The following is a 54846-nucleotide window of genomic DNA, read 5'->3' on the forward strand; positions in this document are numbered from 1 at the left end:
CGCAGCGAACCGCGCATCCGGTCCGCGGCGGGGTCCTTCTGCCGGGCCTCCGGCAAAGCCGGGGGAAGCGGCGGGAGAGCGACCACACGGGTGGCCTCGGGCGACGGCTCGGGCTCGGCGGGCGGCTCCGGCGCGTGGAGCACCCCGGTCAGCAACGCCCGCGCGCCCACGTCGTCCAGCCGCTGATCGGGGTCCTTGACGAGAAGCCCGTAGATGACCTCCTCCAGCGGCCCCGCGTTCTTCGGCGGGTCGAGCGGCTCGGTCATCACGGCGGTCAGCGTGGCGATCGCGGAGCCCTTGTCGTACGGCGGACAGCCCTCGACGCTCGCGTACAACAACCCGCCCAGCGACCACAGGTCGGCCGCCGGCCCCGGCTTGTGTCCGCGGGCGCGCTCCGGCGAGATGTAGGACGGGGCGCCCACGAGCATGCCGGTCGAGGTGATCGACGGGTCGCCCTCGACCTGCGCGATACCGAAGTCGGTCAGCACGACACGGCCGTCATCCTTGGCGATCAGTACGTTCGACGGCTTCACATCGCGGTGCAGGATGCCCTGGCGGTGCGCCGAGCGGAGTACGTCGAGGATCGCGAGGCCCACCTCGGCGGCGCGGCGCGGTGTGAGAGTGCCGTCCTCACGGATGGCCTCGGCGAGGGACTTGCCCTCGACGAGTTCCATCACGATCCAGGGGCGGTCGTCCTCGTCGACGACGTCGAAGACGGTCACCGCACTGTTGTTGCGGATACGCGCGATGGCCTTGGCCTCGCGGAGGGTGCGCGTGATGAGGCGGCGCTTCTCCTCCTCGTCGATGCTGTTGGGGAAGCGCAGTTCCTTGACGGCGACGGTACGGCCGAGAGTCTCGTCGACGGCCCGCCACACGGTGCCCATACCGCCGCGCCCGAGCACGCCGCCGAGCCGGTACCGCCCGGCCAGCAGCCGCCCTTCGGTGTCCCGCCCGGATGCCTTCGCACCGGCCGCTCCCTTGGCGGCCGGCTGACCGGCTCGGGAAGCGGCGGACGCGTCGGCCGCGGCCTGGTTCTTCGCAGCCGCGGACGCGGACCCGGATGTGGCAGGTCCGGCTCCGGCCTCGGACTTGACGGCCCGTGCCGCGGACGCTCCGGAGCCGGCAGGGTCGGCCGCGGACGATTCGGCAGGACCCGACTCCGCCCCGGACTCGGCGGTGTCGGAGTCGGCAGCACCGGACTTGGCGGTGTCGGACTCGGCAGCACCCGACGCGGCAGCACCCGACTCGGCCCCGGACGCGGCAGCGCCGGACTTGGCGGTGTCGGAGTCGGCAGCACCGGACTTGGCGGTGTCGGACTTGGCAACACCCGACTCGGCCCCAGACGCGGCGGCGCCGGACTTGGCAGCACCCGACGCGGCAGCACCCGACCCGGCGGTGTCGGACTCGGCAGCACCCGACGCGGCGGTGTCGGACCCGCCCTCGTCGGACGTGCCCGTACCTGACCGGGCGTCGGAGGCCGCCCGCTCGGAGGGCATCTCCCCGGCGGCCTCGGACCCGGACGGGGCGTTCCCGTCGGTCCCGGCCGTACGGGCCGCGGACTTGGCGGTACCCGGCTCGGCGTCGCCCTTGGGCAAAGGCGCGTCGGATGCGGCGTCAGCCACGCCCGACCCGGCGCTCGCACCGGATGTCTTCTCCGCACCGGGTTCAGAAGCCTTCCCAGGCTCGCCCCCGGGCTCCTTCCCGGTCGCCACGCCAGACCTCGCGCCGGCTTCCGCCGCAGACTTCGGCTCGGCCTTCGGCCCGCTCGCCGACCCGCCCTTCGTCCCGGATTCCTGCCCGGCGTCCCGCTGGGACTCCTCGGCCGTGTCCCGCTGGGGCTCCCGCGACTGCTGCGCCTCCGACATGCGTCCCCTCTGCGATCCCTGATCTTCGCCCGCGCCTGCCGCTTCCCGCGCGATGCGGTAACCCGCCCTGGCAGAGCCCCCATTGTCCCTCACTCCTGGAACGGCGCTTCTCCCGGGTCACCCGTCCGCCGGGACGGGTCCGGAAGCAGGGGACCACCCACCATGCCATTACACGCAGTGAAGCTCACCGCCGTGCTGGTCGGAACCCCACCCAGCCAAACGGAATGAGTGACTCCGTCTTGCGGTCTGCGCCGAACCAGCCCTGCCTCAGGCCGATTTCGGCCGGATCAGGTCCGAGAGCACCACGACAACGGGCCGGTGGGCAAGACCACGAACGGACCGGCACCCGAAAAAGCGAACGGACGGACGAGCGTGACGAGCGGAACCGACGGGGCGCGGACAAGGGGACAGGGCGGACAGGGCGGACAGGATCAGATCGGCACGATGTCCGGCGCGCCCAGCCGCGCCGCGTCCGCCGTCTGGTCGTCCGGCTGCCGCTGCGACTCGCGCTCCGCCTCGACCCGCTTCTCGTAGTGCTCCACCTCCTTCTCTATCTGTTCCGCATCCCACCCCAGCACCGGCGCCATCAGTTCCGCGCACTCCCTCGCACAACGCGTCCCGCGATCGAACGTCTCGATCGAGATCCGCGTGCGCCGCGTCAGCACGTCGTCGAGGTGCCGCGCCCCTTCGTGCGAGGCGGCATAGACGACTTCGGCCCGCAGATAGTCCTCCGCGCCCCCCAGCGGCTCGCCGAGCTTCGGGTCATCGGCAATCAGCGTCAGCAGTTCCTCGATCATCGAGCCGAAACGGTTCAACAGATGCTCCACGCGGACCACATGAAGGCCCGTACGCTCCGCGATCCTCGCGCGCGCGTTCCACAGCGCCGAATAGCCCTCGGCTCCGACCAGCGGGACGTTTTCCGTGACGCAGTCGGCCACCCGCCGGTCGAGGGCGTGCACCGCCTCGTCCACGGCGTCCTTCGCCATCACCCGGTACGTCGTGTACTTGCCTCCGGCCACGACCACCAGGCCGGGCACGGGATGGGCCACGATGTGCTCGCGCGACAGCTTGCTGGTCGCGTCCGACTCCCCCGCGAGCAGCGGGCGCAGCCCCGCGTACACCCCCTCGACATCGTCCCGCGTCAGCGGCACGGCCAGCACCGAATTGACATGCTCCAGCAGATAGTCGATATCCGCGCTGGACGCCGCCGGATGGGCCTTGTCGAGGTCCCAGTCCGTGTCGGTCGTCCCCACGATCCAGTGACGGCCCCAGGGGATGACGAACAGCACCGACTTCTCGGTCCGCAGGATCAGCCCCGAACTCGAATGGATGCGGTCCTTGGGGACCACCAGATGAATGCCCTTGGACGCCCGCACATGGAACTGTCCGCGCTCCCCGATCAGTGCCTGGGTGTCGTCCGTCCACACCCCGGTCGCGTTGACGAGCTGCCTGGCCCGGATCTCGTACTCCCCGCCGCCCTCGACGTCCTTCACCCGGGCTCCGACGACCCGCTCACCCTCCCTCAGGAAGCCGATGACCCGCGCCCGGCTTGCGGCTTGGGCGCCGTAGCTCGCGGCCGTGCGCACCAGCGTCGCCACATAGCGGGCGTCGTCCATCTGGGCGTCGTAGTACTGCAACGCGCCCACCAGCGCGTCCTTCTTCAGGCAGGGGGCGATCTGCAGAGCGCTCCGCCGTGACAGATGCCGGTGGACGGGCAGCCCGCGGCCATGGCCGGACGACACCGACATCGCGTCGTACAACGCCACACCCGACCCGGCGTACAGCCGCTCCCAGCCCTTGTTCTGCAACGGATACAGGAACGGAACCGGCTTGACCAGGTGCGGCGCCAGCCGCTCCAGCAGCAGGCCGCGCTCCTTCAGCGCCTCCCGGACCAGCGCGAAGTCCAGCATCTCCAGATAGCGCAGTCCGCCGTGGATCAGCTTGCTCGATCTGCTCGACGTGCCCGAAGCCCAGTCGCGGGCCTCGACCAGTCCGGTGGAGAGGCCTCGTGTCGCGGCGTCCAGCGCGGTCCCGGCTCCGACCACGCCCGCGCCCACCACCAGCACGTCCAGTTCACGCTCGGCCATTGCGGCGAGCGCCTCGGCGCGCTCCCCGGGTCCCAGTGTCGCTGTCCTCACTGCTGCCTCCCGTCGCCCCCGTGCGGCCCCCTTCGGTCGGGCTCACAACGTCGATTCTGTCCGCAGTCGACGACTTCAGCCACCGCCTGTGGATAACACTCGGACAGCCACACGCTCGCAATACGGCATAACGGTCATATTTACTCCTAGTCTGACATTGCGCACGCTCATTCTGCCCACAGGGCTTGCGTCAACTGTCCCCACGGCTTAAGGGAAGGACGGCCACCACCATGCCCGCAGATCTCGCCGTCATCGGACTCGGTCATCTCGGCCTGCCCCTCGCCCAGGCCGCCGTGGCCGCCGGGATCGAGACCATCGGCTACGACCCCGATCCACGCCACCTGACCGAACCGGCGGCGGGATGCACCCCTGCCGACATCCGCCGCATGCTCTCCGGCGGCTTCCGGGCCGTCCGGGACCCGGCCGAGCTCGGGCGGGTCCGTACCGCCGCCATCTGCGCCCCGACCCCACTCGGCGCGGACGGCACCCTCGACCTCACCCAGCTCGCCCAAGCGGCCCGGACGCTGGCCGCCCGGCTGCGCCCGCACACCACGGTGCTGCTCGAATCGGCCGTCCAGCCCGGCACCACCGAAACCTTCCTGCGCGCGATCCTCGAAGAGGGCTCAGGGCTGCGCGCCGGCCGCGACTTCCATCTCGCCTACTCCCCCAGCCGTGTCGACCCCGGCAGCCGCACCCACGGCTACGCCAACACCCCCAAGGTCATCGGCGGCCTCACCTCCGCCTGCACGGAATCGGCCGCCGCCTTCTACGGCCGGCTGACCGACAAGGTCGTCCGCGCGCGCGGACCGCGCGAGGCCGAGACCGTCAAAGTCCTGGAGACGAACTTCCGCCATGTCAACATCGCCCTGGTCAACGAGATGGCGGTGCTCTGCCACGACCTCGGGGTCGACCTCTGGGACGTCATCCGCTGCGCCGAGACCAAACCCTTCGGCTTCCAGGCCTTCCGCCCCGGGCCCGGGGTCGGCGGCCATGGCGTCCCCCTCGACCCCGGCCCTCTCGCGCACGGCGGCCGAACCTCGGGTCACCCCCTGCGGATGGTCGGCCTCGCCCAGGAGATCAACACCCGGATGCCGCAGTACGTCATCCAGCGCTGCGCCACGCTCCTGAACGAACACGGCAAGTCGGCGCGCGGCGCGCGGGTGCTGCTCCTCGGCATCACGTACAAGCCCGACCTCGCCGACCTGGAGCGTTCACCGGCCACCGAGATCGCCCGCCGTCTGATGGATCTGGGCGCGGCCGTCAGCTACCACGACCCATACGTTCCCGACTGGCGCGTAAGCGAACTCCCGGTCCCCCGCGCGGACTCCCTCTACGAGGCGGCGGCCAACGCGGATCTGACGGTTCTCCTCCAGCATCACCGCACGTACGACCTCCAGGGTCTGGCGGTCAAGGCCCAACTCCTGCTGGACACAAGGGGGGCGACTCCGGCAGGTGCCGCCCAGCGGCTCTGACGCCCGCCAACAGGCCGCTCAGACAGGCTGATTCCAAGCGGCCGGTTACAGGTCGTAAACCGAGTGCCGGATTGTCTGTGCCCACTGCTAGTCTCCGGGACTTCTGCTCGCACGCTCGTGCGAGCATCCATTTCCTGGGGGGATCCAGATGAGTCAGCCCGTACCGCCACAGTCCGGCAACCCGTTCGGCACCGCCGATGCCCCGTATGCACCGACTCCGCCCGCCGCTCCTGTCCGCGACAACGCCGTTCTCGGCATCGTCGTGGCCGTCGTCGCCGCGCTGGTCGGGGCGGGCGCGTACGGCGCCCTCAGCGGCTCCATCGAGCGCGAGATCGGCTACGCGGCCATCGGCGTCGGCTTCCTCATCGGTTTCGCCGCCGCCAAGGCCGGCGGCCGCAACGCCGCGCTGCCCTTCGTCAGCGCGGTGCTGGCGCTTCCGGCCGTGTACCTGGGCCAGTTGATCGCCGGCGCGGTCATCATCACCAAGTCCACCGACGTGGCCTTCACCGAAGTCTTCATCGACCACTTCGACGCGCTGACCAAGGCGTGGAGCGAGTCCGCGGACGTCATGTCGTACCTGTTCCTCGCCATCGGCGCCGTCGCCGCGTTCGGTGCCGCCAAGAAGGTCGTCTCCTGATCGGTGATCCGGCCGCGCCAGGCGCGCGAAGGGGCCCCGCACCACGTGCGTGGTGCGAGGCCCCTTCGGTGTCCGTACAGGTCAGCGGCGGTGCTGCGAGTCCGCCACCGTCACCTCGACGCGCTGGAACTCCTTGAGCTCGCTGTAGCCCGTCGTCGCCATCGCCCGGCGCAGCGCGCCGAAGAAGTTCATCGATCCGTCCGGGATGTGCGAGGGACCGGTGAGGACCTCCTCGGTCGTGCCCACGATGCCCAGGTCCACCAGCTTGCCGCGCGGCACGTCCTCGTGGACCGCCTCCATGCCCCAGTGGTGTCCGCGGCCCGGCGCGTCCGTCGCACGAGCCAGCGGGGAGCCGATCATCACCGCGTCCGCGCCGCACGCGATCGCCTTCGGAAGGTCACCCGACCAGCCCACACCGCCGTCCGCGATGACGTGCACGTACCGGCCGCCGGACTCGTCCATGTAGTCCCGGCGGGCCGCGGCCACATCGGCGACCGCCGTCGCCATGGGGACCTGGATGCCCAGGACGTTGCGCGTGGTGTGCGCGGCGCCGCCGCCGAAGCCGACCAGCACGCCCGCCGCGCCCGTACGCATCAGGTGCAGCGCGGCCGTGTAGGTGGCGCAGCCGCCGACGATGACCGGCACATCGAGTTCGTAGATGAACTGCTTGAGGTTCAGCGGCTCCGCGGCGCCCGAGACATGCTCGGCCGAGACCGTCGTACCGCGGATGACGAAGATGTCGACGCCCGCGTCCACGACCGCCTTGGAGAACTGCGCGGTGCGCTGCGGCGAGAGCGCGGCGGCCGTGACCACACCCGAGTCGCGCACCTCCTTGATCCGCTGCCCGATCAGTTCCTCCTTGATCGGGGCCTCGTAGATCTCCTGCAGACGACGGGTGGCCGCGGTCTCGTCCAGCTCGTCGGCGATTTCGTCGAGCAGCGGCTGCGGGTCCTCGTACCGGGTCCACAGACCTTCGAGGTTCAGCACGCCGAGGCCGCCCATCTCACCGATGCGGATCGCGGTCTCCGGAGAGACCACCGAGTCCATCGGGGCGGCCAGGAAGGGCAGCTCGAAGCGGTAGGCGTCGATCTGCCAGGCGATCGAGACCTCCTTCGGGTCCCGGGTGCGCCGGCTCGGTACGACGGCGATGTCATCGAACGCGTACGCCCGGCGGCCGCGCTTGCCGCGCCCGATCTCGATCTCAGTCACGATGTGTGGCCTTTCCCTCTACGTCTGCGCCTACCAGTATCCCCGACACATGCGCGAGGGGCGGCCCCCGGGAACCGGGGGCCGCCCCTCGCCGCGGACCGCGCTGCTTCCCGGCGCGACCTCGCTGCTGCTTTCTGCTGCTACTTCCTGCTGTAGTTCGGCGCCTCGACCGTCATCTGGATGTCGTGCGGGTGGCTCTCCTTGAGTCCCGCCGAGGTGATGCGCACGAATCGTCCGCGGTCCTGCAGCTCCGGCACCGTACGGCCGCCGACGTAGAACATCGACTGCCGCAGACCACCGGTCAGTTGGTGCACGACCGCCGAGAGCGGACCGCGGTAGGGCACCTGGCCCTCGATGCCCTCGGGCACCAGCTTCTCGTCGGAGGCGACGCCCTCCTGGAAGTAGCGGTCCTTGGAGAAGGAGCGCTGCTCACCACGGGACTGCATCGCGCCGAGCGAGCCCATGCCGCGGTACGACTTGAACTGCTTGCCGTTGATGAAGAGAAGCTCGCCCGGCGACTCCTCGCAGCCCGCGAGCAGCGAGCCGAGCATCACGGTGTCCGCTCCGGCGACGAGCGCCTTCGCGATGTCGCCGGAGTACTGCAGACCGCCGTCGCCGATCACCGGCACACCGGCCGCCTTGGCGGCGAGCGAGGCCTCGTAGATCGCCGTGACCTGCGGAACGCCGATGCCGGCGACCACCCGCGTCGTACAGATCGAGCCCGGCCCGACGCCCACCTTGATGCCGTCGACACCGGCGTCGATCAGCGCCTGCGCGCCGTCGCGCGTGGCGATGTTGCCGCCGATGACATCCACGCCCGAGGCGTTCGACTTGATCTTGGCGACCATGTCGCCGACCAGCCGGGAGTGACCGTGCGCGGTGTCGACGACGATGAAGTCGACGCCCGCCTCGATCAGCGCCTGGGCGCGCTCGAAGGCGTCGCCCGCGACACCTACGGCCGCGCCGACGAGCAGCCTGCCGTCCTTGTCCTTGGCGGCCATCGGGTACTTCTCGGCCTTGACGAAGTCCTTGACCGTGATCAGGCCCTTGAGCACGCCGACCTCGTCGACCAGCGGCAGCTTCTCGATCTTGTGCCGGCGCAGCAGCTCCATGGCGTCGACGCCGGAGATGCCGACCTTGCCGGTGACCAGCGGCATCGGGGTCATGACCTCGCGCACCTGGCGCGTGCGGTCCGATTCGAAGGCCATGTCGCGGTTGGTGACGATGCCGAGCAGCTTGCCGCCGCGGTCGGTCACCGGGACTCCGCTGATACGGAACTTCGCGCAGAGCTTGTCGGCATCGGCGAGCGTCGCGTCCGGGTTCACCGTGATCGGGTCGGTGACCATGCCGGACTCGGAGCGCTTGACCAGGTCGACCTGGTTGGCCTGGTCGGCGATGGAGAGATTGCGGTGGAGCACGCCCGCGCCGCCCTGGCGGGCCATCGCGATGGCCATACGGGCCTCGGTGACCTTGTCCATCGCGGCGGACAGCAGCGGGATGTTCACTCGTACGTTCTTCGAGATGTACGAGGAGGTGTCGATCTGGTCGGGCGCCATGTCAGACGAGCCCGGCAGCAACAGTACATCGTCGTAGGTCAGCCCGAGTGTCGCGAATTTATCGGGCACTCCGTCGACGTTGGTCATGACACCTTCCCCAGATGGCCTTGATCGGTGCGGATGTCCATGCTAACGGGCCCGGAAGCCGTCACATTCCACGATCAAGATCGGCAAGCAGCTTTGTGTGTTCATACGTACGCACACAGCGTACGACTCACCGTTCGGCCCATTGTCGTGCGCCTCGTGGGGCCCACTGCCCGGATCGCCGTCCGGATCGCCGCCCTGATCACTGTTCGGCCAGGGCGCGCAGCCGGCTGAGGGCACGGTGCTGTGCGACCCGGACTGCGCCGGGGGACATCCCGAGCATCTGCCCGGTCTCCTCCGCGGTCAGCCCCACCGCGACCCGCAGCACCAGCAGTTCGCGCTGGTTCTCCGGAAGGTTGGCGAGGAGCCTCTTGGCCCATTCGGCGTCGTCGCTCAGCAGCGCCCGCTCCTCGGGGCCGAGGGAGTCGTCCGGCCGCTCCGGCATCTCGTCGGAGGGCACGGCCGTCGACCCCGGGTGCCGCATGGCGGCCCGCTGCAGGTCGGCGACCTTGTGCGAGGCGATGGCGAAGACGAAGGCCTCGAAGGGCCGTCCGGTGTCCTTGTACCGCGGCAGCGCCATCAGCACCGCGACGCAGACCTCCTGGGCGAGGTCCTCCACGAAGTGCCGCGCGTCGCCCGGCAGCCGGCTGAGCCGGGTGCGGCAGTAGCGAAGCGCGAGCGGATGGACGCGAGCGAGGAGATCGTGCGTAGCCTGCTCGTCGCCGTCGACGGCACGGTGAACGAGTGCACCGATCACCGTGGTCTCGTCATCGCGCATCGGTCCATGGTGCCCTGGTGGCTGAGCATCCGTGGCACCACGTCCCATGTTGTGCACCGAAGCGTTATGAGCAGGTGCGCCGGAACTCATCTCGTGCGCCCTCCCCTCCCGCTCGACCGAATCGTCCCCGAGGAACTCCACCCCTCAAGGATGCGGCATCGCGAGGGAAACGGATGCCCATCGCCATCCGTCTCCCCGCCCACCCGAGGGTGGGCGGGGTTCGTCACACCCTCGCGGCGACCCACCCGCCTGGACCTGAGGAGCGTCCGCAAAGCATCGGCGTCCGCCCCAAGGGCGTCGCGGACCGGGCGAGACTCTGCGGACACGACCTAGCGGACCAGGCCCCAGCGGAATCCGAGCGCGACAGCGTGCGCCCGGTCCGAGGCGCCGAGCTTCTTGAAAAGCCGCCTGGCGTGGGTCTTCACCGTGTCCTCGGAGAGAAAGAGCTCACGGCCGATCTCGGCGTTCGAGCGGCCGTGACTCATGCCTTCGAGCACTTGGATCTCCCGCGCGGTGAGCGTGGGCGCCGCGCCCATCTCGGCCGAGCGGAGCCGCCGTGGGGCGAGCCGCCAGGTCGGGTCGGCGAGCGCCTGGGTGACGGTCGCCCGCAGCTCGGCGCGCGAGGCGTCCTTGTGCAGATAGCCGCGAGCACCGGCGGCGACCGCGAGCGCGACACCGTCCAGATCCTCGGCGACGGTGAGCATGATGATCCGGGCGCCCGGGTCCGCGGACAGCAGCCGGCGGACGGTCTCGACACCGCCCAGACCGGGCATGCGTACGTCCATCAAAATCAGGTCCGAGCGGTCGGCGCCCCAGCGGCGGAGCACTTCCTCGCCGTTGGCCGCGGTCGTCACGCGCTCGACGCCGGGCACGGTCGCAACCGCGCGGCGCAGCGCCTCTCGGGCAAGCGGGGAGTCGTCGCAGACGAGGACGGATGTCATGGCCGCCCTCCGCAGCTGATGCGCGTCACCTTGAGCCTCCAGGCTGGGTACGTTTCGTCACCTGTGCGGTTGAACGCTGCCGGACATGTGCCCGAGAGCTTGTTCTTTCAACCGCCTCCGCACTCTCAACGACGGTCACTCGAAAGAGTTACGGGCCCCACTGCTGCCTTCAACACTCTATGTGAGGGGCCGTGTGCAGCGGAGAGCACTGCAGGTAGCGGAGTCCTTCACCCGGAAGCTATGCCCCATTTAGCGGCTTTTCTTCCCTTTTTGTGGTGTCTGTAGCTAGATTCGCAATGAGTCATATTTACATCTACTTACACAGTAGATGTACGGTCGTGAGGCACGGCACGGGCACCGGATCCGGCTCGTATCCGGCTCCGATCCGCTCGTGCACGACCTGACCTGTATCCACTCAGCACGGTTTCAAGGGGACATGCGCTATGGCAGATTTCTCCCGCCTTCCCGGACCCAACGCCGATTTGTGGGACTGGCAGCTCCTCGCAGCCTGCCGCGGGGTGGACAGCTCGCTCTTCTTCCACCCCGAGGGCGAGCGGGGCGCTGCACGAAGTGCGCGCGAGAACTCGGCGAAGGAGGTCTGCATGAGGTGCCCGGTACGCGCAGAGTGCGCGGCGCATGCGCTGGCGGTGCGGGAGCCGTACGGCGTCTGGGGCGGACTGACGGAGGACGAACGGGAGGAGCTGATGGGCCGGGCGCGCCATCGGCTGATCCCCGCGGCGGGCGTGGGAGGCACGGCGCGGAGCTGACCGTCAGAGTCCGACAAAGTTCGAAGAAACGTTCCTGCATGCCTCTGGGTGCCACCCCCCGCTCTGGTCCCGACCGGGGGTGGCCCGCTCAGCGGGGTGCGGCACGCGTGAGCTGGTCGAGCGTGGCGGCGACCGCGGGGACCTGAGCCAGGTCCGGCAGCGTGAGCGCGACGATCTCGCGCTGGAGAGCGGGCTCGACGGTCACGGTGCGCGCTCCCTTGGGCCGCACGGACTCCAGGGCGAGCTCGGGCAGTACCGCCACGCCGAGACCGGCGCCGACCAGGCCGATCACCGCCGGAGTGTCGTCGGTCGCGAAGTCGATGCGGGGAGTAAATCCTGCCCGCTCGCACATCTCGACGAGCTGGCGGCGGCAGCGCGGACAGCCCGCGATCCAGGGCTCGGCGGCGAGGTCGGCGATCGTGATGGCGTCCGCACCGGCGAGGCGGTGGCCCTCGGGGACAAGCCCGACGAGACGGTCGGTGAGCAGAGGCCGGACGATCAGATCGTCCCACTCGGCGGTGGCGCCGTCGTACCGGAACGCCAGCGCCACGTCGCAGTCCCCCTCGCGCAGCATCTCCACCGAGCGCGGCGGCTCCGCCTCGACCAGCGAGACCCGGGTGCCCGGGTGGGCCGCGCGCAGCGCGGCGAGCGCGCTCGGCACCAGCGTGGAGCTGCCGCTGGGGAACGAGACCAGACGGACCCGGCCCGCCCGCAGTCCCGCGATGGCCGCGATCTCCTCCTCGGCCGCGGTCAGCCCGGTGAGGATTGCGGCGGCGTGACGGACGAGAACTTCACCCGCCTGGGTCAAGCGCATCTCACGGCCCGCACGAACCAGCAGCGGAGTGCCCGCGGAGGTTTCGAGCGCCTTCATCTGCTGACTGACGGCGGGCTGGGTGCAGCCGAGCCGCCGCGCGGCGGCGGAGAACGAGCCGGCGGCGGCCACGGCGCGCAGAACTCTCAGATGGCGTGCTTCGATCACCCTCCGAATATAAGTGATGCTTGGGGTGCGGGACAATATTTCGATGGTTCATTTGAGTTGAAGGGGTTAGCGTGCTGTCCATGAAGCTTCTGACCGTGAATGTGGGCCGGCCGAAGGCCGTCGATTACAGCGACTCCCCGGGCGGCGCGACGGGCATTGACAAGCAGCCCGCGGAGGGGGCCGTACGGGTGACGGACCCCGGCCCCAAGGGCGAAGGGGCGAGCGGCGTCGCCGGGGACACGATCTGCGATCTGCGCCACCACGGCGGCAGCGACCAGGCCGTGTACGCCTTCGCGCGCGAGGATCTCGACTTCTGGGAGCGGGAGCTGGGCCGCCCCCTGGGCAACGGCTCCTTCGGGGAGAACCTCACCACCAGCGGACTGGACGTGGGCGGGGCGAGGATCGGCGAGCGATGGCGGATCGGCGACGAGCTGGTGCTCGAAGTGACGAGCGCCCGCATTCCCTGCCGTACGTTCGCGAGCTGGCTGGGCGAGCAGGGCTGGGTCAAGCGCTTCACCCGGCGCGCGGTGCCCGGCGCGTATCTGCGGGTCGTGGAGCCCGGCGAGATCCGCGCGGGGGATGCGATCGAGATCGTGCACCGCCCGGACCACGAGGTGACGGTCGAGATGGCCTTCCGGGCCGAGACGACCGAGCGGACGCTGCTGCCCCGGGTGCTCGCGGCGGGCGACGCGCTCCACCCCGAGTTGCTCAGGGCGGCGGTCGCGTACGCGGAGAAGCAGGGGGCGTAGGGGAAATCCCTTAGAGACTAAGGGAATTGATCCGGGGCCGGCTGCGGGCGGCCCCCGATGTTCCCGCGAGCGCCCTTCGGGACGCTCGTTGTATGTCTCGCCTCAAGCGCGTCCTCATCATTGTCACGACGGTCGTCGTCGTCATCGGCCTCGCACTCGGCGGCGGCGCTCTCTACCTGTACTCCGACGCCAAGGTCTCCACGGCCGGCAGCACGGAGTTCGGCAACGAGCTGACCGTGCCGCCGCAGGCGCCCTCGACGGTCAGGCGGGACGGGACCCGGGTCTTCCGGCTCACCATGCAGGAAGGCCGGAAGGAGTTCCGGGCCGGGAAGTCCACCTCCACCTGGGGCTTCAACGGGGACTTCCTCGGCCCGACGCTGCGCGCCGAGCGCGGCGAGAAGGTCGAGGTACAGATCAGGAACACGCTGGGCGAGGAATCCACCGTGCACTGGCACGGCATGCATCTGCCCGCGGCGATGGACGGCGGCCCGCACCAGATGGTCGCCCCCGGCGCGAGCTGGACACCCCGCTGGACCGTGAACCAGCCCGCGGCGACCCTCTGGTACCACCCGCATCCGCACGGCAGGACGGAGAAGCACGTGCAGCGCGGGCTTGCCGGGATGTTCCTCCTCGACGACGACAGGGCCGGACGCCTGGCGCTGCCGAGGAGCTACGGCGTGGACGATCTGCCGGTCATCGTCCAGGACGTCCGCTTCAAGGGAGCGTCGTTCGACCACGGGCACCAGCTCCTGCGGGACACCGGATTCCTCGGGGACCGGACGATGGTCAACGGCACCCTCGATCCGTACAAGGCCGTCGGCGACGAACTCGTCCGGCTGCGGCTGCTCAACGCCTCGACCGCCCGTGTCTACGACTTCGGATTCTCCGACGGCCGGGGGTTCGCACTGATCGGAACCGACGGAGGGCTGCTGGAGAAGCCGGCCCCGGCGGACCGGATCCAGTTGTCGCCCGGTGAGCGGGCCGAGATCGTGGTGCGGATGAAGGCGGGCGAGCGGACGGTGCTGCGCAGCTTCCCGCACGACAGCTACGGAGGCGGCTGGCAGGCGCGGTTCGCCGGCGGCGACGACTCCTTCGACATACTCCAGCTGCGCGCGGCGAAGACCCTGCGGCCCTCGCCGAAGCTCCCCGGCGTCCTCGGAGACCTGGAGGTCCCGGACGGTTCGGACTCGGCGCGCGAGCGCTCGTTCGGACTGCTGACCACCGGTATCAACGGCAGGAAGATGAGGATGGACCGGATCGACGAGACGGTCGTGCGGGGCACCACCGAGACGTGGACCGTACGCAACGACCACACCACCCCGCACAACTTCCATGTGCACGACGTGCAGTTCCGGATTCTCGAGGTCGACGGCAAGGAGCCGCCTCCCGAGCTGCGGGGCGCCAAGGACACGGTCTTCGTGCCGCCCCTGAAGACGGTCAAGCTCGCGATGCGCTTCGACGGACCCGCCGATCCTGACACTCCGTACATGTACCACTGCCATCTGCTGTACCACGAGGATCTGGGAATGATGGGCCAGTTCGTGGTGGTCGAGAAGGGGCAGCGGGCGGGCAAGGTGGGTGCGCGGCACGCGCACACGGGGCACTAACGTGCCGCCTATGACGACTGCACTGATTACGGGAGCGACCGCGGGGATCGGTGCCGCGTTCGCGCGGCGGCTCGCGGCAGAGGGACACAACCTGGTGCTCGTGGCCCGCGACACCAAGCGGCTGCAGGAACAGGCGACCGAGCTGCACGACCGGCACGGCATCGAGGCGGAGGTGCTGACCGCCGATCTGGCGCAGGACGAGGGGATCGCGTCGGTCGAGAAGCGGCTCGCCGACCGGAAGAACCCGGCGGATCTACTGGTCAACAACGCCGGATTCGGGAACAAGGGACGCTTTCTGGAAGTGTCGATGGCCGATGAACTGACGATGCTGAAGGTGCACTGCGAGGCGGTGCTCCGGCTCACCTCGGCCGCGACGGAGTCGATGCGGGACCGTGGGCGGGGCGGCGTGGTGAATGTGGCGTCGGTGGCCGCGTTCGTGCCGCGCGGGACCTATGGGGCGTCGAAGGCGTGGGTTGTGCAGTTCACCCAGGGCGCGGCGCGCGATCTGGCGGGGTCGGGGGTTCGGCTGATGGCGCTCTGCCCCGGCTTCGTACGGACCGAGTTCCATGAGCGGGCCGGCATGGGCACCGACAACATCCCCGGATGGATGTGGCTGGATGCCGACAAGGTGGTGGCGACCGCGCTGGCGGACCTGGCGCGCGGGAAGTCCCTGTCGATCCCGGACCCGCGGTACAAGGCGCTGATGGGCGTGGTGAAGCTGGCGCCGCGCGGGCTGCTCGGCGGGCTCTCGTCCAGGACTGGCCGCAAGTACGGTCCGCAGTAGGGCCGACGGCAGGGGTGTTGTCGCTGCCGTCCCGCCGGCAGCGACAAGTGACCTCAGTGCCCCCGTGACCTCAAGCGACATACGAGGAGCCCGAGTTCCACCATGCACCACGCCACCGACCATCGCCCTGCCGTGCTGCTCGCCATGGGTCCCGGGATCGCCGAGCGCCTGTTCACCGACCGCCACCGCGACCGCCTCGCAGCGCTCGCCCGTACCGACCCCCGGCTGATCGCCCACGACCTGGCCGCACCGGGCCCGGCGGTCGCCACCGCTCTCGCCGAGGCCGACGTCCTGTTCACCTGCTGGGGCGCCACCCCGCTCACCGCCGACGTCCTGAACCGGGCCCCCCGGCTGCGCGCGGTCGTCCACGCCGCGGGCTCGGTCAAGCACCACATCACCGAGGCCTGTTGGGAGCGCGGCATCGCGGTGACCTCCGCCGCGGCTGCCAATGCGCTGCCCGTCGCCGAGTACACGCTCGCCGCGATCCTCTTCGCGGGCAAGCACGTCCTGCGCTCGGCACAGCGCTACGGACAACTGCACGGCGACTACGACTGGCAGCGCGACCTCGACGGTGCCGGCAACTACCGGCGCACGGTCGGCGTCGTCGGCGCGTCCCGGATCGGCCGGCGCGTCATCGAGCTGCTGCGCCCCTTCGACCTGGACGTCCTGCTCTACGACCCGTACGTCGGCACCGCCGAGGCGGCCGGCCTCGGCGTCACCTCCACCGGCCTCGACGAGCTCTGCTCGCTCAGCGGCATCGTCACCGTCCATGCCCCGCAGCTCCCGGCCACCCGCCATATGCTCGACGGGCGCCGGCTGGCACTGCTGCCGGACGGAGCGACCCTGATCAACACCTCGCGCGGCTCGCTGATCGACGAGAGCGCGCTGCTGCCGGAGCTGGTGTCGGGCCGGCTGCACGCCGTACTGGACGTCACGGATCCAGAAGTCCCGCCCGCCGACTCGCCGTTGTACTCCCTGCCGAACGTCCTGCTGACCCCGCACATCGCGGGCTCGCTGGGCAATGAGCTCCACAGGTTGACGGACCTGTCCCTGGACGAGCTGGAGCGGTTCGCGTCCGGTCTGCCCTTCGCCGACCCTGTGCACCCGGCGACCCTTGATCACTCGGCCTGAACGCCTCACATTCCTCAAAATCCCCCTGAACGCCTCACATTCTTCAAATCTCACTAAACTGGACGTATCTCACCCAGGGCTCCACCCGGGGCCCGCTCGGGCGCGCGACCGGGAGGCGCCATGAAATTCGTACAGATAATCGACTGCAAGACCGAGCGGTTCGACGACATGGACCGGCTCATGGACCAGTGGGCCATACAGACCAAAGGCAAGCGGACCGCCACCCACGCTCTCATCGGCAAGGACCGCGCCGACGGGTCCCACTTCGTCGAGATCGTCGAATTTCCCTCATACGAAGAGGCGATGAAGAACTCGAAGCTGCCCGAGACGGACCGGATCTTCCAGGAGATGGTGGCGCTCTGCGACAGTATGCCCACGTTCACCGACCTTGATGTCGTCCGCGATGAGCAGTTGAACCAGACAACTTCCCGTCGGTTCTTCCACGAGGTCGCCGTCGGCGGGAACCTTGAGGCCATCGACGAGATGTTCGCGGCCGACTACATCGACCACGACGTCGCGAAGGAAGAAGCCGCGGTGGTCGGGTCCGACATCATCCGCAAGGATGTCACCAGCTGGCGGAACGCCTTCGACTTCACCTTCGAACTCGACCGGCAGATCTGCGAGGGCGATGACGTCGCGACACTGTGGAGCTGGACAGGCACCCACAAGGGCGACTTCATGGGCATCCCGCCCACGGGCCGGCAGTGCGCCATGACCGGCACCACGGTCTTCCGCTTCAAGGACGGCATGATCCAGGAAGGCTGGTGGCACGAGGACCTGATGGGTCTGATGCGCCAGCTCGGCGCCATGGGCTGAAGTCCACCCCTCATGCGCAAGGCCTCTCGTCCCGCCGGTGGCGGGACGAGAGGCCTTCTGGCGTCGTAGGCGTCAGACGTCGTACGAGGTCAGTGGCTGTGGCCGTGACCGTGGCCCGCGTCGCCCTCGTCGTCGGCCGGCTTCTCGACGACCAGGGTCTCGGTCGTGAGCAGCAGGGAGGCGATGGACGCGGCGTTCTCCAGGGCGGAGCGCGTGACCTTGACCGGGTCGATGACGCCGGCCTTCACCAGGTCGCCGTACTCACCGGTCGCGGCGTTGAAGCCCTGGCCCTTGTCCAGCTCCGCCACCTTGGCGGTGATGACGTAGCCCTCGAGGCCGGCGTTCTCGGCGATCCAGCGCAGCGGCTCGACAGCGGCGCGGCGGACGACGGCGACACCGGTGGCCTCGTCGCCGGTCTTGTCGAGGTTGCCCTCCAGGATCTTGACCGCGTGGACGAGCGCGGAGCCACCACCGGAGACGATGCCCTCCTCGACCGCGGCGCGGGTCGCGGAGATGGCGTCCTCCAGACGGTGCTTCTTCTCCTTCAGCTCCACCTCGGTGGCGGCGCCGACCTTGATCACGCACACGCCGCCGGCCAGCTTCGCGAGGCGCTCCTGGAGCTTCTCGCGGTCCCAGTCGGAATCCGTGGACTCGATCTCGGCCTTGATCTGGTTGATCCGGCCGACGACGTCCTCGGAGTTGCCGCCACCGTCGACGACGGTGGTGTCGTCCTTGGTGATCGTCACGCGGCGGGCGCTGCCCAGCACGTCGAGACCGGCCTGGTCGAGCTTGAGGCCGACCTCCTCGGAGATGACCGTGGCACCGGTGAGGGTGGCCATGTCCTGGAGCATGGCCTTGCGGCGGTCGCCGAAGCCGGGGGCCTTGACGGCCACCGCGTTGAACGTGCCGCGGATCTTGTTCACGACGAGGGTGGAGAGGGCCTCGCCCTCGACGTCCTCGGCGATGATCAGCAGCGGCTTGGAGCCACCGGCCTGGATGACCTTCTCGAGCAGGGGAAGCAGATCCTGGATCGAGGAGATCTTGCCCTGGTTGATCAGGATGTACGGGTCGTCGAGGACGGCCTCCATACGCTCCTGGTCGGTCACCATGTACGGGGACAGGTAGCCCTTGTCGAAGGCCATGCCCTCGGTGAAGTCGAGCTCCAGGCCGAAGGTGTTGGACTCCTCGACGGTGATGACACCGTCCTTGCCGACCTTGTCCATCGCCTCGGCGATGAGCTCGCCGACCTGCTGGTCCTGCGCGGAGAGCGCGGCCACGGCGGCGATGTCGGCCTTGTCCTCGATCGGGCGGGCGGTCGCGAGGAGCTCCTCGGACACGGCCTTGACCGCGGCGTCGATGCCCTTCTTCAGGGCGGCCGGGGAGGCGCCGGCGGCGACGTTGCGCAGGCCCTCGCGGACGAGCGCCTGGGCCAGCACGGTGGCGGTGGTGGTGCCGTCACCCGCGATGTCGTTGGTCTTGGTCGCCACCTCCTTCACCAGCTGCGCGCCGAGGTTCTCGAACGGGTCCTCGACCTCAACCTCGCGGGCGATGGTCACGCCGTCGTTGGTGATGGTGGGAGCGCCGAACTTCTTGTCGATGACGACATTGCGGCCACGGGGGCCGATCGTCACCTTGACCGTGTCGGCAAGCTTGTTGACGCCGCGCTCGAGGGCGCGACGGGCGTCCTCGTCGAACTTCAGGATCTTCGCCATGGGAGCGTGTCAGTCCTCTCGTTGCGATCTTCGGCCACTCCTGAGGCGGCCTGCGTCGCTCGAAACGAACTGCGCCCCGGGCTCCCGGCGCTCAATGAAATCGCGGGTGCCAGGGGCGCAGATCAAAAACGTGGGTGAATTACTTCTCGACGATCGCGAGCACGTCGCGAGCCGAGAGGACGAGGTACTCCTCGCCGTTGTACTTCACCTCGGTGCCGCCGTACTTGCTGTACAGCACGACGTCGCCGGTCTGAACGTCGAGCGGAAGCCGCTCGCCGTTCTCAAAGCGGCCCGGACCCACGGCAAGGACGACGCCCTCCTGGGGCTTCTCCTTCGCGGTGTCCGGGATGACCAGGCCCGAGGCCGTGGTCTGCTCGGCGTCGAGCGGCTGGACCACAATGCGGTCCTCGAGCGGCTTGATGGCAACCTTGGAGCTGGCGGTCGTCACGATCCGACCTCCCCCTTCGGAGATCTCACGGGGTTAACTGTCTGAGGTGGCGACCAGGTGGATCCGTCGTCGCGGGTGCCGGACCTGCCCGTCGCTGTGTTGGCACTCTCCAGTGGGGAGTGCCAGACCTGAGACTATGACCGCGATTAGCACTCGGTCAAGCGGAGTGCCAATTCACGCGCGCGCCGACTTCGGTCCCCGTGTACATAACGCCGTCCTCGGCCTTCGGGTTCCGAGCGGACGCGGACTCAGACGTAGTCCTCCAGACGGCCCACGGCGTACCCCTGCTCCTGGATGCGGCACAGCAGGCGCGCCGCCGTCCTCGGGTCGGCCCGCACGATGTCACCGGGCCTCAGCCGTTCGCCCCGGGCCCGCTCATGGAACTCACGGCCCACCACGACCGCGCGGACCCCGCAGTCGGCCGCCGCCCGCAGTGTGTCGGCGTTGTACGCGCCGTGCGGCGGGTGGAACAGCCACCGCCTGCGCTGCCCGCAGATCTCGGCGCGCTGCCCCTCGTACGACAGGGTGGGCAGCTCGGGCCGTCCCGCCGTGCGGAACATGCTGACCGGAAGATTCAGTTCACCCGCCATCCGCATGAACTGCGGATCGCGCGCCGCGCCCTCGTCGACGGTGAGAAAGACGACCCTGTCGTCGGTCGGCACCCGGTTGACGACATACGCGGCGGAGAGCCGGTGGGCGGGCGGTTTCGGCGCGGCGGCGAGCGGGCCCGCCAGCCCCCATCTGCCGTGGGACGCCGATGCCCCGGATCCGTGCGCGGCCGGTCCCGGGGTCACCTTCCGCGCGGCCTTGCGGCCGAGCCGCTCGATCGGGTCGACCGATGGGGCGCACCCCGCGGCAAGCAGCGCACCTGCCGCCAGTCCGGCCAGGAGCCGGTGCGCCCTGCTCATACGTAGTCCTCCAGCCTGGCCACGGCGTAGCCCTTGTCCGTGATCGTCTTCATCACCCGCCGGATCATGTCGGGCATGGTCCCCTTCCAGTCCTCGCGGCCACGGAAGTGGGTGAGGATGATGTCGCCGGGGTGGAGGTCGCTGTCCCGCTCCCGCCACTCCATGTGATCGGGGAACGCCTCGGCAGCCCACAGCGGAACGGCCCTGATCCCGCACGACTTGGCCACCTGGAGCGTGTCCCGGTTGTAGTTGCCGTACGGCGGGCGGAAGAGCGGCGGCCGCTTTCCGTACCGCTTCGCCAGCTTGTCCTGCTGGTCGCAGATCTCGTGCTTCTGCGCGGTGTGCGACAGGCCGGGCAGATAGCGGTGGTTGAGCGTGTGGTTGTGCAGGGAGACGCCGCGGTCCCGCATCTGCTTGAAGTAGCCGTAGTTGTCGCTGATCAGGTAGTCGCTGAGGAAGGCGCTGTACGGGATCCGGAGGTCGCTCATCATCCGCAGGAGGGCGGGGTCCTTCTCGGAGCCGTCGTCGATCGTCAGAAAGACGATCTTCTCCTTGACCGGGACCGTCGTGAAGACGGGTGGCAAGGACTCGCCGTCCTCGACCTCGAAGCCCTTCCGTGTGGTGATCTTCGGCTTGACGGCGGGCGGCGGGGGCGCGGCCAGCGGTGTCCTGGCGAGCCCCCACTTCTTGGCGGCGGCGACGCGGGCGGCCTCGGCGCGCCTCACCTTCTCCACGTACGCGGAGAGCGCGCCGGCCGGGCCGGCCGCCGCCTGCTTCGCCTGCTGGCCGGGGGCGGGCTTCGAGCTGCCGGGGGCCTTGTCCGGCCCGCCCGCGCAGCCCGAGCCGATCGCGGCGACCAGGGGCACGACCAGGATCACCCTGGACCGCTTTGCTCGCTTATTCTCGTTTTGTCGCACAAGCTGCATGGCGCAGGATCCTGTCAGCCGATGTCCGTACGGCCCGGCCGACACCTCCACCGCGGGCGCACCATCCCCCGCCTGGCCCACAATGGGCCGGTGAATGACGTGTTTCCGCTCCTCGCGCCGCTGCTCACCGACGAGGGGCAGGCCCTGCTGGCCGTCCTGCGCGACTACAACCCGGCGCAGGAACTCGCCCTCGCCACCCGGCTGCGCCGCGAGCACTCCGCCGAACTGGTCTCGGCCGCGCTCACCCAGGCGCGGCTGCGGCAGCGGGCGGTGGCGAAGTTCGGCGCCGAGGACGCGCACCGGATGCTCTTCACACCGCACGGGCTCGAACAGTCCACCCGCCGGACGGTCGCCGAGTACCGGGCGCGGCGGTTCAGGGACCTCGGCCCGGCCGAGGTCACCGACCTCTGCTGCGGCATCGGCGGCGACGCGATCGCCCTCGTCCGCGCCGGATTCTCCGTGCGGGCCGTCGACCGGGACCCGCTGACCTGCGAGACGGCGCGCTTCAATGTGCACACGGTGGCGGAGGGCACATCGCTGATGACGGCCCGCTGCGCGGACGTCATGGACTGGGACCCGGCGAACGGCGAATCCGTCTTCATCGACCCGGCCCGGCGCGGCGGACGAGGCCGGATCTTCGACCCCGAGGCGTACTCCCCGCCCCTGTCCTGGGCGATCGAGGCGGTCCGCACGGTCGGCACGGGCGCCATCAAGATCGCGCCCGGTATCCCCCATGAGCTGGTCCCCGACGACTTCGAGGCCGAGTGGATCTCGGACGAGGGCGACGTGAAGGAGGCCGTGCTCTGGCACGCCCGGGGCCGCCCCCAGGTCATCACCCCGGGTGCCCGCCGCGCCACCCTCCTGCCCTCCGGCGCGACCCTGACCGGCCGCGGACTGCCGAACCCGGACGTCCGCAAGGTCGGCCGCTTCCTCTACGAACCCGACGGGGCCGTGATCCGCGCGCATCTGGTCGCCGAGGTGGCCGAGGAGCTCGACGGCGGACTGATCGACGAGACGATCGCGTACATCACCGCGGACGAACTGCGGCCGACGCCGTACGCCGTGGCCTACGAGATCACCGACGAGCTCCCCTTCCACCTCAAGAGGCTCAAGGCGCTGCTGCGTGAGCGCGAGGTTGGCAACCTCACGGTGAAGAAACGCGGTTCGGCCGTGGAGCCGGAGGAACTGCGGCGGAGGGTGAAGCCGAGCGGCCCGAACGCGGCGACGGTCTTCCTGACGAGGGTGGCGGGAGCGCCGGCGATGCTGATCGGGCGGCCTGCGGGCCCGGTCAGCGTGACCGGTGAGCCTGACTGGTGAGCGGTAAGGGCGTCGAGGCGCCGGCCGAGGTGCGGCACGGAAAGGCGTTCCCCTTCGGCCGTCCGACCCGATCCGGCGGGCGGGTATGCGGACCGCCTCCGCCCTTGACGGCGCCTGAGCGGTGCGCGCCGCCCGCCGGTGCGGGCACCGGCACCGCCGTCAGCAGCCGCACCGCCCGCCGGTAGTGGCTCACCGCCTTCGCGATGCCGAGCAGATGCGGCTCCTCCATGGCGCGGGAACGGTCCGCGAACAGCGACCCGTGGTCCGGCCAGGAGCGGATTTCGGCAGGCTGCGGGGGCGGTGGCACGGTACGACCGGGCATGAGAGCGACCCTAGCGACTGGTGTCGGCGCACTCGTCGCCGCGGGCGCACTCCTCGGCGCGGGCGCACTCCTCGGCGCGGGCGCACTCCTCGGCGCGGGCCAGCAGCAGGTGCCGCTCCCGCTCGTTGCGTGTCAGCGACGCCGCCCGCTCGAACTCCGCACGCGCCTCGGCCCAACGCCCCAGCCGCGCCAGCAGATCGCCGCGCACGCTCGGCAGCAGGTGGTACTCCTTCAGCGCCGGCTCGTCCGCCAGCGCCTCCACCATGGCCAGGCCCGCCTGCGGGCCCTGCGCCATGGAGACGGCGACCGCGCGGTTCAACTCCACGACGGGGGACGGGGTGAGCACCGCGAGCCGGCCGTACAGGGCGGCGATCGCGGGCCAGTCCGTCTCCTCGTAGCGCACGGCCTGCGCATGGCAGGCGGCGATCGCCGCCTGGAGGGCGTACGGGCCGGGGGCCGCTCCCCCTCCGGTCGCGTTCGCCCGCCCCAACGCCGCGAAGCCGCGCCGGATCAGCATCTGGTTCCAGCGGGTCCGGTTCTGGTCCGCGAGCAGCACCGGCGCACCGTCCGGGCCGGTCCTGGCCGCCGTGCGGGAGGCCTGGATCTCCAACAGCGCGACCAGGCCGTGGACTTCGGGCTCGCCGGGCATCAGGCCCGCCAGCACCCGGCCGAGCCGTAGCGCGTCCTCGCAGAGCGCCGGTCGCAGCCAGTCGTCGCCCGCGGTCGCGGAGTAGCCCTCGTTGAAGACGAGGTAGATGACCTCCAGCACCGACGACAGGCGTGCGGTGCGCTCGGGGCCGTACGGCACCTCGAAGGGGACACCGGCCTTGGCGAGGCTCCGTTTCGCGCGGACGATGCGCTGGGCCACCGTCGGCTCCGCGGCCAGGAAGGCGCGGGCGATCTCCTCGGTCGTCAGCCCGCCCAGCAGCCGCAGCGTGAGTGCGATCCGGGCCTGCGTCGACAGCACCGGGTGGCATGCGGTGAAGATCAGCCGCAGCAGATCGTCGTCGATGCCGTCGGCGTCCGCCGGCTCGGGCGGCGGCACGTCCTCCAGGGCCCGCCCGACCTCCGCCAGCTTGCGGGCGTAGGTCTCCTTGCGGCGTACGAGATCGATCGCACGGTGCTTGGCTGTGGCCATGAGCCAGGCGCCCGGCTTGTCCGGGACACCCGACTCCGGCCACTGCTCCAGCGCGGCGACCAGAGCGTCCTGCGCGAGCTCCTCGGCGATGCCCACGTCCCTCACGATGCGGGTGACACCGGCGATGATCCGCGCCGACTCGATTCTGAATACCGCTTCAACCGTGCTTGCTGCCGTCACGGCCCCCCATCAGAGCAGCCGCCGGGGCGAGGGGCAAGCGACGGCGCGCTCAGCCCTCGGCGATCTCGCGGACCTCGGAGGTGACCGTCCAGTGCTCCTCGTGGACCTGCAGGAACCGCTTGGTCCACTCCAGAACCTCGGCCTTGTCCTTGGCCTGGAGGATGGCGTAGCCGCCGACTACTTCCTTGCTCTCGGTGAAGGGGCCGTCGGTGTAGCTCAGCTCGCCGCCGGACCAGGTCACCCGGGTGCCCTCGGAGCTCGGGGTGAGCCCGGCGGTGTCCAGCAGGACTCCGGCCTTGGTCATCTCCTCGATCAGCGCGCCCATGCGCTCCATGAGCTCGGGGCCGGGGCCCTCGGCGGGGGCGTTCTTCTCGTCGATACGGACCATCGTCAGGTAGCGCGGCATGGTGACTCCTCGGGTCGGGAGGCCGGGGCTGTTTCCCCGCCTCTCACCCCTGCGTCGAACGGGAGACGGCCGGATCGACGGCCTCGCCGGAATTCTTCTGAGAATCTTTCGCCGCCGCCACCCGTACGGTCCGATGCCGGCCCGGCGGGCTCGGGCTCGGCTCCGGGAGGGGCCTACCGCTCTCAGGTCAGGGAGCTAGCTCACTACGGCCGCGTCTCCACCGACTCGAAGCGCCACCGATGGACCGGCCGGGTGATCAACTGGGCCTCGGGCTCGGGGAGTTCGGGCAGCTCCGCGCCCACATCGGCCGCGTCCCACCAGGTGATCACCAGCACCCTGTCCTGCGGGGCGCGGAAGATCTCCCGGCGCAGCGGCTCCCGTGCCAGCTCCTGGGCGCGCGCCCATTCGAGAAGCTCGGCGGCCCGGCCCTGGACGGCACGGGCCTCCCACATCAGCGCGACCGTCATTAGAGGTTGTCCTTGCTGATCTCGTGCACATGATCGTGATCGTGGACGTGCGCGGCGCCGGGCACATGCGGGTCCGTGACCGGCAGCGACGAGTCCGCCGACAGCTCCAGGTCGGAAGCGGGGCGGTTGCGTGCCACCATCTCCGCGCCGAGCGCCGCCACCATCGCGCCGTTGTCCGTGCACAGCTTCGGCCGTGGCACCCGCAGCCTGATCCCCGCGCGCTCGCACCGCTCCTCGGCCAGTGCCCGCAGGCGTGAGTTCGCGGCCACTCCGCCGCCGATCATCAGATGGTCCACACCCTCGTCGGTGCAGGCGCGCACGGCCTTGCGGGTCAGCACGTCGACGACCGCCTCCTGGAAGGAGGCCGCTACGTCCCGTACGGGCACCTCCTCGCCCGCGGCCCGCTTCGCCTCGATCCAGCGCGCCACCGAGGTCTTGAGCCCGGAGAAGGAGAAGTCGTACGCCGGGTCGCGCGAGCCGGTGAGGCCGCGCGGGAAGGCGATCGCCGCCGGGTCGCCCTCCTTCGCCAGCCGGTCGATCACCGGACCGCCGGGGAAGCCGAGGTGCAGCACGCGCGCGATCTTGTCGAAGGCCTCGCCCGCGGCGTCGTCGATCGTCGCGCCCAGCGGCCGTACGTCGCTGGTGATGTCCGGCGCGAGCAGCAGCGAGGAGTGGCCGCCGGAGACCAGCAGCGCCATCGTCGGCTCGGGCAGCGGTCCGTGCTCCAGCTGGTCGACGCAGATGTGCGAGGCCAGGTGGTTCACGCCGTACAGCGGCTTGTTCAGCGCGTACGCGTACGCCTTCGCCGCCGAGACGCCGACCAGCAGCGCGCCCGCGAGGCCGGGGCCGGCCGTGACCGCGATGCCGTCGAGGTCGCGCGCCGAGACGCCCGCCTCCTTCAGCGCGCGTTCGATGGTCGGCACCATGGCCTCCAGATGCGCGCGCGAGGCGATCTCGGGCACCACACCGCCGAAGCGCGCGTGGCTGTCCACGCTGGAGGCGACGGCGTCCGCGAGCAGCCTCGTGCCGCGGACGATGCCGACGCCGGTCTCGTCGCAGGAGGTCTCGATGCCCAGTACGAGCGGTTCGTCAGCCATCAGTTAAGTCTCTGTTCCTTGTACGTGGAGCCGCATGACGAGGGCGTCTGCATTGCCCGGCTGGTAGTAGCCGCGGCGGAATCCGATGGGCTCGAAGCCGAAGCGCTCGTACAGCTTCTGTGCCCTCGTGTTGTCCACGCGCACTTCGAGGAGCACCTCGTCGCACTCGAAGGCGGTGGCGTGCTGGAGCAGATCGGTCAGCAGGCGGGATCCGAGACCGGTGCCCCACTGGTCCCGCGCGACGGCGATGGTCTGTACGTCGCCGAGGCCGCCCGCGGCCGCGAGACCCGCATAGCCGACGATCTTCCCGTCGGCCTCGGCCACCACATAGCGGCGGGTGGCCTGCGGACCGCGCGCGTGCGCCAGCTCGGACCAGAACATCCCGGCGGACCAGGCGTCCTCGGGGAAGAGCACATGCTCCAGCGCGAGCACCGACTCCAGGTCCCACCAGCGCATCTCGCGCAGCACGGCGTCGGCTCGCCCGCTCACTTGGGGGTGACCACCTTGTAGTTCTTCGGCACCTGGGCGTCCGGCCGGCGCAGATACAGCGGCAGCGCGGGCAGGAACTCCTCCCCCGCGGCCAGTTTCAGGGCGGCCAGCGAGGCGAGCGCGCCGGCCGAGACATGCTCGGGCGCGCGGGCGTCCGGGAAGGTCTCCGGGTAGAGCAGCGCGCCGGCTCCCACGGCGGGCAGGCCCGTGACCTGCTCGGCGATGTCGGCGGGCCGGTCGACGGCGGGCTCGCCCACCGCCGTGCGGGAGGAGTCGTACCTCGCCCAGTACACCTCCTTGCGGCGGGCGTCCGTGGCCACCACGAAGGGCTCGTCGAGGCCCGAGGCGTGGGCGAGGCCGTCCAGGGTGCAGATGCCGTACACCGGCACCCCGAGCGCCGAGCCGAAGGTCGTGGCCGTCACCAGGCCGACCCGCAGTCCGGTGTAGGGACCGGGCCCGACCCCGGCGACCACGGCGGTGACGGCGTCGAGTTTCACCCCGGCCTCGGCGAGGACGCGGTCGACGGCGGGCAGCAGCAGCTCCCCGTGGCGGCGCGCGTCGACGCGGGACGACTCGGCGACGACGGAGCTGCCGTCGTGGAGGGCGGCGGTGACGGCGGGCGTGGCGGTATCAACGGCGAGCAGGAGCACGCAAACAGCCTACGGCTCCGGCAGCGAGGACATGGTGCCCCGTCACGTGGTGCGGTGGCTGCTACCGTCACCCACGGACACGTACTTTCGAAAGGTGGGCACGGTGGCACGGAGCAGCTCGGGTCTCGTGGCCGGGCTCACGGCGGCAGCTCTGGCCGTCGTCGGATTCCTGGCCTACCAGGCGTCGGCGAGCGCCCCGGACCAGCTCGGCGGGCCCGCCCCCAGCTCGGTACGCTCCGCGCAGGCCTCCGGCGGCCCCAAGCCCGGCACCCCGGATCCGCTGGTCGTGCCCGCCAAGTCCGGCAAGGGCGTCCGTGTCGTGTACTCGCTGGGCGAGCGGCGCGTCTGGCTGGTCGGCCGGAACGGAAAGCCGCAGCGGACGATAGAGGTCATGCCGTCGACGGTCGTCCCGAAGCCCGGTCTGTACACGGTGACCTCACGGTCCGGCAGCATCCCCGGCTCGGACGGGGTGCGGATCGAGCATGTGGTCCGGTTCGCGAGCGTCGACCAGGTGGCGATCGGCTTCAGCGCCGCGGTGGACGGCTCGATGGCCAGCCCCGACCCGGACAGGAAGACCGGTGGCGTACGGATGAAGCGGGCGGACGGCGACGCGATGTGGAAGTTCGCGACGATCGGGTCGACGGTCGTCGTCGTTCGTTAGCCCGGACGGATCCGCAGCCGGACACGGCCGCAGCCGGACGTGGCCCGTGTCGCTGGACGGAGCCCGCGCTCCGAAGCGCCTGGACGGGCCGACGGGCGCGTAACCCGAACGGAGTACCAGGGAGTGTCCGCGAAGTACCGGCGTCCGCCCCAAGGACGGGGTGCTGACCGGGCGGGAGCTGCGGACCCGACCATCACAGGGCAGTACGGGCGGCGTCACACCTAGGCGGCGTCGCGGCGCGGTTCACGTCCCCCGGCGAGCTGCTCGTCGCGGGGTGGGGTGGAGACCGCGCTGGCCGCCGCGCAGGACGCCAGCAGGTCGGTCATCGAGAAGGCCGCCGCTGACAGCGGCCAGGGTCGGGGTCGGGCCGGCTGCTGCTGCTGCCGCGGCTGGGAATCGCGCTCGGATGCCGACATGGACGCCTCCTGGGGGCTCCGGGTGCAGGCGTAGTTAGGCAGACCTAACCAGGTCTCGGTACCATGTGACCACGCCTGGTGGGGCCTGCGCAACATCTTGCCGACGTCTTGTCGGAACAACCAGCCCTTCGCCCGCGCCCGGCACCCCCTGCGGGGCGTCAGCCGGCCAGGAGCGCCAGGTCCACCGCGGCCCAGCGCGTGCCATGGCCCGTCAGGGTCACCTCGCGCCGGTCGTCCTCCGTGTCGCCGACCACCCGGTGGATCAGCACATGCAGCCGGTCGTCCGAGAGGTCCTCGACCTTGCCGTCGCCCCACTCCACGACCACGACCGACTCGGGCAGCGAGACGTCGAGATCGAGGTCCTCCATCTCGTCGAGTCCGCCGCCCAGGCGGTACGCGTCCACATGGACCAGGGCGGGGCCGCCGGTCAGCGAGGGGTGGACGCGGGCGATGACGAAGGTGGGGGACGTGACGGCGCCGCGGACCCCGAGGCCCTCGCCCAGGCCCCGGGTCAGCGTCGTCTTGCCCGCGCCGAGCTCACCGGTGAGCATCACCAGATCGCCGGGGCGCAGCAGTTTCGCGAGCCGGCGCCCCACGTCCCGCATGAGCTCGGGGGAATCGACGGGGAGGCGGGCGGCGGACTCAGCCGCCGGGCTGTGCGGTGCTTCCATACGGGCCAACGTTAGCCGGTGCCGGGACGGCGCCGACCCGGGCGAGCAGGTCCGCCAGCCGGTCCGTGACGACCTCCGGGTGCTCCAGCATCACCAGATGCCCGCCGTCCGGCACGATCACCAGCTCCGAGTCGGGCAGCAGGTCGGCGATCGCCTCACTGTGCGAGCTCGGCGTCACCAGGTCCTTGTCGCCGGCCAGCACCAGCACCGGCACCTCCAGGAAGACCTCGAGCGCCTCGGCCTTGTCGTGCTCGACGAACGCCGGGTAGAACTCCGCGACCACGTCGATCGGGGTCGACTCGATGAGCCGCTCCGCGAAGCGCGCGATCGCCGGGTCCACGTCCTTGGACGAGAACGAGTAGCGCTTGATGAGGCCCGCGAAGAGGTCGGCGGTGGCCCTGCGGCCCCGCTCGACCAGCTCGGCCTGCGAGCCGAGCGCCTTCAGCACACCGGGCAGCACCCGCCGCACGACATTCACGCCCACGACCGGCAGCCCGTAGTTGACCTCGCCGAGCTGCCCCGACGACGTGCCCACGAAGGCGACGCCGACGACCCGCTCCCGTACGAGCTCGGGGAACTGGTCGGCGAGCGCCATCACGGTCATGCCGCCCATGGAGTGGCCGACGAGCACCAGCGGGCCCTCGGGCGCGGCAGCGTCGAGGACCGCCTTGAGGTCGCGGCCCAGCTGGTCGATGGAGACCGGAACGCTGTCCGGGCCCGACTGGGACGCGCCCCTGGCCGAACGGCCGTGGCTGCGCTGGTCCCAGTGGACCGTGCGCACCAGGCCGCGCAGAGCGGCGCGCTGGAAGTGCCAGGAGTCCTGGCTCAGGCAGTAGCCGTGGCTGAAGACGACGGTGACCGGCGCGGGCGCCTTGCGGCCGAAGAGCCTGCGGCGGCGCGGCCCGCCCGCCTCCGGGTCCACCTCGTCGGACTCGTAGTAGAGCTGGGTGCCGTCGTCGGCGGTCGCCCGGCCCGGCATCCCGCGCAGCGAGCCGTACGGCCCCGAGGCGTCCAGGGCGAGCCTGGCCTTCTTGCGCATGCCGCGGCCCACCGTGAGCCGTTCGATGGCGACGCCCGCGGCCGCACCGGCCGCGATGACACCTATCGCGGCGCCCGCGACGCCCGCCCGGCGCCAGTTGCCCGCCGTCGCGGCCGTCGCCGCAGCCGCCACGGCGTCCCCCGTGCTGGTTTCGCTCACCGTGCCGCTCCTACTCGTCGGAGTCCTCGTTCAGGTAGACGCGCGGAACCCTCGTTCCGATGCGGGTGACGATCTCGTACGCGATGGTGCCCGCCGCCCGGGCCCAGTCCTCGGCGGTCGGCTCGCCCCGGTCGCCCGGTCCGAACAGCAGCGCCTCGGCGCCCTCGGCCACCGCGCCGCCGTCCGGGCCGAGGTCGACCACGAACTGGTCCATCGCCACGCGCCCGGCGATCCGGCGCCACTCGCCGCCGACGAGGACGGGCCCCCGGCCGGAGGCGTGGCGCGGGATGCCGTCCCCGTACCCGAGCGGTACGAGGCCGAGGGTCGTGCCGTTTGCCGTGATGTAGTGGTGGCCGTAGCTGACACCGTGCCCCGCGGGGACCTGCTTGACCAGGGCCACCGAGGCGGCGAGCGTCATCACGGGCCGCAGCCCGAAGTCCGCGGGTGTGCCCAGCTCGGGGCTGGGCGAGACGCCGTAGACGGCGATACCGGTCCGTACGAGATCGAAGTGGCTCTCCGGGATGGTCAGCGTCGCCGGAGAGTTGGCGATGTGCCGCACCTCGGGCCGGATGCCCTCCTTCTCGGCGTACGCCACCAGTTCGTGGAAGAGGTCGAGCTGGGCGGCGATCGAGGGATGGCCGGGCTCGTCGGCGCAGGCGAAGTGCGACCAGAGGCCGGTGACCTCGACCGTGCCCTCGGCCTCGGCTGCGAGGGCCTCGGCGACCAGCGCGGGCCAGTGGGCGGGCTGGCAGCCGTTGCGCCCGAGGCCGGTGTCGGCCTTGAGCTGGATCCTGGCCGGCCGCCCGGCCTCACGGGCTGCCGCGGTGACCTCCCGCAGGGCCCACAGGCCGCTGACGCCCATGTCGAGACCGGCCTCGATGCCTTCGCGCCAGGGGTCGCCGGGCGTCCACAGCCAGCACAGGACGGGCGCCCGGATGCCCGCCGCGCGCAGGGCGAGGGCCTCGTGGGGGGTGGCGGTGCCGAGCCAGGTGGCGCCGGCCGCGAGGGCGGCCTTCGCGCAGGGCACCGCGCCGTGTCCGTACGCGTTCGACTTCACGACGGCCATCAGGGCAGCGCGGGGCGCGTGCGCGCGCAGGGCGCGCACATTGGCGCGCAGGGCTGCGAGGTCGATCTCGGCGCGGGCGCGGAGGGGTGGTGTCTGGCTCATCGCGCCCAGTGTCTCAGAGCCGTACGACAGGGCCGGTGCGACGGGTCGCGGTTCGGGGGCGGGGGGCGTGCGGTTTGCTCACGGGCGCGCGTCGCCCGCGACGGTCCTGCTCCCCGACCCGCGCCTCGCGGTAACCGGAGGGCTTCGATCCGGACCCCGTGGGGGCGCCGCACGTCCTTTGGGCGTGTCCTCGATCGCCGGCCCGGCTGGACTTGCCCGGCCGGTCCTTTCGAGCCCCGCCGCGGTCGGGGGCAGCGCCGTCGGAAGGGCCGCGCCGTCCGGTGCCGCGGCCCGCCCTCCTCACCCCTGGACGTCGTGCCACGCCCCGGCCAGCGCCTGCGCCACCTCGTACGACGTGATGGGCGTCCCCCGCGACGCCACCCGCCTCGCCGCCAGCCCGTGCAGATACGCCGCGACCGAGCCCGCGTCCCGCGCGTCCAGGCCCACGGCCAGGAGCGAGCCGGCCAGGCCGGAGAGCACGTCCCCGCTTCCCGCCGTCGCCAGCCACGGCGTGCCCATCGGGTTCACCCGGACCGGGGACCGGCCGCCGTCGGGCGCGGCGACGAGCGTGGTCGAGCCCTTGAGCAGCACCGTGGCTCCGAAGCGTGCGGCCAGTTCCCGTACGGAGGCGAGCCGCGCGGCCTCCACCTGCTCGCGGGCCACCCCCAGCAGCGCCGCGGCCTCCCCCGCGTGCGGGGTCAGCAGCGTCGGCGCGCCGCGCTCCCGTACCGCCGCCGCGTCCAGCAGGCGCAGCCCGTCCGCGTCGACCAGGACCGGCACATCGGAGTCCAGGACGTCCCGTACGGCGTCCGCCGCGCCGGTCCCGTCGCCGAGCCCCGGGCCGACGACCCACGACTGCACCCGTCCGGCCTTCGATGGCGGCCCGGTGTGGACCAGCGCTTCGGGGAACCTCGCGATCACCGCTTCCGCGCCGGGGCCGACATACCGCACTGCCCCGGCACCGCCGCGCAGCGCGCCCGCGACCGCGAGCACCGCCGCGCCCGGGTAGCGGGCGGACCCGGCTACCACGCCGACGACTCCCCGCCGGTACTTGTCGCTCTCCGCGGCGGGCGCCGGCAACAGCCCGGCGACATCCGCGTGTTGGAGTGCCTCCACATCGGGCACGGACGGCAGATGGTCCTCGAGGCCGATGCCGACGAGCCGCAGAGTCCCCGCGTACTCCCGCGCCGGATCGATCAACAGCCCCGGCTTGTACGTCCCGAACGTCACCGTCGCGTCCGCGTGCAGCGCCTCGCCCCGCACCTCGCCGCTGTCCGCCTCGGCCCCGCTCGGCAGGTCGACGGCGACGATGACGGCGTCGGACCCGCGCGCCGCCCGGGCCACGGGCACCGCGTCGGGCCGCAGTCCACCGCGTCCGCCGATACCGGTGATGCCGTCCAGCACCAGATCCGCCACGGCCAGCACCTCGAAGGGATCGTCCGCGATCCGCCCGCCCGCGCCGAGCACCGCCGCGAGGCCGCCCTCGTGGGTGCTGGAGCCCAGCGGCACGACCGCGACCGAGGCCCCGCGCCGCGCGAGGCGTGCGCCCGCGTACAGCGCGTCGCCGCCGTTGTCGCCGCTCCCGACGAGCAGGACGACCCTCGCTCCGTACACCCGGCCCAGCAGCCCGGCGCAGGCCGCGGCGAGTCCCGCGGCCGCGCGCTGCATCAGCGCGCCCTCGGGCAGGCGTGCCATCAGCTCGGCCTCGGCGGCCCGTACGGTCTCCACGCTGTAAGCGGTACGCATACGGTCAACCCTCCGCGATCACCACCGCCGACGCCACCCCCGCGTCATGGCTGAGCGACACATGCCACGAGCGCACACCGAGCTCGGCCGCCCGTGCCGCCACCGTGCCGCGCACCCGGAGCCGGGGCTGTCCGCTGTCCTCGACGTACACCTCGGCGTCCGTCCAGTGCAGCCCGGAGGGAGCGCCGAGCGCCTTGGCGACCGCCTCCTTGGCTGCGAACCGTGCCGCCAGCGAGGCGTATCCGCGCTGCTCGCCGCTGGGCAGCAGCAATTCCCGCTCCAGGAAGACCCGTTGGGCCAGCCGCGGCGTACGCCGCATGGATGCTTCGAACCGGTCGATCTCCGCCACGTCGATCCCCACGCCGATGATCATTCGACGGTGACCGACTTGGCGAGGTTGCGCGGCTGGTCGACCTCGTTGCCGCGGGCCGTCGCCAGCTCGCAGGCGAAGACCTGCAACGGCACGGTCGACACCAGCGGCTGGAGCAGCGTGGGCGTGGCCGGGATCCGGACCAGGTGGTCCGCGTACGGCACGACCGACTCGTCCCCCTCCTCCGCGATGACGATCGTCCGGGCGCCGCGCGCCCGGATCTCCTGGATGTTGGAGACGATCTTGTCGTGCAGCACCGAGCGCCCGCGCGGCGACGGCACCACGACCACCACGGGCAGATCCTCCTCGATCAGCGCGATCGGCCCGTGCTTGAGCTCACCGGCCGCGAAGCCCTCCGCGTGCATGTACGCCAGTTCCTTGAGCTTCAGCGCGCCCTCCAGGGCCACCGGATAGCCCACGTGGCGGCCCAGGAACAGCACCGTGTTCTTGTCCGCGAGGGAGCGCGCCAGCTCCCGTACCGGCTCCATCGTGGCCAGCACCCGCTCCACCTCGCCGGAGATGTGGGCGAGGTCCCGGACGACGGCCTGGATCTCGTCGCCCCACTTCGTGCCGCGCACCTGCCCCAGGTACAGGGCCACCAGGTAGCAGGCCACCAGCTGGGTCAGAAACGCCTTCGTGGACGCGACCGCGACCTCTGGGCCGGCGTGCGTGTAGAGGACCGCGTCCGACTCGCGGGGAATCGTCGAGCCGTTGGTGTTGCAGATGGCCAGCACCTTCGCGCCCTGCTCGCGCGCGTGCCGGAGCGCCATCAGGGTGTCCATCGTCTCGCCGGACTGCGAGATCGCGATCACCAGCGTCCGCTGGTCCAGGATCGGGTCCCGGTAGCGGAACTCGCTCGCCAGCTCGGTCTCACAGGGAATGCGCGTCCAGTGCTCGATCGCCAGCTTCGCGATCATTCCCGCGTGATAGGCCGTTCCGCACGCCACGATGACGACCTTGTCGACCTCCCTGAGCACCGAGGCGGGGATCCGTACCTCGTCCAGCGTGAGCGACCCGGCGGCGTCGATCCTGCCCAGCAGGGTGTCCGCGACCGCCTTGGGCTGCTCGGCGATCTCCTTGAGCATGAAGTAGTCGTAACCGCCCTTCTCGGCGGCCGACGCGTCCCAGTCCACGTGGTACGCGTTCACCTCCGCGGGTGCCCCCGCGAAGTCGGTGACGTTCACGCCGTCCCGGCGCAGCTCCACCACCTGGTCCTGCCCGAGTTCGATGGCCGAGCGGGTGTGCGCGATGAAGGCGGCGACGTCGGAGGCGAGAAAGGCCTCGCCCTCGCCGATTCCGACCACGAGCGGGGAGTTGCGGCGCGCGCCGACCACCACGTCCGGCTCGTCGGCGTGCACGGCGACCAGCGTGAAGGCGCCTTCCAGCTGCAGGCACACCTGGCGCATCGACTCCGCCAGGTCCCCGCACGAGGAGAAGGACTCGGCGAGCAGATGCGCCACGACCTCCGTGTCGGTCTCCGACGCCAGCACATGCCCGCGGGACTCCAGGTCGGCCCGGAGCGCCGCGAAGTTCTCGATGATCCCGTTGTGTACGACGGCGACGCGTCCCGCGTTGTCCAGATGGGGATGGGCGTTGGCGTCGGTCGGGCCGCCGTGCGTGGCCCACCGGGTGTGCCCGATGCCGGTGGAGCCGCTCGGCAGCGGCCGGTCCACCAGCTCCTTCTCCAGATTGACGAGCTTGCCCGCCTTCTTCGCCGCGGCGAGCCCGCCGTCGGCGAGCACCGCCACACCGGCCGAGTCGTAGCCCCGGTATTCGAGCCGCTTGAGGCCCGCGATGACCACATCAAGCGCCGACTGTCCGCCGACGTACCCCACGATTCCGCACATGTCGGCAGCCTACGGCGGCGCACCGGATTCATGGGACATGTCGTCGGCGGGAGTGGCCCCCACACATGCGCGCGAGGGCCGCCCCCGTGCCCGGGAAGGGCCCGCCGGGTCTCGTTCGTGAAGTACGGGGCCAGTTCGTGAAGTAGAGGTACTTCCAGGCCCCGTGAGTCGTGTAGTTCACGTTGTCGCCGGAGGAGCGGTCGACGTACGACGAGCGCATCCGGGCACGGATGCCGGCTCTGCGCGGCGCCGCAAGGCGGACGACGGACGACGGACTTCCCATTGGTGCCCAGGGCGAAGTACTCGGAGCCCGTGTCGTACCACGTGCCCTGGACGTACACCTGGAGCTGGAACCACTGCTTGCGGCCCTGGTAGTAGCTCATCGTCGTGGTGAAGACCGGCTCGGTGTTCTTGCGGAAGTAGTGGTACGCGGTGGAGCCGATCTTTCCCGTCCGGTAGTGCTTGGCGACGGAGGTGGAGACGTTCACCTTGGCGTACGCGGTCGACGCCACCCTCTTGGCCGCGTAGCGGGCGTCGCCCGCGAAGACGGCGGTGACGGCGCGTGGTGCGCGGCCGATGCGATGCAGCGTATGGCATGACACTGACACGCGTGAGGGGCTGTCCCCCTCCCCGGTGCCGTGGTCCCGGTCTCCCGCCCCCACGTGACCGACCCCACCCCCCACTGATCCCTCCGAGCCCCGACAATGTGGAGGTGATCTCTTCGCCGCCACGAAGCGCCCACCGCCGGGCAGAGCCTGCGTCGACGCCGTACGTCGACCTCACCCGCGCGGAGTGGAGCGCCCTGCGCGAGAAAACTCCGCTCCCCCTCACCGCCGAGGAGGTCGAGCGGCTGCGCGGTCTGGGCGATGTCATCGACCTGGACGAGGTACGGGACGTCTATCTCCCGCTGTCCCGGCTGCTCAATCTCTACGTTCAGGCCACGGCCGGTCTGCGGGGCGCCCTCAACACCTTTCTGGGCGACGCGGGAAACGGCCACGGAGAGCAGCGCGGCACCCCGTTCGTCATAGGGGTCGCGGGGTCCGTAGCGGTCGGCAAGTCCACCGTCGCCCGACTGCTCCAGGCCCTGCTCGCGCGCTGGCCCGAGCACCCGCGGGTCGAGCTCGTCACCACCGACGGCTTCCTGCTCCCGATGAAGGAGCTCACGGCCCGCGGCCTGACGTCGCGGAAGGGTTTCCCCGAGTCCTACGACCGCCGCGCCCTGACCCGATTCGTCGCCGACATCAAGGCGGGCAAGGACGAGGTCACCGCCCCCGTCTACTCCCACCTGATCTACGACATCGTGCCGGACGAGCGGCTCACCGTCCGCAGGCCGGACATCCTGATCGTCGAGGGCCTCAACGTCCTCCAGCCGGCCCTGCCCGGGCAGGACGGCCGGACCCGGGTCGGCCTCGCCGACTACTTCGACTTCAGCGTGTACGTCGACGCGCGCCCCGAGGACATCGAGCAGTGGTACCTCAACCGCTTCCGCAAACTGCGCGACACGGCCTTCCAGAACCCCTTCTCGTACTTCAGGAAGTACACCCAGGTCTCCGAGGCGGAGGCCCTGGACTACGCCCGTACGATGTGGCGCACCATCAACAAGCCCAATCTGCTGGAGAATGTGGCTCCGACGCGTGGCCGCGCCACGCTGGTGCTGCGCAAGGGCCCCGACCACAAGGTCCAGCGACTGTCCCTGCGCAAGCTCTGATACCTCCGAGGGAGCCGCCGGCGTGCTGCACCTGCGTCTGATCACTCCGGCCGGCCGGACGGCCGAGGTGGTCCGCCTGATCGAGTCGACCATCGGCACGGCCCATCTCGCGGTCGTCCCCGGCGCCGCCCGCAACCCCGAGGGCGATCTGGTGATGGTCGACGTCGCCCGCGAGGCGGGCGACGAGCTGATCGGCGGACTGCGGGCGCTCGGCATCGACGAGTCCGGCTCGATCGCCGTCGAGGACATCGATCTGTCGCTGTCCCGGCGCGCCGACAAGGCGGAGGCGGAGGCCCCGGGCGAGGGCGCGGACGCGGTGCTCTGGGAGCATCTGAGGGGGGCCACCCACGAGGAGTCGACGCTCAGCGTCACCTACATCGCGTTCCTGACGCTGGCGACGATGATCGCGGCCTGCGGTGTGGTCCTCGACAACGCGATCCTGATCGTGGGCGCCATGGCGGTCGGCCCGGAGTTCGGCCCGCTGGCGGGCTGCTGCACCGCGCTGGTGCAGCGGGCTCCCCGCCTCGCGCTGCGTTCGTTCCTCGCGCTGATCGTGGGCTTCGCCGCGGCCATGGTGATGACGGTCGGCTTCAGCTACTTCATGGAGGGCGTGGGCCTCTTCCATGCGGCGCAGCTGGAGGCGGACCGCCCCAACACCAACTTCATCTACCGCCCCGACTGGTTCTCGTTCGTGGTCGCGGTGCTCGCGGGCGCTGCGGGCATGCTCTCGCTGACCTCGGCGAAGTCGGGCGCCCTGGTGGGCGTGGCGATCTCGGTCACGACGGTCCCGGCGGCGGCCAACGCGGCGGTGGCCTTCAGCTTCCAGGAGTACAAGCAGGCGTGGGGCTCAACTGAGCAACTGCTGCTGAATCTCCTGGGCATCGTGGTGGCGGGCACGCTGACCCTGCTGATTCAGAAGTTCCTGTGGTGGCAGCAACGCCGGCGCAGGGACGTCAAGGCGGGAAGGGCCGGATCGACCGGCCCCTCCCGCGCCTGAGATCAGCCCAGCGCCGACTTGACCGAGTCGGCGAGCCGCCCGGCCACCGAACGCGCCTGTTCGATGTCGGCCGCCTCGACCATGACCCGTACGAGCGGCTCGGTGCCCGAGGGACGCAGCAGGACGCGACCGGTCGCACCCAGCTCGCGCTCCGCCTCGGCGACTGCGTTCGCCAGCTCCGCGGAGGTGTTCACACGGGACTTGTCGACGTCCGGCACATTGATGAGGACCTGCGGCAGCCGGTCCATGATCGCGGCCAGCTCGGCCAGCGAACGGCCGGTCGCGACCACCCGGGCAGCCAGCATGAGGCCGGTGAGCGTGCCGTCGCCGGTGGTGGCGTGGTCGAGCACGATGACGTGCCCGGACTGCTCACCGCCCAGCGCGTACCCCTCGGCCTTCATCGACTCCAGGACGTACCGGTCGCCGACCGCGGTCTGCACCAGCTCGACGCCCTCACGCTCCATCGCCAGCTTGAAGCCGAGGTTGGACATGACGGTGGCGACGACGGTGTTCCCGCGCAGGGTCCCGGCCTCGCGCATGGCGAGCGCCAGCACGGCGAGGATCTGGTCGCCGTCGACCTCCGCGCCCGAGCCGTCGACGGCCAGGCAGCGGTCGGCGTCGCCGTCGTGCGCGATACCGAAGTCCGCGCCGTGCTCGACGACGGCCGCCTTGAGCAGGTCCAGGTGGGTGGAGCCGCAGCCGTCGTTGATGTTGAGCCCGTCGGGCTCGGCGCCGATCGTGACGACCTCGGCACCGGCGCGCGCGAACGCCTCGGGCGAGACGCGGGCGGCGGCACCGTGCGCCTCGTCGAGGACGACCTTCAGGCCGTCGAGGCGGTTGGGCAGCACGGCGATCAGATGGGCGACGTACTTGTCGAAGCCCTCGTCGTAGTCGGAGACCCGGCCGACGCCGGCGCCGGTCGGCCGCTCCCACGGCTCACCGGTGCGGTGCTGCTCGTAGACCGTCTCGATACGGTCCTCGAGCTCGTCGGCGAGCTTGTGGCCGCCGCGCGCGAAGAACTTGATGCCGTTGTCCGGCATGGCGTTGTGGCTCGCCGAGAGCATCACGCCGAGGTCGGCACCCAGGGAGCCGGTGAGATACGCCACCGCGGGGGTGGGCAGCACACCGACGCGCAGGACGTCGACGCCCGCGCTGGCGAGGCCCGCCACGACGGCGGCCTCCAGAAACTCTCCCGACGCACGCGGATCACGCCCGACCACGGCGGTCGGCCGATGTCCCTCAAAGGTCCCCGCCTCGGCGAGCACATGCGCCGCAGCGACCGACAGGCCGAGCGCGAGCTCCGCCGTCAGATCCGCATTGGCGACACCGCGCACGCCGTCCGTGCCGAAGAGTCGTCCCACAGCTGTCCTCCGAAAATGCTCCGAAAATCCAAGCCTCAAAGCGGTATGGACCGTTATACGCCCGAGGTGGTCAAAGACGAACGCCCCGGCAGCACGGAGTGCCGCCGGGGCGAACGAAAAGCCGTACAGGCCAGCGTGCGATTTAGCGCTTGCTGTACTGCGGGGCCTTACGGGCCTTCTTGAGACCGGCCTTCTTGCGCTCGACCGCACGGTCGTCGCGGGAGAGGAAGCCGGCCTTCTTGAGCGCCGGGCGGTTGTTGTCCGCGTCCGCCTCGTTCAGCGCGCGGGCCACACCGAGGCGCAGGGCGCCGGCCTGGCCGGAGACGCCGCCACCCGAGATGCGGGCGATGACGTCGTAGCGGTTGTCGAGCTCGAGCACCTTGAAGGGCTCGTTGACTTCCTGCTGGTGCACCTTGTTGGGGAAGTACTCCTCAAGGGTGCGACCGTTGATCTTCCACTTGCCGGTGCCCGGAACGATCCGGACGCGGGCGATGGCGTTCTTGCGACGGCCCAGGCCGGCAGCCGGCTGGGGGTCGCCGAAGCGGGACGCCATCGACTCGGAGGTGTACTCGCCCTCGACGGGGGCGTCCGACTCGAAGGTGGTCACCTCGGCGAAGGTCTCTTCGCCCTCGGTGCCCTCGGTGCCCTCGACGGCGGTCTCAACAGTGGTCTCGGCCACGATTCTCCTCAGATTTCTTTCGTTCTTAGGGGGTGGCCGGTACTACTGCGCGACCTGGGTGATCTCGAACGGGACCGGCTGCTGAGCAGCGTGCGGGTGGTTCTCGCCCGCGTAGATCTTCAGCTTCGAGAGCATCTGACGACCCAGGGTGTTCTTGGGGATCATGCCCTTGATGGCCTTCTCCACAGCCTTCTCCGGGCTCTTCGCAAGCAGCTCGTCGTAGCGGACGGAGCGCAGACCACCCGGGTACCCGGAGTGGCGGTACGCCATCTTCTGGGTCTTCTTGTTGCCGGAGAGGTGAACCTTCTCGGCGTTGATGATGATGACGAAGTCGCCCATGTCCATGTGGGGGGCGTAAATCGGCTTGTGCTTGCCCCGGAGGAGGTTCGCTGCCGTAGTCGCCAGACGGCCCAGGACAATGTCCTGCGCGTCGATGATGTGCCACTGGCGCGTGACATCGCCGGGCTTGGGGCTGTACGTACGCACGGTCGTAGCCTTCGCTTCTTCAGTGAGTGGGTATCCCCCGGGCCGCGAGGCTCAGAGGAACAGGTCCTGACAAGGCCACCCGGACGATCACGACAGCCTTGGCCGCACATCGGGGACGCAACCCGAGTGCCTGCCGCTGGTCATCGGCCCGGTGGACCGGCGTAAGGGCCCCTCACGTGAGATAGAGCAAGCCAATACGCATAACGAACCAGAAGAATACCCGTGGTCCCCCGGGTGGGTCAAAACAGCCGACGGGCACCGGTTGGGGGGCGCCCGCGGTCCTGGCCGGGAACCGCGCCCCCGCGGCCCCCGAACTCCATGATCCGCGGCCACCTCGCGCCCGGCAACCGGCCCGCCAACGAGGACCCGCCCGGCAGGCTCCGGGCGGGTCCCCGGCAGGCTCCGGGCGGGTCCCCGGCGGGTGCCGGGCAGACCCGCACGCGGCCGAAGGCCCGCCCCGCGCGCTACCGCTCCCGCTTCACCCTTCGCTCGTCCCACACCGGCTCCGGAGCCTCACGGACGACCCCGTCCGACCCGAAGACCAGATAGCGGTCGAAGGAGCGGGCGAACCAGCGGTCGTGGGTCACCGCCAGTACCGTCCCCTCGTACGCCTCCAGCCCGTCCTGAAGCGCCTCGGCCGACTCCAGGTCCAGGTTGTCCGTCGGCTCGTCCAGCAGCAGCGCGGTCGTGCCGGCCAGCTCCAGGAGCAGGATCTGGAAGCGCGCCTGCTGCCCGCCGGAGAGCTTCTCGAAGGCCTGGTCGCCCTGCCGCTCCAGCTCGTACCGCCGCAGCACGCTCATCGCGCCGCCCCGGTCCTTCGCGTGCTCCGTCCACAGAATGTCGACCAGCGTCCGGCCCAGCAGCTCCGGGTGCGCATGCGTCTGCGCGAAGTGGCCGGGCACCACCCGCGCCCCGAGCTTCCACTCGCCCTTGTGTGCCACCGACGCGTCCCCCGCCAGCAGCCGCAGGAAGTGGGACTTCCCGGATCCGTTCGACCCGAGGACCGCGACCCGCTCCCCGTAGAAGACCTCCAGGTCGAAGGGCTTCATCAGGCCGGTGAGCTCAAGCCCCTTGCAGGTCACCGCCCGCACGCCGGTACGCCCGCCGCGCAGCCGCATCCGGATCTCCTGCTCCCGCGGCGGCTCCGCCGGCGGACCCGCCTCCTCGAACTTCTTGAAGCGGGTCTGCATCGCCCGGTACCTCGACGCCATGTCCGGGCTGATCGCCGCCTGCTGCCGCAGCCGCAGCACCAGCGCCCTCAGCCGGGCGTGCTCCTCGTCCCAGCGCCGCTTCAGCTCCTCGAAGCGCGCGAACCGCTCCCGCCGCGCCTCGTGGAAGGTCCCGAAGCCGCCGCCGTGCACCCAGACGTCCGACCCCGCGGGCCCCGGCTCCACGGCGACGATCTTCTCCGCGGCCCGGGACAGCAGCTCCCGGTCGTGGGAGACGAAGAGCACCGTCTTGCGGGTCTCCTTCAGCCGCTCCTCCAGCCAGCGCTTGCCGGGCACATCCAGATAGTTGTCCGGCTCGTCCAGCATCAGCACCTCGTCGGGCCCGCGCAGCAGCGCCTCAAGGACCAGCCGCTTCTGCTCACCGCCGCTCAGCGTCCGCACCTCGCGCCACTGCGCCTTCTCGTACGCGACGCCCAGCGCGGCCATCGTGCACATGTCCCAGACGGTCTCGGCCTCGTATCCGCGCGCCTCCGCCCAGTCGCTGAGCGCCTGCGCGTACGCCATCTGCGCGGCTTCGTCGTCGACCGTCATGATCAGCCGCTCGGCCGCGTCCACCGCGGCGGCCGCCTCCCTGATGCGCGGCTGCGCCACCGACACCAGCAGATCCCGTACGGTCCGCTCGTCCCGCACCGATCCGACGAACTGCCGCATCACGCCGAGCCCGCCGCTGGAGGACACGGTCCCGCCGTGCGGCTGCAGTTCCCCCGCCATCAGACGCAGCAGGGTCGTCTTGCCCGCGCCGTTCGCCCCCACCAGGGCGACCACCGCGCCTTCGCCCACCCGGAACGAGGCGTCACCGAGGAGCACCCGCCCGTCCGGTAGGTAGTACTCCAGATGCGCCGCCTCAAGATGTCCCATGTTCCGATTCTCGCCGCCGACGCCACCCTCGCCCAACAGGTTTAGGATGCGCGGCATGAGCTTTGGGCAGGGGGGACCTCAGTGGGGTTCCGGTGGACAGAACCAGAATCCGTTCGGAGGGCAGGATCCCTACGGATGGCAGGGCTCGTTGCGGGAGCCGAGCCAGGAGCCTTTCCGGGCGCAGAGTCAGGACCCGTACGACCCGGCCCCATCCGACCCGTTCGGGCTGCGGGCCAGGGCGGCAGCGGCGGAGACCACGCCTGACTGGGCGGCACTCGCCGACGCCTCCGCCGCCCGCACCCGCCGCAGGCGCTGGCTGCTGATAGGCGGCGGGACGCTCGCCTCCGTCACGATCGCCGGCATCGTGGCGGGCGCGATCGTCTCCTCCAACAGCGACGAGGGCGACCGGGCTTCGGGCGCGAACACGAGCCGGCTCCCCGCGGCCCCCGAACTGCCCAGCGACACCACACGGCCCGAGCCGTCGTTCTCCTCGGTCGCGCCGCTGCCCCCGCCGAACCCGAAGGACTTCATCTCCGACGAGAAGAAGGACACGGCGCCGCTCAGCGCCGAAACCCTCTTCCCCGGCAGGAAACTGACGATGGGCGACCGCGTCTACGCCAAGGGCGCCACCGCCCGCACCGGCTCCTGCTCCTCGGCGACCCAGGGCGCCCTCGGCTCCGTAGTCGAGAAGAACGGCTGCGACCAGGTCTTCCGCGCCACCTACGCCAAGGACGGCATCGCGGTCACCGTCGGCGTCGCCGTCTTCGGCACCGAGGCGGAAGCGAAGAGCGCCGCCCGGCAGGCATCGGGCAATGTCGCCCCGCTCGCCGGCGCCGGCGTCCCCACGTTCTGCAAGGGCGGCCCGGTCTGCCGCTTCACGGCCAACTCCTACGGCCGCTACGCCTACTTCACCGCCACCGGATACACCACGGCCAAGTCCGTCACCAAGGGCGACACCCCGGCCTTCCAGACGGGCGACGACCTGGCGGAGTTCACCTTCCGTCAGATCGTGCGCCGCGGCGAGGCCCAGGCCTCAGCAGCAGCCACCGCCCCCGCCGCCTGACCCGGGCAGCGACCGCTTGTTGCGGGCCTCCCGGTTCCGGGCGGCCAGCAACTCCTCGGCGGGATAGCCGACTTCCTCCAGCGTGAGGCCGTGCGGCCGCACCACGTGAACGGCCGAGTCCCGAACGCCCGCGGCGAGCACCTTCGCGGGCCACTCCACCGGCCGGTGCCCGTCCCCCACGAACAGCAGCGCGCCGACCAGCGAGCGCACCATGTTGTGGCAGAAGGCGTCCGCCCGCACGGTCGCGGTGATGATTCCCGACGCGTCGCGCTCCCACGAGAGCCGCTGAAGCGTACGGATGGTCGTCGCGCCCTCGCGCTTCTTGCAGTACGCGGCGAAGTCGTGCTCCCCGACCAGGCCGGCCGCCGCCGCGTTCATCGCCGCCACGTCCAACGGCCAGTCGTGCCACAGCACATGACCGCGCAACAGCGGGTCGACGCCCCCCGGAGCGTCGGTCACCCGGTAGGCGTAGCGCCGCCAGATCGCCGAGAAGCGGGCGTTGAAGCCCGCGGGAGCCTCTTCGGCCTTCCAGATCCGCACATCGCGCGAGAGCCGTCCGGCAAGCCGCTTCAGCAGCTTCTCCCGGTGCTCGGCCCAGACGCTCCGGGGCAGATCGACATGCGCGACCTGGCCGCGCGCGTGCACCCCCGCGTCGGTCCGCCCGGCCACGGTCAGCTCGTACGTCCGCGAGGACCGCGTCACCGTCCGCAGCGCGTCCTCGATCTCCCCCTGGACGGTCCGCTGCCCGTGGGCCTGCTTGGCCCACCCGGAGAAATCCCTGCCGTCGTAGGAAAGGTCCAGCCGCACCCGGACGTGTCCGGGCTCCACCTCGTCACTCACGTATCGATCCTCTCAAAGCGGAACGGGCCCGCTCCCCAGGGGGAACGGGCCCGCTCGCACAGCCGGGTCAGAACGCTCAGGCGTCCTTGGCCTCGTCGGCCGGCTTGGCGTCCTCGACGACCTCGGCCTCGGCGGCCTTGGTCTCCGACTCCTTGACCGCGCGCTTGGCGGCGGCCTCGGCCTCGGCGACGGTCGCCTTCTTGGCGATCTCACCCTCGACCAGCTCGATCACAGCCATCGGGGCGTTGTCGCCACGACGGTTGCCGATCTTGGTGATACGGGTGTAGCCACCCGGGCGCTCGGCGTAGCGCGGGGCGATCTCGGTGAAGAGGGTGTGCACGACACCCTTGTCCGTGATCGTCTGCAGCACCAGGCGACGGTTGTGGATGTCGCCCTTCTTCGCCTTGGTGATCAGGCGCTCGGCGACCGGACGCAGGCGGCGGGCCTTGGCCTCGGTCGTGGTGATGCGGCCGTGCTCGAACAGCGACTTCGCGAGGTTCGCGAGAAGCAGACGCTCGTGCGCGGCGCTGCCGCCGAAACGGGCTCCCTTGGTGGGACGCGGCATGGTGTTTCTCCTTGTGATCTGCACCGGCCGTATCAGGTACCGGTGTCAGTTACCGACGGGCGACTGCCCGCCGGAAGTCGAGATCAAGCCCGCCCGGCGATGGAGGACTCCACCGCCGGACGGGTCCCGATCAGTACTGCTCGGTCTCGACGAAACCGGCGTCCGCGTCGTCGTCGGCGCCGAAGGCGTCGGCAGCGGCGGTCGGGTCGAATCCGGGCGGGCTGTCCTTGAGGGCCAGGCCCATGCCGGCCAGCTTCGCCTTGACCTCGTCGATCGACTTCGCACCGAAGTTGCGGATGTCGAGCAGGTCGGCCTCGGAGCGGGCGACGAGCTCACCCACGGAGTGGATGCCCTCGCGCTTCAGGCAGTTGTACGAACGAACGGTGAGCTCGAGCTCCTCGATCGGCAGCGCCAGGTCGGCAGCGAGCGCGGCGTCCGTCGGGGACGGACCCATGTCGATGCCCTCGGCGTCGATGTTGAGCTCACGCGCCAGACCGAACAGCTCGACCAGGGTCTTGCCGGCCGACGCCATGGCGTCACGGGGACGCATGGCCTGCTTGGTCTCGACGTCGACGATCAGCTTGTCGAAGTCGGTGCGCTGCTCGACACGGGTCGCCTCGACCTTGTACGTGACCTTGAGCACCGGCGAGTAGATGGAGTCGACCGGAATACGGCCGATCTCCTGGCCCACCTGCTTGTTCTGCACGGCGGAGACGTAGCCGCGACCGCGCTCGACGGTCAGCTCCATCTCCAGCTTGCCCTTGCCGTTCAGCGTCGCGAGAACGAGGTCCGGGTTGTGGACCTCGACGCCGGCCGGCGGGGCGATGTCAGCAGCGGTGACCAGGCCGGGACCCTGCTTGCGCAGGTACATCACGACCGGCTCGTCGTGCTCCGAGGAGACGACCAGCTGCTTGATGTTCAGGATGAGGTCGGTGACGTCCTCCTTGACGCCCGGCACGGTGGTGAACTCGTGCAGGACACCGTCGATCCGGATGCTGGTGACAGCGGCGCCCGGGATCGAGGAGAGGAGCGTACGGCGAAGAGAGTTGCCGAGCGTGTAGCCGAAGCCCGGCTCCAGGGGCTCGATGACGAACCGCGAGCGGTACTCGTCGACGACCTCTTCGGTCAGCGAAGGACGCTGAGCGATAAGCATGAGAAATGCCTCCAGTCTTGGCACCCACTATTTGATGCCAACGGAACAAGGGTACGGGCGGTACGGCGCAGACGCGCCGTACCGCCCGTCAGCCGTCCCCTCGCGGGGACAGAAATCAGACGCGGCGACGCTTCGGGGGGCGGCAGCCGTTGTGCGGGGTGGGGGTGACGTCCTGGATCGAGCCGACCTCGAGGCCGGTGGCCTGGAGGGAGCGGATCGCGGTCTCACGGCCGGAGCCGGGACCCTTGACGAAGACGTCGACCTTGCGCATGCCGTGCTCCTGCGCGCGGCGGGCGGCCGACTCGGCGGCCATCTGCGCGGCGAAGGGGGTGGACTTGCGCGAGCCCTTGAAGCCGACGTGGCCGGCGGAGGCCCAGGAGATCACGTTGCCCGAGGGGTCCGTGATCGAGACGATCGTGTTGTTGAACGTGCTCTTGATGTGCGCGTGACCGTGAGCGACGTTCTTCTTTTCCTTGCGGCGCACCTTCTTGGCAGCGCCCTGACGACCCTTGGGGGGCATCTATAACTCCTACGGGAGGTGGTCGGTCCTACAGCGAAGACCGCTGATGAGCGTCCGGCTGAGGACTACTTCTTGCCCGGCTTCTTCTTACCGGCGATCGCGCGACGCGGGCCCTTGCGGGTGCGGGCGTTCGTGCTGGTGCGCTGACCGTGGACCGGCAGGCCACGACGGTGACGCAGACCCTGGTAGCAACCGATCTCGATCTTGCGACGGATGTCGGCCTGGACCTCACGGCGGAGGTCACCCTCGGTGCGAAGGTTGGCGTCCACGTACTCGCGGATCTTGACCAGGTCCTCTTCGGGGAGGTCACGAACGCGGGTGTTCGGGTTCACGCCGGTCGAGGAGAGGATCTCCTTCGACCGCGTACGCCCGATACCGAAGACGTAGGTGAGTGCGATCTCCACACGCTTTTCGCGCGGGATGTCGACACCGGAAACGCGTGCCATTCAATGGCTCCTGTGTGTTCGGGGGTCTTCCGCAGAACCACTCCCGACCGCCGACCGTCTCAAGCGAGACAGTGGTACGTCCGGGTCCCCGGCCCCCGCCGGAGGTGCCGCCGACCCACGAAGGGGTTGGGCGGATTCTGCGTATGTACTTTGCTTGATACGTCGCGCGAAGAACTGCGAATGCAGGTCGTGCGTCAGCCCTGGCGCTGCTTGTGGCGCAGGTTGTCGCAGATGACCATGACCCGGCCGTGACGGCGGATCACCTTGCACTTGTCGCAGATCTTCTTGACGCTCGGCTTGACCTTCATGGGATGTGAGGTTCTCCGGGTCAGTGCCGGCACCCCACGCGAGGGGTGACGACAAGATCTACTTGTACCGGTAGACGATCCGTCCGCGCGTCAGGTCGTACGGAGAGAGTTCCACGACGACCCGGTCGTCCGGGAGGATGCGGATGTAGTGCATACGCATCTTGCCGGAGATGTGCGCGAGGACTTTGTGACCGTTCTGGAGTTCCACCTTGAACATGGCGTTCGGGAGGGACTCGATCACGGTGCCCTCAATTTCGATGGCACCTTGCTTCTTGGCCACGCTTCGCCCTTCGAATCGGCTACCTTGATCGACTCTCGCCGCCGCATGCAGACACACGGGTACACGAGAGCCGACGCATCAGTCTACGTCAGGCCATCCGAAAAGACGAATCCGGCAAGTCTGCCCACTCGCGGAGATCCTTAAGCGGAGGCCAGCGGGTCGGGCGCCGCCGTGACACCCAACTCCGCCAGCTTGGCCCTGCCGCAGTCGGGTGCCGTGAGCACCAGCGGGCCTTCCTCCGTCAGGGCGACGGAGTGCTCCCAGTGCGAGGACCAGGTCCCGTCCGTGGTGATGACCGTCCAGTCGTCCTGGAGCACCTCGGTGCGCGGGGTGCCCAGCGAGACCATCGGCTCGATCGCCAGACAGAAGCCCGGGACCAGCTTCGGGCCCTTGCCGCGCTTGCGCGCGACGTAGTTCAGCAGATGCGGGTCCATGTGCATCTCGGTGCCGATGCCGTGGCCGCCGAAGTCCTCGATGATCCCGTACCGGCCGCCGCCCGGCTTCGGCTGGCGGCGGATGTACGTCTCGATCGCGCGCGAGACGTCGACCAGCCGGTTGCCGCTCTTCATCGCGGCGATGCCGGCCCACATCGACCCCTCGGTGACCCGGGAGAGTTCGATCAGCTCCGGCGCGTGGCCGCTGCCCACGAAGGCGGTGTACGCGGCGTCGCCGTGCCAGCCGTCGACGATCGCGCCCGCGTCGACCGAGAGGATGTCGCCGTCCTTGAGGACGGTCTTCTCGTCCGGGATGCCGTGCACGACCACCTCGTTGACCGAGGTGCAGATGGTGGCGGGAAAGCCGCCGTACCCGAGGAAGTTCGACTTCACTCCGTGATCGGCGATGACCTTGCGTGCGACCTCGTCCAGATCCCTGGTGGTGGCTCCGGGCACGGCCGCTTCCCGAGTCGCCGCGTGGATCGCGGCGACGACCAGCCCCGCCTCGCGCATCTTCGCGATCTGCTCCGGGGTCTTGATCTGCACCATGGCCTTGCCTTCCGCCTCTGCGCGTCCGCTCTGGTTCTTGCTCAACAGTACGGCCGCGGCGCCCATCGGACACCGCGGCCGTACAGGAGGTACTACGGGGTACCGCTCAGTTCTCGCGGGCCTTCTTCAGCGCCTCCATCGCGCGCTGGGTCACCTCGATGACCTTGCCCAGCGCGGAGATGGTGACGACCAGCCCCTGCGCCTTGTAGTAGTCGATGATCGGCTCGGTCTGCGTGTGGTAGACCTCCAGCCGCTTGCGCACCGTCTCCTCGGTGTCGTCGTCACGCTGGTACAGCTCGCCGCCGCAGGCGTCGCAGACACCCTCGGTCTTCGGCGCGGAGTACGTCACGTGGAAGACGTGGCTGGAGTCGTTGCGGCAGATCCGGCGACCGGCGATCCGCTTGACGACCTCTTCCTCGGGGACCTCGAGGTCGAGCACCGCGTCCAGCGTCATGCCCTCGGACTTGAGCATCTCGTCCAGCGCCTCGGCCTGCGAGACATTGCGCGGGAAGCCGTCCAGCAGGAAGCCGTGCTCGGCGTCCGGCTTCTCCATCCGGTCCTTGGCCATGGCGATGGTGATCTCGTCGGGAACGAGCTCGCCGGCATCCATGTACGCCTTGGCCTGGAGTCCGAGCTCCGTGCCCTGGCTGATGTTGGCGCGGAAGAGGTCGCCCGTCGAGATGTGCGGGATCGACAGGTTCCTGGCGAGGTACGCGGCCTGCGTTCCCTTGCCTGCACCGGGCGGCCCGACGAGGACGATTCGCATCAGCGGAGGAACCCTTCGTAATTGCGCTGCTGGAGCTGGCTCTCGATCTGCTTCACGGTCTCCAGACCCACACCCACAATGATCAGGATGCTCGTCCCGCCGAACGGGAAGTTCTGGTTCGCGCCTCCGAAGCCCGCCAACGCCATCGTCGGGACAAGAGCGATCAGACCCAGGTACAGCGAGCCCGGCCAAGTGATCCTGTTGAGCACGTAGCTCAGGTACTCGGCAGTAGGCCGACCTGCCCGGATACCCGGGATGAAGCCACCATACTTCTTCATGTTGTCAGCGACTTCCTCGGGGTTGAACGAGATCGCCACGTAGAAGAAGGCGAAGAACACGATCAGGAGGAAGTACGTGGCGATGTAGTAGGGGTGGTCACCCTTGACGAAGTGTTGTTCGATCCAGGTTTTCCAGCCCGCCTGGGAGCTGGAGAACTGCGCGACCAGCGCCGGGATGTAGAGCAGCGACGAGGCGAAGATGACGGGAATCACACCCGCCTGGTTCACCTTCAGCGGGATGTACGTGGACGTACCGCCGTACGACCTGCGTCCGATCATGCGCTTCGCGTACTGCACCGGGATACGGCGCTGAGCCTGCTCGACGAAGACGACGAGGGCCACCATCACGAAGCCGATCAGGATGACCGTGCCGAACTCGATCCAGCCCTTGGCGAGCTTGCCGCTCTGCTTGATGGCCCACAGGGCGCCGGGGAAGCCGGCGGCGATCGAGATGAACATCAGGATCGACATGCCGTTGCCGATACCGCGGTCGGTGATGAGCTCACCGAGCCACATGACGGCCGCGGTTCCCGCGGTCATGGTGACCACCATGACGATGGTGGTGAAGATCGAGCGGTCCGGGACGATCTGGTCTCCGACCGTGCAGCCGCTGAACAGCGCACCGCTGCGGGCCGTCGCCACCAGGCCGGTGCCCTGGAGCACGGCGAGGGCGACGGTCAGGTACCGGGTGTACTGGGTGATCTTCGCCGTGCCTGACTGGCCCTCCTTCTTGAGGGCCTCCAGGCGTGGGATGACCACGGTCAGCAGCTGCAGGATGATGCTCGCCGTGATGTACGGCATGATGCCCAGCGCAAAGATGGTGATCTGCAGCAGCGCCCCACCGCTGAACATGTTCACCAGGCCGAACAGGCCGTTGTTGCCCTTCTGGGCCGCATCGACACAGATCTGTACGTTCTGGTAGCTGACACCGGGCACGGGGATATGTGACCCCAGCCGGTACAGCACGATGATGGCGAGCGTGAAGAGCAGCTTCTTGCGCAGGTCGGGCGTCTTGAACGCCCGGGCGAACGCGGTGAGCACGGTGCCTCCTGCGACCCCCGCGCTACTGCGTCAGAGGTGACGGTATTGAGGATCGACGAATACGTATCAGGCAAATCCGCACGGTCCTGATGGATCGGGCCGAGCGGTCAAGAGGGCAGAACCCTCTTAGTTCACAGCAACAGTGCACGCCACCTTACCGGCGGATGTGCCCCCCTAGGAACGACCAACCGGGGATGCCCCATATGAGAGGCATCCCCGGTCGATTTTCAGCTTTCAGCCACTGACTCGTCTCAGACGAGCTCGGTGACGGTGCCGCCGGCAGCGGCAATCTTCTCCTTGGCGGAGCCGGAGACGGCGTCAACCGTCACCTGCAGCGCCACGGAGATCTCGCCCTGGCCCAGGACCTTGACGAGGCTGTTCTTGCGCACAGCACCCTTGTCGACCAGATCGGCCACAGTGACCTCGCCACCCTGCGGGTAGAGCGCGGCCAGCTTGTCCAGGTTCACGACCTGGTACTCGGTGCGGAACGGGTTCTTGAAGCCCTTGAGCTTCGGGAGACGCATGTGGAGGGGCATCTGCCCACCCTCGAAGCGCTCCGGAACCTGGTAGCGGGCCTTCGTGCCCTTGGTACCACGACCTGCGGTCTTACCCTTGGACGCCTCACCACGACCCACACGGGTCTTGGCGGTCTTGGCTCCCGGGGCGGGCCGGAGGTTGTGGACCTTCAGCGGGTTGTTCTCCGCCATGTCAGTCGACCTCCTCAACCGTCACGAGGTGGCGGACGGTGTGCACCATGCCGCGGAACTCGGGACGGTCCTCCTTGACAACCACGTCGTGCAGGCGCTTGAGCCCGAGCGAACGCAGGGTGTCGCGGTGGTTCTGCTTGCTGCCGATGTACGACTTCGTCTGCGTGATCTTGAGGCGGGCCATTACGCAGCACCCGCTCCCGCACGCGCACGAAGCAGAGCCGCCGGGGCGACGTCCTCGAGGGGCAGACCACGGCGAGCCGCGATCTCCTCGGGACGCTGCAGGCCCTTGAGGGCCGCGACGGTCGCGTGCACGATGTTGATCGCGTTGGACGAGCCGAGCGACTTCGACAGGATGTCGTGAACGCCGGCGCACTCGAGCACGGCGCGCACCGGGCCACCGGCGATAACACCGGTACCGGGGGAAGCAGGCTTCAGCAGGACGACGCCCGCGGCCTTCTCGCCCGTGATCGGGTGCGGGATGGTGCCCTGGATACGGGGGACCTTGAAGAAGTGCTTCTTGGCCTCCTCAACACCCTTGGCGATGGCGGCCGGCACCTCCTTGGCCTTGCCGTAACCGACACCTACGGTGCCGTCACCGTCTCCGACCACGACGAGCGCGGTGAAGCTGAAGCGACGACCACCCTTGACAACCTTGGCGACGCGGTTGATCGCGACAACGCGCTCAACGTACGCGGTCTTCTCGGCGGCAGCGGCGCCACCGTCGCGACCCTTCCGGTCCCGCCGCTCGCCGCCACCGGCACCGCTTCCGCGGCGCTGGGGTCCAGCCATTGGATTTACCTCTCTCTGTTACGTCCGTTAGTCCCGGAACCGGGGCTCAGAACTTCAGCCCGGCTTCGCGGGCGGCGTCAGCCAGAGCGGCAATGCGCCCGGCGTACCTGTTGCCACCACGGTCGAACACGACAGCCTCGACGCCCGCGGCCTTCGCACGCTCGGCGACAAGCGCGCCGACCTGCTTGGCCTGGGCGCTCTTGTCGCCCTCGCCGCCACGGATCGAGGTGTCCAGGGTCGACGCCGACGCGAGCGTGTGGCCCGCGATGTCGTCGATGACCTGCGCAACGATGTTGCGGTTGGAGCGCGTCACGACCAGGCGCGGACGCTCCGGCGTACCGGAGATGTGCTTGCGGACGCGGATGTGGCGACGCTTGATGGCGGCGCGCTTGTACGCGTCACCCTTGGCGATCTTTACACCGTATGCCATGGCTTACTTACCCGCCTTTCCGACCTTGCGGCGGATGACCTCGCCCGCGTACTTGACGCCCTTGGCCTTGTACGGGTCGGGCTTGCGCAGCTTGCGGATGTTCGCGGCGACCTCGCCGACCTTCTGCTTGTCGATGCCCTCGACCGAGAACTTGGTCGGCGACTCGACCTTGAAGGAGATGCCCTCGGGCGCCTCCACCAGGATCGGGTGGCTGTAGCCGAGCTGGAACTCCAGGTTGGAGCCCTTCGCGGCAACGCGGTAACCGACACCGCTGATCTCGAGCGCCTTGACGTAACCCTGGGTCACGCCGGTGATCATGTTCGCCACCAGCGTGCGGGACAGGCCGTGCAGAGCCTTGTTCTGACGCTCGTCGTTGGGACGGGTGACGTTCAGAACGCCGTCCTCGCCCTTAACGATCTCGATCGGAGCGGCGACGGTGTGCGAGAGGGAACCCTTGGGGCCCTTCACGTCGACCGTACGGCCATCGATGGTGACGTCCACACCGGCGGGAACCTGGATGGGGAGCTTGCCGATTCGCGACATTGCTATTCCTCCGTTCCCGACTACCAGACGTAGGCGAGGACTTCCCCACCCACGCCCTTCTTCTGCGCCTGCTGGCCGGTCAGGAGACCGTGGGACGTGGAGATGATCGCCACGCCCAGGCCGCCGAGAACCTTCGGCAGGTTGGTGGACTTCGCGTACACGCGCAGACCCGGCTTGGAGATGCGCTTGATGCCGGCGATCGAACGCTCGCGGTTCGGGCCGAACTTCAGCTCCAGGACGAGGTTCTTGCCGACTTCGGCGTCCTCGACCTTCCAGCCGGTGATGAAGCCCTCCTGCTGGAGGATCTCCGCGATGTGCGACTTGATCTTGCTGTGCGGCATCACGACGGAGTCGTGGTAAGCCGAGTTCGCGTTACGCAGACGCGTGAGCATGTCTGCGATGGGATCAGTCATGGTCATGAATTGGCCTTCGGCCTCTCTCGCCGGGGTTTCCTGTATGCGCCATCCCTCTCCCCACTCAGTGGCGGGACGGGTGCGGTGCGGGGACCTACGGCGTAGTAAGTCGGTCAGGGCGACGGGCGCCCAACCCCACAAGCCTACGGCATGTGAAGGTGGGCTCCCGCCGACCAGATACTTACCGAGAGCCTCCGGTAATGCTCGTACTGCCCTTGGGGCGTACGGGAATTACCAGGAGCTCTTGGTCACGCCCGGCAGCTCGCCACGGTGAGCCATCTCACGAAGGCACACGCGGCACAGGCCGAACTTGCGGTACACGGAGTGGGGACGACCGCAACGCTGGCAGCGCGTGTAGCCACGCACGCCGAACTTGGGCTTGCGGGCGGCCTTGGCAATGAGAGCCTTCTTCGCCACGGCTCACGCCTCCTTGAACGGGAAGCCGAGGTGACGAAGGAGGGCGCGGCCCTCATCGTCGTTGGTCGCCGTGGTGACCACGGTGATGTCCATACCCCGGACGCGGTCGATCTTGTCCTGGTCGATCTCGTGGAACATGACCTGCTCCGTGAGACCGAAGGTGTAGTTGCCACGGCCGTCGAACTGCTTGGGGGACAGACCACGGAAGTCGCGGATGCGCGGAAGCGCGAGCGACAGGGTGCGGTCCAGGAACTCCCACATGCGGTCGCCACGAAGGGTGACGTGGGCACCGATCGGCTGGCCCTCACGCAGCTTGAACTGCGCGATGGACTT

At 69.9% G+C, this 54846-nt stretch carries 60 protein-coding genes (2 of these 60 running past the window's edge); 13 read left to right on the plus strand and 47 right to left on the minus strand.

Annotated elements, in window-relative coordinates:
* On the minus strand, positions 1 to 1865 hold the 5' portion of the coding sequence (locus OG293_RS13575; RefSeq protein WP_405999067.1) for a protein kinase domain-containing protein. Its footprint begins 889 nt before the window's first position; only the first 1865 of its 2754 coding nucleotides appear in the window; the start codon lies at positions 1863 to 1865; the stop codon falls past the left edge of the window.
* Positions 1866 to 2296: 431 nt separating this feature from the next.
* Positions 2297 to 4003 carry a glycerol-3-phosphate dehydrogenase/oxidase gene (locus tag OG293_RS13580; RefSeq protein ID WP_405999068.1) on the minus strand — a complete coding sequence of 569 codons (1707 nt, stop codon included), beginning with the start codon at positions 4001 to 4003 and terminating at the stop codon, positions 2297 to 2299.
* A 230-nt stretch (positions 4004 to 4233) separates the two neighbouring features.
* Between OG293_RS13580 and OG293_RS13585 the strand changes: the two genes are divergently transcribed.
* Positions 4234 to 5475 (plus strand): nucleotide sugar dehydrogenase, encoded by a 1242-nt coding sequence (locus OG293_RS13585; protein ID WP_405999069.1) that lies wholly within the window; start codon positions 4234 to 4236, stop codon positions 5473 to 5475.
* A 148-nt stretch (positions 5476 to 5623) separates the two neighbouring features.
* Positions 5624 to 6112 (plus strand): hypothetical protein, encoded by a 489-nt coding sequence (locus OG293_RS13590; protein WP_405999070.1) that lies wholly within the window; start codon positions 5624 to 5626, stop codon positions 6110 to 6112.
* Between the two features lie 81 nt (positions 6113 to 6193).
* Here OG293_RS13590 and OG293_RS13595 read toward each other — a convergent pair whose 3' ends face one another.
* The 4 genes from OG293_RS13595 to OG293_RS13610 all read right to left on the minus strand — a co-directional run bounded on the left by OG293_RS13595 (position 6194) and on the right by OG293_RS13610 (position 10680).
* On the minus strand, positions 6194 to 7321 hold the full coding sequence (locus OG293_RS13595; protein ID WP_405999071.1) for a GuaB3 family IMP dehydrogenase-related protein: 1128 nt from the start codon (positions 7319 to 7321) through the stop codon (positions 6194 to 6196).
* A 140-nt stretch (positions 7322 to 7461) separates the two neighbouring features.
* Positions 7462 to 8964, minus strand: a complete 1503-nt coding sequence (guaB, locus tag OG293_RS13600; protein ID WP_405999072.1) for an IMP dehydrogenase — start codon at positions 8962 to 8964, stop codon at positions 7462 to 7464.
* Positions 8965 to 9163: 199 nt separating this feature from the next.
* The gene (locus tag OG293_RS13605; protein ID WP_405999073.1) at positions 9164 to 9739 is read right to left on the minus strand and encodes a sigma-70 family RNA polymerase sigma factor; all 576 of its coding nucleotides are present in this window, start codon (positions 9737 to 9739) and stop codon (positions 9164 to 9166) included.
* 329 nt (positions 9740 to 10068) lie between these two features.
* Entirely contained in the window at positions 10069 to 10680 is a 612-nt protein-coding gene (locus OG293_RS13610; protein WP_003948568.1) for a response regulator transcription factor, read from the minus strand.
* A gap of 443 nt (positions 10681 to 11123) precedes the next feature.
* Between OG293_RS13610 and OG293_RS13615 the strand changes: the two genes are divergently transcribed.
* Complete coding sequence (locus OG293_RS13615; RefSeq protein ID WP_405999074.1) at positions 11124 to 11447, plus strand: WhiB family transcriptional regulator; 324 nt, start codon at positions 11124 to 11126, stop codon at positions 11445 to 11447.
* 88 nt (positions 11448 to 11535) lie between these two features.
* Here OG293_RS13615 and OG293_RS13620 read toward each other — a convergent pair whose 3' ends face one another.
* Positions 11536 to 12426 (minus strand): LysR family transcriptional regulator, encoded by an 891-nt coding sequence (locus OG293_RS13620; RefSeq protein ID WP_405999075.1) that lies wholly within the window; start codon positions 12424 to 12426, stop codon positions 11536 to 11538.
* Positions 12427 to 12506: 80 nt separating this feature from the next.
* On the opposite strand from OG293_RS13620, the gene OG293_RS13625 reads away from it, so the two are divergent.
* The 5 genes from OG293_RS13625 to OG293_RS13645 all read left to right on the plus strand — a co-directional run bounded on the left by OG293_RS13625 (position 12507) and on the right by OG293_RS13645 (position 17513).
* The gene (locus OG293_RS13625; protein ID WP_405999076.1) at positions 12507 to 13175 is read left to right on the plus strand and encodes an MOSC domain-containing protein; all 669 of its coding nucleotides are present in this window, start codon (positions 12507 to 12509) and stop codon (positions 13173 to 13175) included.
* Between the two features lie 92 nt (positions 13176 to 13267).
* Positions 13268 to 14782, plus strand: coding sequence for a multicopper oxidase family protein (locus tag OG293_RS13630; protein WP_405999077.1), 1515 nt, complete (start codon positions 13268 to 13270; stop codon positions 14780 to 14782).
* 10 nt (positions 14783 to 14792) lie between these two features.
* Positions 14793 to 15566: an SDR family NAD(P)-dependent oxidoreductase gene (locus OG293_RS13635; protein WP_405999078.1), complete on the plus strand. Its 774-nt coding sequence runs from the start codon at positions 14793 to 14795 to the stop codon at positions 15564 to 15566.
* 102 nt (positions 15567 to 15668) lie between these two features.
* On the plus strand, positions 15669 to 16697 hold the full coding sequence (locus tag OG293_RS13640) for a hydroxyacid dehydrogenase (RefSeq protein ID WP_405999079.1): 1029 nt from the start codon (positions 15669 to 15671) through the stop codon (positions 16695 to 16697).
* Between the two features lie 120 nt (positions 16698 to 16817).
* Positions 16818 to 17513: an ester cyclase gene (locus OG293_RS13645; RefSeq protein ID WP_405999080.1), complete on the plus strand. Its 696-nt coding sequence runs from the start codon at positions 16818 to 16820 to the stop codon at positions 17511 to 17513.
* Between the two features lie 89 nt (positions 17514 to 17602).
* Here OG293_RS13645 and groL read toward each other — a convergent pair whose 3' ends face one another.
* The 4 genes from groL to OG293_RS13665 form a co-directional block, all read right to left on the minus strand.
* Complete coding sequence (gene groL / locus OG293_RS13650; RefSeq protein ID WP_405999081.1) at positions 17603 to 19225, minus strand: chaperonin GroEL; 1623 nt, start codon at positions 19223 to 19225, stop codon at positions 17603 to 17605.
* A 139-nt stretch (positions 19226 to 19364) separates the two neighbouring features.
* A complete protein-coding gene (groES, locus tag OG293_RS13655; protein ID WP_108151600.1) occupies positions 19365 to 19673 on the minus strand; it encodes a co-chaperone GroES in 309 nt (102 codons plus the stop codon).
* Between the two features lie 248 nt (positions 19674 to 19921).
* Positions 19922 to 20581 carry a hypothetical protein gene (locus tag OG293_RS13660; protein ID WP_405999082.1) on the minus strand — a complete coding sequence of 220 codons (660 nt, stop codon included), beginning with the start codon at positions 20579 to 20581 and terminating at the stop codon, positions 19922 to 19924.
* The gene (locus OG293_RS13665; RefSeq protein ID WP_405999083.1) at positions 20578 to 21507 is read right to left on the minus strand and encodes a polysaccharide deacetylase family protein; all 930 of its coding nucleotides are present in this window, start codon (positions 21505 to 21507) and stop codon (positions 20578 to 20580) included. The genes OG293_RS13660 and OG293_RS13665 overlap by 4 nt, the downstream gene beginning before the upstream one ends.
* Before the next feature lie 21 nt (positions 21508 to 21528).
* On the opposite strand from OG293_RS13665, the gene OG293_RS13670 reads away from it, so the two are divergent.
* The gene (locus OG293_RS13670; protein ID WP_405999084.1) at positions 21529 to 22824 is read left to right on the plus strand and encodes a THUMP-like domain-containing protein; all 1296 of its coding nucleotides are present in this window, start codon (positions 21529 to 21531) and stop codon (positions 22822 to 22824) included.
* On the opposite strand, the gene OG293_RS13675 is transcribed toward OG293_RS13670, so the two are convergent.
* The 7 genes from OG293_RS13675 to tsaB form a co-directional block, all read right to left on the minus strand.
* A complete protein-coding gene (locus OG293_RS13675) occupies positions 22796 to 23146 on the minus strand; it encodes a hypothetical protein (protein ID WP_405999085.1) in 351 nt (116 codons plus the stop codon). The two genes, OG293_RS13670 and OG293_RS13675, sit on opposite strands and share 29 nt — an antisense overlap.
* Positions 23147 to 23156: 10 nt before the next feature.
* On the minus strand, positions 23157 to 24464 hold the full coding sequence (locus tag OG293_RS13680) for an RNA polymerase sigma factor (RefSeq protein ID WP_405999086.1): 1308 nt from the start codon (positions 24462 to 24464) through the stop codon (positions 23157 to 23159).
* A 49-nt stretch (positions 24465 to 24513) separates the two neighbouring features.
* A complete protein-coding gene (locus tag OG293_RS13685; RefSeq protein ID WP_405999087.1) occupies positions 24514 to 24870 on the minus strand; it encodes a YciI family protein in 357 nt (118 codons plus the stop codon).
* A gap of 203 nt (positions 24871 to 25073) precedes the next feature.
* Positions 25074 to 25337, minus strand: coding sequence for a hypothetical protein (locus OG293_RS13690; protein WP_405999088.1), 264 nt, complete (start codon positions 25335 to 25337; stop codon positions 25074 to 25076).
* Positions 25337 to 26434 carry a tRNA (adenosine(37)-N6)-threonylcarbamoyltransferase complex transferase subunit TsaD gene (gene tsaD / locus OG293_RS13695; protein ID WP_405999089.1) on the minus strand — a complete coding sequence of 366 codons (1098 nt, stop codon included), beginning with the start codon at positions 26432 to 26434 and terminating at the stop codon, positions 25337 to 25339. The genes OG293_RS13690 and tsaD overlap by 1 nt, the downstream gene beginning before the upstream one ends.
* A 3-nt stretch (positions 26435 to 26437) precedes the next feature.
* Positions 26438 to 26890, minus strand: a complete 453-nt coding sequence (gene rimI, locus OG293_RS13700; protein WP_406003587.1) for a ribosomal protein S18-alanine N-acetyltransferase — start codon at positions 26888 to 26890, stop codon at positions 26438 to 26440.
* 29 nt (positions 26891 to 26919) lie between these two features.
* On the minus strand, positions 26920 to 27573 hold the full coding sequence (tsaB, locus tag OG293_RS13705; protein WP_405999090.1) for a tRNA (adenosine(37)-N6)-threonylcarbamoyltransferase complex dimerization subunit type 1 TsaB: 654 nt from the start codon (positions 27571 to 27573) through the stop codon (positions 26920 to 26922).
* Between the two features lie 103 nt (positions 27574 to 27676).
* Between tsaB and OG293_RS13710 the strand changes: the two genes are divergently transcribed.
* A complete protein-coding gene (locus OG293_RS13710) occupies positions 27677 to 28234 on the plus strand; it encodes a hypothetical protein (RefSeq protein ID WP_405999091.1) in 558 nt (185 codons plus the stop codon).
* Positions 28235 to 28455: 221 nt separating this feature from the next.
* Here OG293_RS13710 and OG293_RS13715 read toward each other — a convergent pair whose 3' ends face one another.
* The 7 genes from OG293_RS13715 to glmS all read right to left on the minus strand — a co-directional run bounded on the left by OG293_RS13715 (position 28456) and on the right by glmS (position 35650).
* The gene (locus OG293_RS13715) at positions 28456 to 28650 is read right to left on the minus strand and encodes a hypothetical protein (protein WP_405999092.1); all 195 of its coding nucleotides are present in this window, start codon (positions 28648 to 28650) and stop codon (positions 28456 to 28458) included.
* A gap of 158 nt (positions 28651 to 28808) precedes the next feature.
* Positions 28809 to 29321, minus strand: coding sequence for a tRNA (adenosine(37)-N6)-threonylcarbamoyltransferase complex ATPase subunit type 1 TsaE (gene tsaE, locus OG293_RS13720; RefSeq protein ID WP_405999093.1), 513 nt, complete (start codon positions 29319 to 29321; stop codon positions 28809 to 28811).
* Positions 29293 to 30519, minus strand: a complete 1227-nt coding sequence (locus OG293_RS13725) for an alpha/beta fold hydrolase (RefSeq protein ID WP_405999094.1) — start codon at positions 30517 to 30519, stop codon at positions 29293 to 29295. Before OG293_RS13725 ends, tsaE begins: the two co-directional genes overlap by 29 nt.
* A gap of 10 nt (positions 30520 to 30529) precedes the next feature.
* Positions 30530 to 31687, minus strand: coding sequence for an alanine racemase (gene alr / locus OG293_RS13730; RefSeq protein WP_405999095.1), 1158 nt, complete (start codon positions 31685 to 31687; stop codon positions 30530 to 30532).
* A gap of 300 nt (positions 31688 to 31987) precedes the next feature.
* The gene (locus OG293_RS13735) at positions 31988 to 33433 is read right to left on the minus strand and encodes an NAD(P)H-hydrate dehydratase (RefSeq protein WP_405999096.1); all 1446 of its coding nucleotides are present in this window, start codon (positions 33431 to 33433) and stop codon (positions 31988 to 31990) included.
* A gap of 4 nt (positions 33434 to 33437) precedes the next feature.
* Positions 33438 to 33806 carry a holo-ACP synthase gene (locus tag OG293_RS13740; RefSeq protein ID WP_405999097.1) on the minus strand — a complete coding sequence of 123 codons (369 nt, stop codon included), beginning with the start codon at positions 33804 to 33806 and terminating at the stop codon, positions 33438 to 33440.
* Entirely contained in the window at positions 33803 to 35650 is a 1848-nt protein-coding gene (gene glmS, locus OG293_RS13745) for a glutamine--fructose-6-phosphate transaminase (isomerizing) (RefSeq protein WP_405999098.1), read from the minus strand. The genes OG293_RS13740 and glmS overlap by 4 nt, the downstream gene beginning before the upstream one ends.
* Before the next feature lie 712 nt (positions 35651 to 36362).
* Between glmS and coaA the strand changes: the two genes are divergently transcribed.
* Entirely contained in the window at positions 36363 to 37358 is a 996-nt protein-coding gene (coaA, locus tag OG293_RS13750) for a type I pantothenate kinase (RefSeq protein ID WP_405999099.1), read from the plus strand.
* Between the two features lie 22 nt (positions 37359 to 37380).
* Complete coding sequence (locus OG293_RS13755) at positions 37381 to 38355, plus strand: DUF389 domain-containing protein (RefSeq protein ID WP_405999100.1); 975 nt, start codon at positions 37381 to 37383, stop codon at positions 38353 to 38355.
* A gap of 2 nt (positions 38356 to 38357) precedes the next feature.
* On the opposite strand, the gene glmM is transcribed toward OG293_RS13755, so the two are convergent.
* From glmM to OG293_RS13775, 4 genes are all read right to left on the minus strand, one after another.
* Entirely contained in the window at positions 38358 to 39716 is a 1359-nt protein-coding gene (gene glmM / locus OG293_RS13760; protein ID WP_405999101.1) for a phosphoglucosamine mutase, read from the minus strand.
* 142 nt (positions 39717 to 39858) lie between these two features.
* The gene (rpsI, locus tag OG293_RS13765) at positions 39859 to 40395 is read right to left on the minus strand and encodes a 30S ribosomal protein S9 (RefSeq protein WP_405999102.1); all 537 of its coding nucleotides are present in this window, start codon (positions 40393 to 40395) and stop codon (positions 39859 to 39861) included.
* A 42-nt stretch (positions 40396 to 40437) separates the two neighbouring features.
* On the minus strand, positions 40438 to 40881 hold the full coding sequence (gene rplM, locus OG293_RS13770; RefSeq protein WP_266381617.1) for a 50S ribosomal protein L13: 444 nt from the start codon (positions 40879 to 40881) through the stop codon (positions 40438 to 40440).
* A 464-nt stretch (positions 40882 to 41345) separates the two neighbouring features.
* Positions 41346 to 42968, minus strand: coding sequence for an ABC-F family ATP-binding cassette domain-containing protein (locus OG293_RS13775; protein WP_405999103.1), 1623 nt, complete (start codon positions 42966 to 42968; stop codon positions 41346 to 41348).
* Positions 42969 to 43023: 55 nt separating this feature from the next.
* Here OG293_RS13775 and OG293_RS13780 point away from each other — a divergent pair, with 55 nt between their 5' ends.
* A complete protein-coding gene (locus tag OG293_RS13780) occupies positions 43024 to 44031 on the plus strand; it encodes a hypothetical protein (protein ID WP_405999104.1) in 1008 nt (335 codons plus the stop codon).
* On the opposite strand, the gene truA is transcribed toward OG293_RS13780, so the two are convergent.
* The 18 genes from truA to rplE form a co-directional block, all read right to left on the minus strand.
* Positions 44002 to 44871 carry a tRNA pseudouridine(38-40) synthase TruA gene (truA, locus tag OG293_RS13785; RefSeq protein ID WP_405999105.1) on the minus strand — a complete coding sequence of 290 codons (870 nt, stop codon included), beginning with the start codon at positions 44869 to 44871 and terminating at the stop codon, positions 44002 to 44004. The two genes, OG293_RS13780 and truA, sit on opposite strands and share 30 nt — an antisense overlap.
* A gap of 76 nt (positions 44872 to 44947) precedes the next feature.
* A complete protein-coding gene (rplQ, locus tag OG293_RS13790) occupies positions 44948 to 45436 on the minus strand; it encodes a 50S ribosomal protein L17 (protein WP_405999106.1) in 489 nt (162 codons plus the stop codon).
* Positions 45437 to 45566: 130 nt separating this feature from the next.
* The gene (locus OG293_RS13795; protein WP_003956430.1) at positions 45567 to 46589 is read right to left on the minus strand and encodes a DNA-directed RNA polymerase subunit alpha; all 1023 of its coding nucleotides are present in this window, start codon (positions 46587 to 46589) and stop codon (positions 45567 to 45569) included.
* A gap of 115 nt (positions 46590 to 46704) precedes the next feature.
* Complete coding sequence (rpsK, locus tag OG293_RS13800) at positions 46705 to 47109, minus strand: 30S ribosomal protein S11 (RefSeq protein ID WP_003956432.1); 405 nt, start codon at positions 47107 to 47109, stop codon at positions 46705 to 46707.
* Between the two features lie 65 nt (positions 47110 to 47174).
* Entirely contained in the window at positions 47175 to 47555 is a 381-nt protein-coding gene (gene rpsM / locus OG293_RS13805) for a 30S ribosomal protein S13 (protein WP_405999107.1), read from the minus strand.
* Positions 47556 to 47749: 194 nt separating this feature from the next.
* Positions 47750 to 47863, minus strand: a complete 114-nt coding sequence (gene rpmJ, locus OG293_RS13810; RefSeq protein ID WP_003956441.1) for a 50S ribosomal protein L36 — start codon at positions 47861 to 47863, stop codon at positions 47750 to 47752.
* A 58-nt stretch (positions 47864 to 47921) separates the two neighbouring features.
* The gene (gene infA / locus OG293_RS13815; RefSeq protein ID WP_003956442.1) at positions 47922 to 48143 is read right to left on the minus strand and encodes a translation initiation factor IF-1; all 222 of its coding nucleotides are present in this window, start codon (positions 48141 to 48143) and stop codon (positions 47922 to 47924) included.
* A gap of 140 nt (positions 48144 to 48283) precedes the next feature.
* The gene (gene map / locus OG293_RS13820; protein WP_406003588.1) at positions 48284 to 49126 is read right to left on the minus strand and encodes a type I methionyl aminopeptidase; all 843 of its coding nucleotides are present in this window, start codon (positions 49124 to 49126) and stop codon (positions 48284 to 48286) included.
* 106 nt (positions 49127 to 49232) lie between these two features.
* Entirely contained in the window at positions 49233 to 49892 is a 660-nt protein-coding gene (locus OG293_RS13825; protein ID WP_405999108.1) for an adenylate kinase, read from the minus strand.
* Complete coding sequence (gene secY, locus OG293_RS13830; RefSeq protein ID WP_405999109.1) at positions 49892 to 51211, minus strand: preprotein translocase subunit SecY; 1320 nt, start codon at positions 51209 to 51211, stop codon at positions 49892 to 49894. The genes OG293_RS13825 and secY overlap by 1 nt, the downstream gene beginning before the upstream one ends.
* Positions 51212 to 51462: 251 nt before the next feature.
* Positions 51463 to 51918, minus strand: coding sequence for a 50S ribosomal protein L15 (gene rplO / locus OG293_RS13835; protein ID WP_405999110.1), 456 nt, complete (start codon positions 51916 to 51918; stop codon positions 51463 to 51465).
* Between the two features lies 1 nt (position 51919).
* Positions 51920 to 52102 carry a 50S ribosomal protein L30 gene (gene rpmD, locus OG293_RS13840; protein WP_018550611.1) on the minus strand — a complete coding sequence of 61 codons (183 nt, stop codon included), beginning with the start codon at positions 52100 to 52102 and terminating at the stop codon, positions 51920 to 51922.
* Positions 52102 to 52710, minus strand: a complete 609-nt coding sequence (gene rpsE / locus OG293_RS13845; protein ID WP_005481208.1) for a 30S ribosomal protein S5 — start codon at positions 52708 to 52710, stop codon at positions 52102 to 52104. Before rpsE ends, rpmD begins: the two co-directional genes overlap by 1 nt.
* Positions 52711 to 52756: 46 nt before the next feature.
* Positions 52757 to 53140, minus strand: coding sequence for a 50S ribosomal protein L18 (gene rplR, locus OG293_RS13850; protein WP_142214198.1), 384 nt, complete (start codon positions 53138 to 53140; stop codon positions 52757 to 52759).
* A gap of 3 nt (positions 53141 to 53143) precedes the next feature.
* A complete protein-coding gene (rplF, locus tag OG293_RS13855; protein WP_405999111.1) occupies positions 53144 to 53683 on the minus strand; it encodes a 50S ribosomal protein L6 in 540 nt (179 codons plus the stop codon).
* Between the two features lie 20 nt (positions 53684 to 53703).
* The gene (rpsH, locus tag OG293_RS13860) at positions 53704 to 54102 is read right to left on the minus strand and encodes a 30S ribosomal protein S8 (RefSeq protein ID WP_005313538.1); all 399 of its coding nucleotides are present in this window, start codon (positions 54100 to 54102) and stop codon (positions 53704 to 53706) included.
* Positions 54103 to 54327: 225 nt separating this feature from the next.
* Positions 54328 to 54513 (minus strand): type Z 30S ribosomal protein S14, encoded by a 186-nt coding sequence (locus tag OG293_RS13865; protein ID WP_003948630.1) that lies wholly within the window; start codon positions 54511 to 54513, stop codon positions 54328 to 54330.
* 3 nt (positions 54514 to 54516) lie between these two features.
* Positions 54517 to 54846: the 3' portion of a 50S ribosomal protein L5 gene (gene rplE, locus OG293_RS13870; RefSeq protein WP_018847497.1), read on the minus strand. Its footprint extends 228 nt past the window's final position; the window shows 330 of its 558 coding nt (coding positions 229-558); its start codon lies beyond the right edge, outside the window; the stop codon is at positions 54517 to 54519.

The sequence above is a fragment of the Streptomyces sp. NBC_00829 genome, from assembly GCF_045161795.1.
Lineage (GTDB): Bacteria > Actinomycetota > Actinomycetes > Streptomycetales > Streptomycetaceae > Streptomyces.

Excerpts from the sequence above, each read along its gene's own strand:
- rimI (WP_406003587.1), bottom strand. The coding sequence starts at position 26,890 with ATGCGCTGGTGGGACCTGGAGTCGGTGCTCGCGCTGGAGCATGTGCTC.
- OG293_RS13675 (WP_405999085.1), bottom strand. The coding sequence starts at position 23,146 with ATGCCCGGTCGTACCGTGCCACCGCCCCCGCAGCCTGCCGAAATCCGC.
- OG293_RS13645 (WP_405999080.1), top strand. The coding sequence starts at position 16,818 with ATGAAATTCGTACAGATAATCGACTGCAAGACCGAGCGGTTCGACGAC.
- OG293_RS13735 (WP_405999096.1), bottom strand. The coding sequence starts at position 33,433 with ATGCGTACCGCTTACAGCGTGGAGACCGTACGGGCCGCCGAGGCCGAG.
- rpsH (WP_005313538.1), bottom strand. The coding sequence starts at position 54,102 with ATGACCATGACTGATCCCATCGCAGACATGCTCACGCGTCTGCGTAAC.
- rplQ (WP_405999106.1), bottom strand. The coding sequence starts at position 45,436 with ATGCCGCGTCCCACCAAGGGAGCCCGTTTCGGCGGCAGCGCCGCGCAC.
- OG293_RS13775 (WP_405999103.1), bottom strand. The coding sequence starts at position 42,968 with ATGGGACATCTTGAGGCGGCGCATCTGGAGTACTACCTACCGGACGGG.
- OG293_RS13605 (WP_405999073.1), bottom strand. The coding sequence starts at position 9,739 with ATGCGCGATGACGAGACCACGGTGATCGGTGCACTCGTTCACCGTGCC.
- rplR (WP_142214198.1), bottom strand. The coding sequence starts at position 53,140 with ATGGCATACGGTGTAAAGATCGCCAAGGGTGACGCGTACAAGCGCGCC.
- OG293_RS13670 (WP_405999084.1), top strand. The coding sequence starts at position 21,529 with ATGTCCGTACGGCCCGGCCGACACCTCCACCGCGGGCGCACCATCCCC.
- rplO (WP_405999110.1), bottom strand. The coding sequence starts at position 51,918 with ATGGCGGAGAACAACCCGCTGAAGGTCCACAACCTCCGGCCCGCCCCG.
- OG293_RS13615 (WP_405999074.1), top strand. The coding sequence starts at position 11,124 with ATGGCAGATTTCTCCCGCCTTCCCGGACCCAACGCCGATTTGTGGGAC.
- OG293_RS13635 (WP_405999078.1), top strand. The coding sequence starts at position 14,793 with ATGACGACTGCACTGATTACGGGAGCGACCGCGGGGATCGGTGCCGCG.
- OG293_RS13795 (WP_003956430.1), bottom strand. The coding sequence starts at position 46,589 with ATGCTTATCGCTCAGCGTCCTTCGCTGACCGAAGAGGTCGTCGACGAG.
- rpsE (WP_005481208.1), bottom strand. The coding sequence starts at position 52,710 with ATGGCTGGACCCCAGCGCCGCGGAAGCGGTGCCGGTGGCGGCGAGCGG.
- rpsK (WP_003956432.1), bottom strand. The coding sequence starts at position 47,109 with ATGCCCCCCAAGGGTCGTCAGGGCGCTGCCAAGAAGGTGCGCCGCAAG.
- OG293_RS13625 (WP_405999076.1), top strand. The coding sequence starts at position 12,507 with ATGAAGCTTCTGACCGTGAATGTGGGCCGGCCGAAGGCCGTCGATTAC.
- tsaD (WP_405999089.1), bottom strand. The coding sequence starts at position 26,434 with ATGGCTGACGAACCGCTCGTACTGGGCATCGAGACCTCCTGCGACGAG.
- OG293_RS13630 (WP_405999077.1), top strand. The coding sequence starts at position 13,268 with ATGTCTCGCCTCAAGCGCGTCCTCATCATTGTCACGACGGTCGTCGTC.
- OG293_RS13740 (WP_405999097.1), bottom strand. The coding sequence starts at position 33,806 with ATGATCATCGGCGTGGGGATCGACGTGGCGGAGATCGACCGGTTCGAA.
- OG293_RS13690 (WP_405999088.1), bottom strand. The coding sequence starts at position 25,337 with ATGACGGTCGCGCTGATGTGGGAGGCCCGTGCCGTCCAGGGCCGGGCC.
- rplF (WP_405999111.1), bottom strand. The coding sequence starts at position 53,683 with ATGTCGCGAATCGGCAAGCTCCCCATCCAGGTTCCCGCCGGTGTGGAC.
- OG293_RS13825 (WP_405999108.1), bottom strand. The coding sequence starts at position 49,892 with ATGCGAATCGTCCTCGTCGGGCCGCCCGGTGCAGGCAAGGGAACGCAG.
- rpsM (WP_405999107.1), bottom strand. The coding sequence starts at position 47,555 with ATGGCACGCGTTTCCGGTGTCGACATCCCGCGCGAAAAGCGTGTGGAG.
- OG293_RS13665 (WP_405999083.1), bottom strand. The coding sequence starts at position 21,507 with ATGCAGCTTGTGCGACAAAACGAGAATAAGCGAGCAAAGCGGTCCAGG.
- rpmD (WP_018550611.1), bottom strand. The coding sequence starts at position 52,102 with ATGGCCCGCCTCAAGATCACGCAGACGAAGTCGTACATCGGCAGCAAG.
- OG293_RS13610 (WP_003948568.1), bottom strand. The coding sequence starts at position 10,680 with ATGACATCCGTCCTCGTCTGCGACGACTCCCCGCTTGCCCGAGAGGCG.
- OG293_RS13780 (WP_405999104.1), top strand. The coding sequence starts at position 43,024 with ATGAGCTTTGGGCAGGGGGGACCTCAGTGGGGTTCCGGTGGACAGAAC.
- tsaE (WP_405999093.1), bottom strand. The coding sequence starts at position 29,321 with ATGGAAGCACCGCACAGCCCGGCGGCTGAGTCCGCCGCCCGCCTCCCC.
- groL (WP_405999081.1), bottom strand. The coding sequence starts at position 19,225 with ATGGCGAAGATCCTGAAGTTCGACGAGGACGCCCGTCGCGCCCTCGAG.
- glmS (WP_405999098.1), bottom strand. The coding sequence starts at position 35,650 with ATGTGCGGAATCGTGGGGTACGTCGGCGGACAGTCGGCGCTTGATGTG.
- OG293_RS13590 (WP_405999070.1), top strand. The coding sequence starts at position 5,624 with ATGAGTCAGCCCGTACCGCCACAGTCCGGCAACCCGTTCGGCACCGCC.
- OG293_RS13660 (WP_405999082.1), bottom strand. The coding sequence starts at position 20,581 with ATGAGCAGGGCGCACCGGCTCCTGGCCGGACTGGCGGCAGGTGCGCTG.
- OG293_RS13585 (WP_405999069.1), top strand. The coding sequence starts at position 4,234 with ATGCCCGCAGATCTCGCCGTCATCGGACTCGGTCATCTCGGCCTGCCC.
- guaB (WP_405999072.1), bottom strand. The coding sequence starts at position 8,964 with ATGACCAACGTCGACGGAGTGCCCGATAAATTCGCGACACTCGGGCTG.
- map (WP_406003588.1), bottom strand. The coding sequence starts at position 49,126 with ATGGTGCAGATCAAGACCCCGGAGCAGATCGCGAAGATGCGCGAGGCG.
- OG293_RS13640 (WP_405999079.1), top strand. The coding sequence starts at position 15,669 with ATGCACCACGCCACCGACCATCGCCCTGCCGTGCTGCTCGCCATGGGT.
- OG293_RS13715 (WP_405999092.1), bottom strand. The coding sequence starts at position 28,650 with ATGTCGGCATCCGAGCGCGATTCCCAGCCGCGGCAGCAGCAGCAGCCG.
- rpmJ (WP_003956441.1), bottom strand. The coding sequence starts at position 47,863 with ATGAAGGTCAAGCCGAGCGTCAAGAAGATCTGCGACAAGTGCAAGGTG.
- alr (WP_405999095.1), bottom strand. The coding sequence starts at position 31,687 with ATGAGCCAGACACCACCCCTCCGCGCCCGCGCCGAGATCGACCTCGCA.
- OG293_RS13685 (WP_405999087.1), bottom strand. The coding sequence starts at position 24,870 with ATGCCGCGCTACCTGACGATGGTCCGTATCGACGAGAAGAACGCCCCC.